Origin of the sequence: Luteimonas sp. 9C (genome assembly GCF_902506295.1) — a bacterium.
GTDB lineage: Bacteria > Pseudomonadota > Gammaproteobacteria > Xanthomonadales > Xanthomonadaceae > Luteimonas.
The window spans coordinates 451,824-507,572 of sequence record NZ_LR733313.1 but is presented as its reverse complement, the minus strand read 5'-3'; the positions used below and the strand labels follow the sequence as shown (position 1 = coordinate 507,572).

The following is a 55,749-nucleotide window of genomic DNA, read 5'->3' as shown; positions in this document are numbered from 1 at the left end:
GGTCGCCGACCTGCAGATGCCGCGCAGCGCTGCGGCCGCGTGCGCGGGTCATCAGCGCGAGCAGGCGGACCTCGAGTTCGGCGAGGTCGAAGGGTTTGGTGAGGTAGTCGTCGGCGCCGGCGCGGAACCCGGTGAGCTTGTCGGGCAGCTGGTCGCGCGCGGTGAGCATCAGCACCGGCGTGTCGATGCCGTGCTCGCGCAGCGTCTGGAGCACCTGCGGGCCCTCCATGCGCGGCAGCATCCAGTCGAGCACGATCGCGTCGAAGGTCTGGGTCACCGCCAGGTGCAGGCCGACCACGCCGTCGGGCGCCGCGTCGAGCTGCGCGCCGCGCGCTTCGAAATAGGCGAACAGGCTGGCGACCAGGGGCGCGTGGTCCTCGACGATGAGCAGGCGCATGGCGGTCCGTGCAGGGCGATCGCGACCTAGCATGCGCGCGGCCGCGCTGCGCCGCCAGACGACTCCGCGGCGCCCGCGCGCGCTTAATGCGCCGCGAAGGAATCTCCGACCGCGTTCCGACACTGCGCCCGCGACGCTGCGGGCCGCGCCGGCGCCGCTCCGCCGGCCGGAGCCTGCGATGTCGATCTCCACCTCCACCGGATCTGCACCGACCGGCGTGTCGCGCCTGATCGCGGCGCTGGGCCATTCGCGCCGTGGCCTGCGCGACACCTGGCGCAGCGAAGCCGCGTTCCGGCAGGAAGCACTGCTTGCACTGGTCGTGGTGCCTGCGATCTGGCTGCTGGTGCCCGCGCCGTCGTGGCGCGCGTTGCTGCTGGTGACGCTGGGCCTGGTGTTCGTGGTCGAGCTGCTCAACACCGCGATCGAAGCGGCCATCGACCGGATCGGCGCCGAGCGGCATCCGCTGTCGGGCAAGGCCAAGGACGCGGGCTCGGCCGCGGTGACGGTGAGCCTGCTGCTGCACGGCGCGGTCTGGGCCTGCGTGCCGTGGTGAGCGTGCGCGCCACCGACTGGCCGGCCGTCCGGCGTCTCGACGGCTGGCCCGCGATCGCTGCGATGCTCGCTGCGGCGCTCGCGCTGACGGTGCCGCTGCAGGGCCTCGGCGTCGACCAGTGGCTGGCCGACCGGGTGTATGCCTGGGAAGGCGGTCGCTGGGCCTGGCGCGAGGCGTGGTGGACGTCGCGCCTGCTGCACGAGGGCGGTCGCCTGCTCACCGTGCTGGCCGGGGCGGCGCTGGCCGCGGTGCTGCTGCTCGACCGGCGCCTGCACGTGCTGTCCGCGCGCTGGCGCAGCGCGGCCGGCTATCTGCTGGTCACCGTGGGGCTGTGCGCGGTGCTGGTCGCCATGCTCAAACGGATCACCGGCGTCGACTGTCCCTGGGATCTGCTGCGCTACGGCGGCACGCGCGACTGGGCGCTGCCGTTCGCCGGCGCGGGCGCCTGCTTTCCGGCCGGCCATGCCGGCGCCGGTTATGCCTGGGTCGGCCTGTACTTCGCGCTCGGCCATGCCGCGCCGCGCTGGCGCGGTTGGGGTCTGGCCGTCGGCCTGATCCTGGGCACGGTGTTCGGCGTGACCCAGCAGCTGCGCGGCGCGCATTTCCTGTCCCACGACGTGTGGGCGCTCGCGGTGTGTGCCAGCGTGGCCATCGGCGTCGCCCGGTACTGGCCGGGCTGGACGGCGCTCAGCGCGCACGCGCGGCGCTGAGCACGCGTCCCGTCCCGGCATCGACGCGTGCGTCGGGGAGGCTGTGCCAGCCGTGCTCGTAGGCCAGCGTGCCCCACAGCGCGTGCATCGTCGCATCGCGGACCAGACCCGGCGGGGCATTGGCCTGCGGCAGCAGCGCGCCGTCGGCACGGCGCTCGAACGCGAGCGGCGCCTGCGCCGGCTGCAGCACCACCATCGCGTCGTCGGTCATGTAGGCGAAGTTCTGGTCGTACTGCATCAGCGCGCGGCCCGGACCGCCCGAGCGCGTGAGGTCGGACCCGATCATCGGCGTGGGATCGTCGATGCCGACCAGCGACAGCAGCGTCGGTCCCAGATCGATCTGGCTCACCAGACGGTCGTCGCGCCGCGGGGCGAGGCCGGGCGCGAGGATGAGCCCGGGGATGTGGAAGTTGTCCACCGGCACCAGCGTGCGGCCGAACGCGCGCGAGTCGTGGTCGGCGACGACCAGGAACACGGTGTCGTCGGCGTAGGACGACGCCCTCGCCTGGTCCATGAAACGGCCCAGCGCGTAGTCGGCGTACTTGGCGGCGTTGTTGCGCGTGGCCTTCTCCGCATCGTGCAGCTGGATGCGACCGTCGGGGAACTCGAAGGGATCGTGGTTGCTGGAGGTGAACACGAAGCCGAGGAACGGCGTGCCCGCCGCCTGCAGCCGGGTGAATTCGGCGTGCGCGTGGTCGAACAGGTCTTCGTCCGACACGCCCCACGAGCCGACGAACGCCGGCGCGTCGTAATCCTGGCGGTCGACGATGCGCGAAAAGCCGTTCGACAGCAGGAAGCCGCGCATGTTGTCGAAGTGGCTCTCGCCGCCGTAGTAGAACGTGGTGTCGTAGCCGTGGCGGGCGAGCACGCTGGCCAGGGTGAAGAACTGACCCTGTGCACGCGGACGCTTGACCGTCGCCTGCGACGGCGTCGGCGTGTAGCCGCTGATCACCGCCTCGATGCCGCGCACCGAGCGCGTGCCGGTCGCGTAGAGCCGGTCGAAGGCCCAGCCCTGCGCGGCGAGGCGGTCGTAGTTCGGCGTCAGCGGCAGGCCGCCGAGGCTGCCGACGAACTGCGCGCCCAGGCTTTCCTCGAGCACGATGACCAGGTTGCGCGGCCGCCCGGTATAGGCCGGCGCGTGTTCGACCAGCACCGGCGCGGACGCCGACGCCGCGACCGACGTGCCGGTGCGCGCGTGCATGTAGGCGGCGACCGCGGCATCCGGCGTGGCGGTGTCGTAGAGTCGCGCGCCGGGATCGTCGCGCAGCAGGTCGCGGATCGAGAACGCGACCGAATAGAACGAGTTCAGCGGCAGCGTGTTGACGGTGGCATCGCCGGAGAACGCGAGCAGCGACGGATTCATCGGCCGGTGGCCGAGCGTGGAGCGGATGCCCATCGCCGACAGCGCCACCACCAGCACCGCGAGACCCGCGCGCAGCGCCCAGTCGCCACCGGCGTCGTCGACGCGCGCGAGCGCGCGACGGATCACGCGGTAGCCCAGCAGCGCAGCGGCCACGCTCAACGCGAGCGTCAAGAGGCTGCTCGCCAGATGGCCCTTGCCCAGCGTCGACGCGATCTCCTGCGGATACAGCAGGTATTCGACGAACACGCGGTTGGGCCGCAGGCCGTACTCGTGCATGAAGGCGGGCGTGGCCAGTTCCAGCGTCAGCGGTAGCACGAGCGCCAGCGTCAGCCAGCCGGCGAACACCGCGCGGACGCCTCGACGCGTGCGCAGGCCGACGGGCAGCAGCAGGTAGAGTGCGGCGGCCACTCCGAGGAACATGCACATCGTCGCCACGTCGACGCGCAGGCCCTGCACCAGGACGGGCGTCCAGCCGTCCGCGGCCTCGACCGCGTCGGCGTGCCACAGCGACAGCGCCAGGCGCGAGGCGGACAGCAGCGCCAGGCCGGCCACGAACACCCGCAGGAATGGCGCGAGACCGGACACGGCGCGCGGAACGGAACGGGACATCGTCGGACCTCCTGATGGACGCACACCGGCACGCGCGGCCGGTGATGCCGAGCGCAGGCTGGGCGCGGCGATGTCGGAGAACTGTCGGAACGACGACCGGTGGCCGGCCGCGGATTAAGGTCTGCGCAACGGCATTCCCACGGCTTTCCGACGCGCACGCCGCGAGCCTGCGCACGCCGGGACGGTCCGGCATGACGCGGGCGCCGTGGCGATGCAGGGACAGGGATGGACACCGGGCGTGCGGCACGTGCCGCGGACACCCGCGCACGCACGTGGCGCGACGCCGGTCTGGGCCGGGCCGCCGGCAGTGCACGGCACGCCCGCCGCATCGCCCGGCAGCGACGCCATCGCCCTGCGCGGCGCTACCCGCGACGCGCGGTCGCGTCTGCGTGCGGCGCTGCTGCGGCCGCGACCGCCCGAAGGACTGATCGTCGCGGTCGCGGCCTGGTGCATCGTCAGTGCGAACGCGACGTTCTGGCACGCATTGCACGTCGCCGGCGCGGCGCCGGGCGTGCAGGTCGCGTTCGGCGTCGCACTCGTCGCGTTGCACGCATTGCTGTTCGGCCTGTTCGCATTCGGTCGCGCGCTGAAGCCGGTGCTGTGCGTGCTGCTGGTGGTGACCGCGTTCGCATCGTTCTTCGCCACGCACTACGCGGTGCTGTTCGACGTGGAGATGATCCACAACGTGCTGCGCACCGATCCGGCCGAAAGCCGGGAGCTGCTGTCGGCGGGCCTGCTGCTGCACGTGCTGCTGCAGGGCGTCGCGCCGGCAGTGTTGGTGACGCTGGTGCCGCTGCGGCGCGACACGTTCGGACGCGCCGCGTTGCGCCGCGTGGTGTTCCTGCTGGCGATGGCGCTGTTGGCCGCGGGCGCGCTCGGCAGTGCGTCGCAGGGCATCTTCTCGCTGGTCCGCGCCGACCATGCGCTGCGCTACCGGATCACGCCGGGCAACGTGCTGGTGTCGGCGGTGCGCGCCGCGGGTGAGCGCGACGAAGTGCCGCCGGGCGAACGCCGGCCGGTGGCCACCGATGCGCGGCAGACCACGACGCCGGTGATGCGCCGCCCGCGCCTGCTGGTGCTGGTGATCGGCGAAACGGTGCGCGCCGATCACTGGGGCCTCAACGGCTATGCGCGCGACACGACGCCCCGGCTGCGTGCGCGCGGCGTGGTCAATTTCCCCGACGTCGCCGCCTGCGGCAGCAGCACCGAGGTCTCCCTGCCGTGCATGTTCTCCGCGCTCGGCCGCGCGCACTACGACCGCGATGCGATCCGCGCGCAGCAGAGTCTGCTCGACGTCGTCGCCCGCACCGGCGTCACCGTCGACTGGCTGGACAACCAGTCCGGCTGCAAGGGCGTCTGCGCGGGGACCGGCATGCAGACGATGACCGCGGCGATCGATCCGGCCGCCTGCCGCGACGGCCGCTGCCTCGATGCCGTGCTCGTGACCGCGTTGCGCCAGCGTCTGGACACCGCCCAGGGCGACACGCTGCTGGTGCTGCACATGCTCGGCAACCACGGGCCGGCGTATTTCGAGCGCTATCCCGAGACGTTCGCGCGCTACCGGCCCGTGTGCACCAGCGCCGATCTGGCGCGCTGCGCGCGGCCGGCGATCGTCAACGCCTACGACAACGCGATCCTCTACACCGATGCCGTACTCGGCCAGCTGATCGACCTGCTGGCCGCGCGCAGTGATCGCGACAGCGCGCTGCTGTACGTGTCCGACCACGGCGAATCGCTGGGCGAGTACGGCCTGTTCCTGCACGGCGCACCGTATGCGATCGCGCCGGCGCAGCAGCTGCAGGTGCCGATGGTGCTGTGGACCGCAGCGGACTCGGCGCGCTCGATGGGCGTCGACCTGGCCTGCGTCCGCACCGGCGCGCGCGCACCGCATGCCCACGACGATCTGTTCCCGACGGTGCTCGGATTCTTCGACATCGCCACGCGCGCCTACGACCGGACCCACGACCTCGCCGGACAGTGCCGCGCCGGCTAGCGACGCGCGGCGCGCGCCCCTCGGGCCACGGTGCAAGCGGACCGCCTGTCGCGACTTCGCATCGCGCGTGCCCGACAGGGCCAGACTGCGGCTGCCGCCGGCGATGCCGGCACCGGAGCGCGACTATGCAGCCCAAGGCACACATCGACTATCTCGCCCGGGCCAGGACCTGGTTCGGCGGCACCAGTGCGGAACTCGACCCGGCCACGCGTGGCATCGTGCAGCTGGCGATCGATCGCCGGGTGACGTCCACCGATCCGGGCAAGCTGCTGGACCAGGCGACGCTCGGCGAAGCGCTCGCCGACCGCGTGGCGGCGTTCGGCGGCTCGTGGACCTTCATTGTGCTGTTTCTCGCCGCGCTCGTCGGCTGGGTGGTGCTCAACACGGGCGCGCTGGGCACCGATGCGCTCGACCCGTTCCCCTACATCTTCCTCAACCTGATGCTGTCGATGGTCGCCGCGCTGCAGGCGCCGGTGATCATGATGAGCCAGAACCGGCAGGCGTCGAAAGACCGGCAGATGGCGGGCTACGACTACGCGGTGAACCTCAAGGCCGAGCTCGAGATCATGGCGCTGCACGAGAAGATGGATGCGATGCGCAGCGAGCAGATCATGCGGCTGCTCGACCAGCAGCAGACCCAGATCGATCTGCTGATGCGCCTGGTCGAGCGCGCCGGCGACGGTGCGTCGCCGCCGCCAGCGCCCGGGGGCGGTGCGTGATGCACCGGTGTGCGATCAGGCGGTTGCAGCCCCGAACCAGCGGCGCTGCAGCCACAGCGCGACGTGCACCAGCAGGATCAGCACCGGCACTTCGACCAGCGGCCCGATGACCGCCGCGAACGCGACCGGTGAAGCGAGACCGAACGCCGCGATGGCCACCGCGATCGCCAGTTCGAAGTTGTTGCCGGCCGCGGTGAACGCGATGGCCGTCGTGCGCGGATAGTCCTTCGCGATCAGCTTGCCCATCCAGAAGCTGGTGACGAACTGGATCAGGAAATACAGCGTCAACGGAATCGCGATGCGCACCACGTCCATCGGAATCCGCACCACGTCGGCGCCCTTGAGACTGAACATCGCGACGATGGTGAACAGCAGCGCGGCCAGCGTGATCGGGCTGATCTTCGGGAGGAAGCGCGTCTCGTACCAGGTCTCGCCCTTCGACCGCACCAGCCAGCGCCGGGTGAGGTAGCCCGCAAGAAACGGGATGCCCAGATACACCAGCACCGCCTGCGCGATGGTCCAGATGCTGACGTCGATGACGCTGCCTTGAAGCCCGAACACCGGCGGCAGCCAGCTCAGGAAGAACCAGGCGTAGGCGCTGAAGAACAGGATCTGGAACACCGAGTTGAACGCGACCAGGCCAGCGACGTACTGGTTGTCGCCGCGCGCGAGCTGGTTCCACACCAGCACCATCGCGATGCAACGCGCCAGACCGATCAGGATCAGGCCGGTCATGTAGTCCGGATAGTCGCGCAGGAACAGCACCGCCAGCCCGAACATCAGGAACGGCCCGATCAGCCAGTTCTGCACCAGAGACAGCGCCAGCACGCGGCGGTCTAGGAACACGTTCGGCAGTTCCGCATAGCGCACCTTGGCCAGCGGCGGATACATCATCAGGATCAGGCCGATCGCGATCGGGACATTGGTGCTGCCCCAGCTCAGCGCGTTCAATCCGTCCGGCAGGCCGTCGAACAGCGTGCCGAGCGCGATGCCCAGCGCCATTGCGGCGAAGATCCACAGCGTGAGCCAGCGGTCGAGAAACGACAGGCGACCCGGTGCGGGCGCAGGCGCGGGCGTGCTCATCCGACGTCGGCGATCGGTTCGAGCAGCGCCTTGACCGCGGCCTTGTCGGCCCAGACCGCGTCGCGGATGTCGAGAAACGCGCGCATGCGCTTCTGGATGATCGCGTGCGCCTGCGCGAAGGCCGCGCGCTTGTCGGCGTCGCTGCCGGTCACCGCGGCGGGATCGAACAGGCCCCAGTGCACGCGCACGAAATCACCGTGGACGACCGGGCAGCTCTCGTTGGCCGCGCTGTCGCAGACGGTGACGATCAGATCCATCGGCGCGGCGGTTTCGGCCGAGAACTCGTCCCAGGACTTGCTGCGCAGGTTGTCGGTGGGAAAGCCCTCGCGCTCGAGCTGGGCGATCGCGAAGGGATTCACCTGGCCGGCCGGCTGGCTGCCGGCGCTGTAGGCCTCATAGCGGCCCACGCCCCAGGCGCGGAGGGTGGCTTCGGCCAGCACGCTGCGGGCGGAATTGCCGGTGCACAGGAACAGGACGCGTCGGGTCATGGGTCGGGCGCTCGGGTGGATTGCGTATCGGAATGGATCAGGGCCCGCAGGCAGCGGACGGCGCGCAGTCGCCCGCGTCGTCGGCGCAGCAGTTCTCGGTGAGGTAGCCGACCAGTGCGTTCATCGCGTCGAACTCGGCGCGGTAGCGGATGGTCCGGCCGCTCTGCTCGCCGCGCACCAGTCCGGCGGCGGTCAGCGCCTTGAGATGGAAGGACAGGGTGGCGCCGGGCAGGGCCAGCGCCTCGGCGATGTCGCCGGCCAGCTTGCCGGCGCGACCGGCCCGCACCAGCAGCCGGAAGACCGACAGGCGCGTGTCCTGGCCGAGGGCGGCGAGTGCGGAGGTTGCGGCTTTATGTTCCATGTTTCTAGAATAGTCGAACATTTATGGCGGTCACAAGTCACCCGATGGCATCCGATCTGCCCAATCTCGATCCCGACGCGTTCAAGCCCGTCGACCCGGCCGCACTCGGCGTGCCGGCCGGCGGCCATCCGCCGCGCATCCTGATCCTCTACGGCTCGCTGCGTCCGGAGTCCTACGGCCGCAAGCTGGCGCTGGAGGCGCAGCGCCTGCTGGAGGCGTTCGGCGCCGAGACGCGGCTGTTCGATCCCCACGACCTGCCGATGCTCGATTCGGTGCCCGCCACGCACCCGAAGGTGCAGGCACTGCGCGCGCTGTCGCTGTGGTCCGAAGGCCAGGTCTGGGTGAGCCCGGAGCGGCACGGCGCGCCGACCGCGGTGTTCAAGAACCAGATCGACTGGCTGCCGCTGGAAAGCGCCGGCGTGCGCCCCACCCAGGGCCGCACGCTGGCGGTACTGCAGGTCTGCGGCGGCTCGCAATCGTTCAACGTGGTCAACGCACTGCGCCTGCTCGGCCGCTGGATGCGCATGGTGACGATCCCCAACCAGTCCTCGGTGCCCAAGGCCTGGCAGGAATTCGACGAGGCCGGGCGCATGAAGCCGTCGGCGTACTACGACCGCGTGGTCGACGTCATGGAGGAACTGGTGAAGTTCACCTGGCTGGTGCGCGACCACAGTGCGCTGCTGACCGACCGCTACAGCGAGCGCCGGCAGACGCAGGCCGCGGCCGCACTGGCCAGGGTGTCGGGCGCCGGCGCGCCCTAGCAGCCACGCGGCGGATGCGCGCCTGGACGCGCAGCAGACGCCGGGCCAGCGGGACACTCCGCCCCGCCGCCGGGATAATTTCTGTACTCGTCAGTTCACTGACTGGGTTAAGATTCAGTGTGTTGCCGCCATGCTCTGCGGCTCGCGCCGGCCCGGCCGCGCGCAACCCTTGCACCGCTTTTTCCGTATCGACTCCCGAATGTCCGACGCCAACGCCCCTGCCGTGCTGCTGCGTGATGTCCGCCTCGACCGGGGCGGGCGCACGGTGCTGTCCGGCATCGACCTCTCCGTGCCGCGCGGCAGCGTGACCGCGGTGCTCGGCCCGTCGGGCAGCGGCAAGTCCACGCTGCTCTCGGCGCTGACCGGTGAACTGGTGCCGGTGGCGGGGACCGTCGAGGTCTTCGGCCAGCCGGTGCCGACCCGTGTGCGCGACCTGCTGGAACTGCGCAAGGGCATCGGCGTGCTGCTGCAGGGCAACGGCCTGCTGACCGACCTGACCGCAGGCGAGAACATCGCCCTGCCGCTGCGCCTGCACACCAAGTTGCCGAAGCCGGTGATCGCACGCCTGGTGGCGATGAAGCTGCAGGCCGTCGGCCTGCGCACGGCCGGTGATCTGTATCCGCGCGAGCTGTCGGGCGGCATGGCGCGCCGCGTTGCGCTGGCCCGCGCGCTGGCGCTGGACCCGCCGCTGATGATCTACGACGAGCCGCTGACCGGGCTGGACCCGATCGCCTCGGGCGTGATCATGAGCCTGATCGGCCGCCTCAACGCCTCGCTCGGCCTGACCAGCATCATCGTCACCCACCACGTCCACGAGACGCTGCCCGTCGCCGACCACGCCATCGTGATCGCCAACGGCCGCATTGTGTTCCAGGGCACGCCGGCCGAGCTCGAGGCCACGACCGATCCGCTCGTGCGCCAGTTCCTGCGCGGTGAACCGGACGGCCCCATCGCATTCGACCGCGGCGATCTCGCCCGCACGGAGGCTGCACGATGACCGCTGCGATCCGCTCGCTCGGCCGCGCCGGGCTGTTCTCGCTGTCGGTGCTGCGCGCATCGAAGCCGACGTCCGATTTCTTCTCCGAACTGGTCCGCGAGATCTACAAGATCGGTGGCCGGTCCCTGCCGATCATCGCGGTCGGCGGTGCCTTCGTCGGCCTGTCGCTGACCCTGCTGGGTTACCGCGCGCTGGAAACCTACGGCGCCAGCAACCAGGTCAGCGTGCTGATCGGGCTGGGCCTGTACCGCGAACTCGCGCCGGTGCTGACCGCGTTGCTGTTCGTCGGGCGCGCCGGCAGTTCGATCGCCGCCGAGCTGGGACTGATGCGCGCCACCGACCAGATCACCGCGCTGGGCCTGATGGCGATCGATCCGGTGGCCAAGGTCGTCGCGCCACGCTTCTGGGCGGCGGTGATCTGTGTGCCGCTGCTGACCGCGCTGTTCTGCAGCCTGGCGCTGTCGGCCAGCTGGTTCCAGGCGGTGCAGGTGCTGGGCATCGACAACGGCATGTTCTGGCAGTCGATGCAGGACGCGGTCGATTTCCGCAGCGATTTCCTGACCGCGTTCCTCAAGTCCGCGGTGTTCGGCGGCACGGCCGCGCTGGTCGCCTCGTATGTCGGGTTCCACGCCGAGCCAACGATCGAAGGCACCTCGGTGGCGACGACGCGCGCGGTGGTCAACGCCTCGCTGCTGGTGCTGATGTTCAATTTCGTGATGTCCGCCTTCCTGTTCCGCTGATGTCGGCGGCCTGAACGCGGATTCCTTCTTTCACCGCCGCGTCCGGCGGTCCGCTGCAAAGGTGACACCCATGACAAGCGCCCGTGGTCCCCGTCTCGAATTCGCCGTCGGCGCATTCCTGTTGCTCGCGCTGGCGTCGCTGCTGGTGCTGGCGATCGCCTCGACCAATGGCCAGTTCGGCTTCAGCCGCGGCGGCACGTACGAGCTCAACGCACGGTTCAGCAATCTCGGCCAGCTGCGTCCCAACGCACCGGTGAAGGTCGGCGGCGTCACCATCGGCCGCGTGACCGGCATCGATCTGGACCCGGTGCGCTTCGACTCGATCGTGACGATGCAGATCGAGGACCGCTTCAACGAGATTCCGGCCGACACCTCGGCAGCGATCCTCACCGGGGGTCTGCTGGGCGAGAGCTATCTCGGCCTGTCGATCGGTGGCGATCTCGAGGCGCTGCAGCCGGGCGAGGAGATCGCCTACACCTCGCCGGCAGTGGACCTGATGCAGATGGTCGGCAAGTACATGTTCGGTGGCGGCGGCGAAGGCGCCGACGCTGCCTCGCCAGCCGCGCCCGAAGCCGGCACCGCGTCGCCCGACGCGCCCCCCAGTGACGAAGGAGTTCTTCCATGATCCGTATGCCCCTGATCCGTCGCGCCCTGCCGCTCGCCCTCGCTGCCGCACTGGTGCTGCCTGCCGCCGCGTTCGCGCAGGCCCGGCCGGCCGCCGCCCCCGCTGCCAGCACCGCGCAGGCGGGCTCGCCCAGCCAGCTGGTGCTGGGCAACACCGAGCGCGTGCTCAAGACCCTGGAGTCGCGCCGCGCCGAGTTCACCCGCGACCGCGGTGCGCTGCAGACCTTCATCAACAGCGAGTTCAACGCCGTGTTCGACCGCGACTACGCGGCGCGCCAGGTGCTGGGCCGTCATGGCCGTGGCGCGTCGGATGCCGACGTGAAGCTGTTCGGCGACGCGCTGGCCGAGAACCTGATGCGCAAGTACGGCTCCTCGCTGCTGGACTTCAACACCCAGCTGCGCGTGCGCATCAAGTCCGAAGCCCCGCTGCCGCGTGGCCTGGGCGTGCGTGTGTCGAGCGAACTGCTGCGCAGCGGCGGCGAGCCGATCCCGGTCGATTACCTGATGCGCCAGAGCGGCGGCACCTGGAAGGTGTTCGACGTGATGGTGGAGGGCGTCTCGTTCGTGCGCACGTTCCGTGAGCAGTTCGACACGCCGCTGCAGCGCAAGTCGATTCCGGAGGTCGCGCGCGAACTTCGCAGCGGCCAGATCCAGGCGACCGCCGAGTGATGGGCGCGGCCGCAGCCTCGGTCCGACGCGATGGCGATGCGCTGGCATTCGCCGGCGATGTCGTCGCCGCGTCGGTGCCGGCGCTGTGGCCACAGGCACAGGCCGGTCGCGCGGGCGCCGCGCGGCTGGACCTGTCCGCCGTCACTACGCTCGACAGCGCCGGACTGGCGTTGCTGGCCGAGCTTGCCGGCGAAGGCGCCCTGGTCATCGACGGCACGCCGCCACGCCTGGCCGAGCTGTGCCGCGCCTACCGTTTGACGCCGACGCTGGCCTACGTGTCCGCGTGAATCTTCCGCCCGCTCCGGCCCCCTTCGGGATTCCGACCATGTCGAGCCTTGCCCCGTTTCGTCTTCTGTTCCCGCTGATCGCCGCAGTGGCGCTTGCCGCCTGTGCCGGCAATGGCGCGGTGCGTGATCCTGCGCCGCCGGTGGCGGATACGGTCGCCGCCCCCCAATCCGCACCGGCGGCGGCCGGCGTGCCGACCGCGCAGGACGCCGATGCGGCCGATGTGCCGGCTGCGCCCGATTCGGGCGAGGTCGTCGATGCGCTCGACGATGCCGCCCGCGTGTCCGGCGACGCCGCGCCCGCCAACGGCACGCCCACCGATGCAGAGCTCGACTACGCCGCGCTCTACGGCGAGCCGGTCTACGACCCGGTCTATGACCCCACGCTGCCCGAAGCGGCGCAGATGCCGCGCAGCTACGACCCCTGGGAGCCGCTCAACCGCAAGGTGTTCGCGTTCAACAGCGCGATCGATCGCGGCGTCGCCAAGCCGCTGGCCCAGGCCTACGCCAAGGTCGTGCCGCGCCCGGTGCGTCTGGGCGTGACCAACTTCTTCAGCAATCTCGGCCAGCCGGTCAGCGCCCTCAACGCGTTGCTGCAGGGTCGGCCCAAGGCCGCGGGCCAGTCGCTGGGCCGCTTCCTGCTCAACAGCACGCTGGGGATCGGCGGCATCTTCGATCCGGCGACGGATGCGAACATTCCCAACCAGAGCGCCGACTTCGGCCAGACGATGGGCGTATGGGGCTGGCGCAATTCGCGCTATCTGGAATTGCCGCTGTTCGGCCCGCGCACCTTGCGCGACGGGTTCGGCCTGGTCGGTGACGCCCCGCTGTCGCCCCTGCGTCAGGTCGGCGACGATCCGTGGCGCTACGGCCTGCAGGGCCTGCAGCTGGTCGACCTGCGCACGCGTCTGTTCGCTGTCGACAGCATGCGCGAGGGCGCGACCGACGAATACGCATTGATCCGCGATGCATGGATGCAGCGCCGTTCGTACCAGATCGAGTCGGTGCGCCGTACCGATCGGGACGACAGCGAAACCGGGCTGCCGGACTACCTCTACGAAGACGACGCGATGCCGACGGTGCCGGTCGACGTGATGCCGATGGTGCCGCTGTCGCCGACGAACTGATGCCCGCGGCGTGTCGTTGAAGTGATCGCAAAAGCCCCGCGGATGCGGGGCTTTTTTTGCGCGCTCTCAGTCCCCCGTGTGCGGGAGAAGACGCGCCACCCTCACGCGCCTGCCAGTGCCGCCTCCACCGCCGCGCGCAGGCGCGGATCGTCCGCGGTCACGTCGGGCGCGAACCGGTCCACGACGTGGCCGTGGCGGTCGACCAGGAATTTTTCGAAGTTCCACAGCACGCCCGGCGCCGGATTCGGCGGCGCGTAGGCGCGCAACTTCTCGCGCATCGGGCCTTCCCCGGTCGCCTCGGGCTGCGCCGTCGTCAGCGCCGCGTACAGCGGATGGATCGCATCGCCGGTCACCGCGATCTTCGAGAACAGCGGAAAGCTCACGTCGTAGCTGAGACTGCAGAACTGCTGGATCTCGGCGTCGCTGCCCGGCTCCTGGCCGGCGAAGTCGTTGGCGGGAAAGCCCAGGACGTCCAGGCCCGCATCGCGCTTTTCGCGGTACAGCGCCTCGAGGCCGGCGTATTGCGGCGTCAGGCCGCACTTGGATGCGACGTTGACCACCAGCAGTACCTTGCCGGCATGGGCGCCGAGGGTGGTGGTGTCGCCGTCGATGGTGGTGAGCGGAATGTCGGTCAGCGGTGCGGTCATGAAGGTGCGCTCGCGCGTGGGAAGAGATCCGATGTTAGCGGGCCGGGCGTCCGTACGACCGGTCACGGGCACGCGGTCCAGGGCGGCGGATGGACCCGTCGCCAGACCGGGCCGCCAGTCGCCCGCTGCGGTCAGGGCGACTGCGGCGCGTCCTCGTCCTCGTCGCCCGCCGCGTCGTCCAGCGCCTCGCCCAGCAGCGCCTGTGCATCGGGACCGGGCAGCGATTCCACTCCGCGCAGGCGGCGCTCGATCGTGCGGGTCTTGCGACTGGCCTCGCCCAGGCTCTTGCCGACGGTGGTGATCTGCTTCTCGGCTTTTTCCAGGATGCCGGCGAACTTGCCGAACTCGCTCTTCACCGCGCCCAATACCTGCCAGACCTCGCTGGAGCGCTTCTCGATCGCCAGCGTGCGGAAGCCCATCTGCAGGCTGTTGAGCAGGGCGGTGAACGTGGTCGGGCCGGCGAGCACCACGCGATGTTCGCGCTGCAGCAGGTCGACCAGGCCGGCGCGGCGGATCACTTCGGCGTACAGGCCTTCGGTCGGCAGGAACATCACCGCGAAGTCGGTCGTATGCGGCGGGCACACGTACTTCTCGCTGATCGATTTCGCCTGCACGCGGATGGCCCGTTCCAGCTGCGCGGCCGAACTCTTGAGCGCGTCGAGGTCGCCTTTCTCCTGCGCATCGATCAGACGCTCGTAATCCTCGCGCGGAAACTTGGCGTCGACCGGCAGCCACACCACGGTGTCGTCGCCGCGCCCGGGCAGGCGGATCGCGAAATCCACCGCTTCCGCGCTGTCGGGCCGCACCCGCACGCTGCGTGCGTACTGCTCCATGGTGAGCGTCTGCTCGAGGATATTTTCCAGCTGCACCTCGCCCCAGCCGCCGCGGTCCTTGACGTTGGTCAGCACGCGCTTGAGATCGCCCACGCCGGTGGCCAGCTGCTGCATCTCGCCGAGGCCGCGCTGCACCTGCTCCAGGCGCTCGGACACGATCTTGAACGATGCATCGAGGCGTGTATTGAGCGTGGTCTGCAGTTTCTCGTCGACGGTCGCGCGCATCTGGTCGAGCTTGCTGGCGTTGTCGGCCTGCAGGCGCTGCAGCTGTTGCTCCAGCGTCGTGCGCATCTCGCCGATGCGCTGTTCGTTGCGCTGGGTCAGTTCGTTCAAGCGCGCACCAAGCGCGTCGGCGAAGCGCTGCTGCTGTTCCGCGCCTTCGGTGCGCGTCTTGCGCGCATCCTCGGTCAGCGCCGCGCGCAGCACGCCGAGGCGTTCGTCGGTGGTGCGGGTGAACGCGTCGAGTCGGGCGTCGGTGCGCACGGTGAACTCGTCGAGGCGCTGGTCGGTGCGCGCGGCGACGGCCTGCAGCTGCGCGCCGAAGGCGTCGATGCGCTGTGCCTGCGCCGCCGCGGCGGCATCGAGCTGCTGGCGCAGTTCGCCGCGGCCGTCGCGCTGTTCCTCGCGCAGCACGCGTTCCAGCGCATCGCCGCCCTGGCCGGGCCGGCGCAGCACCAGGACGACGAGCAGGCCGGTGGCGATGACGAGCAGCAGGAAGATCAGGGCGGGCAGCGCGAGCGACAGGTTCATCCGGTGATTCTAGCGGGCGGCGTCTCAGCGGCTGCGCCTGCGTGCGAAACTCGCGCCTGGAATGGCACACGAGACGACAGCGATGCAGCGCACCCGGGCGATCGACGACGCGAAGCGGCGGTTCACCCGGCCGGTGGTGATGGTGGGCCGCTGCCTGCTGCTGATCGGTGCGGGTGTGCTGGCCGCGATCCATCTGTTCGCCACCGACGGAGAGGCGCGCGATCTGGGCCGCATCGTCGGTGGCGCCGTGGTGGTGCTCGGGCTGGTCGTCTACGTGTCCGGCCTGCTCGTGTCCACGCGCGCACGCCGCTGATCCTCGCCCTTTCTCCGGAGACGCCGATGTCCGACCTGCCTGCATTGCCCACGCTCGCGCCGGGCCGCTATCGCCACTACAAAGGTCGCGACTACGACGTCATCGGCGTGGCGCGGCACAGCGAGACGCTGGAACCGGTGGTGGTCTACCGCCCGCTGTATGGCGAAGGCGCGCTGTGGGTACGGCCACACGCGATGTTCGTCGAAACGGTCGATGTCGATGGCCTCGAGGTGCCGCGCTTCGCGCCGGTCGCCACGGCCACGGAGGGCATCTGATGCAGGCCATGCCTTCGGTCGCACTTCGCCAGGTCGCGGTGACGGTCTCCGACGTCGACACCGCGCTCGGTTTCTATCGCGACGTGCTGACACTCGAATTCCTGTTCCACGCCGGCCCCGGGCTCGCGTTTCTCGACGCGGGCGGTGTGCGCCTGATGCTCAGCACGCCGCAGGGCGCCGGCGAGGTCGGGTGCAATTCGGTGCTGTATTTCAGCGTGCGCGACATCGTCGCTACGTTCGAGGCGTGCGTGACCCGCGGCGCGACCGCCGAACGTGCACCCGCACTCGCCGCGCAGATGCCCGACCACGCGCTGTGGATCGGCTTCCTGCGCGATCCCGACGGCAACCTGGTCGGATTGATGGAAGAAGTGCGCGGCAGCATTTCGCCCGGCGGCTGACGCCCCGCCCTGCCAGCGCGCGGCGCGCGCTGGCAGGCGTCGACGTCAGAAGTCCCAGCGCGCCGACAGGGTGACCGGCACGGAGAACCGGCTGCCGGTGTCGTTGATCGACGCCAGGCCGAGACCACCGATGGCGCTGTCGTCGTCCTTGAGGTCGGCGATGTAGCGCACGCCGCTGGCCAGGGTGACGCTGAAGCGCTCGCTGACCGGCATGATCACGCCGATGTCCAACCCGCCGGTGGCGGACCAGCCGGATTCGTAGAACGGGGCATCGGCGATGGTGATGCCGGCATCGGGAATCTCGAACGTCGCGCGGATCTCGTCGACGCGCGCGGCGCCGGCGCGTGCGCCGACGAACGGGCGCGCGTAGCCGGGCGTGCCGAAGTAGTAGCGGTACCCGATCTCGGCCGACACCGCCTTGTAGTCGCTGAAGGTGCCGAAGACCGGGAGTTCGGTGGCCAGCGCCGGCACGAACGCGCCGCCCACCTGCACCGTGCCGTCGTCGGCCTCGGTCCGGCGCACCTGTCCGAACAGCTCGGAGCGGTCGTCGAACGCGTAGGCGAATTCGACGCCCACCGTGGCGGCCAGGTCGTAGATGCGGTCATGTTCGCGCGCGCCGATGCGCAGTTCGGCGTCGACGCCGGCCAGTGCAGGATTCAGGAGGCCGAGGTCCGGGACGGCGGCCACCGTCCCGTCGTGGACTTCGCCGTTGACCGGCACGTCCACGCCGCCGACGAGCGACATCGAGAAACGTCCGGCTTCAGGGCCGGCGGCGTGCGCCGTGGTTGCCATGAGAGCCGCGAGGGGTGCAGTGAGCCAGATGCGCATGGGAATCTCCGGATCAGGAAAGGGGATGGCCACACGCGACATGACATGTGGTTGCCGATTCCTACGCCGCTGCGGGACGTTCGGATTCCCTGTCGATGCCGTCGCGCGAGGCCGGCATCCGCCGGGCGCACGGGCCGCACATCGCGCATCCAGTGTCGGCGCGGGCCGGGTCCCTGTTCACGGGAGCGGCAGTGCCCCGCGACGCGAGCGTCCGGCGCTGCGCCGCAAAACGCAGCGGGCGCGCCGGGTCAGGCCGCGTCGGGCACCGGCGCGTTCGCGGTGATGATCTCCGCGGCGCGCAGGTCCGACCACACGGCCGCCGGAATCGCGACCGACATCGAGGCGATGTTCGCGGCCACCTGCTCGGCATTGCGCGCGCCCGGCACGATCGCCGAGACCACTTCGGGTGCATTGGCGAACTGCAGCGCGACGGTGCGCAGGTCGACGCCGTGCGCGCGCACGATCTCCTCGGCCTTCGCACGCTTGCGCTGTGCATCCGGCGGCACCGGCTGCGAGCCGTAGAGGTACCGGTCGCGGCCGGCGAGGAAACCGGCCAGCAGCGGCGAACCGACGATCACCGAAATGCCGCGCGTCGCGAGATTCGGAAAGGTGTGGTCGAGCGCCCGTTCGTGGTCCAGCAGCGAGTACTGGCAGGCCAGCAGGAAGATGTCGGGATCAGCGACTTCGATCGCGCGCATCGCCGGGTCCGGCGTGTTGACGCCCATGCCCCAGGCCTTGATCAGGCCTTCCTCGCGCATCTTCGTCAGTTCCGGAAACGCACCGGTCCGCGCCTGTTCGAAATATTCGAGCCAGCGATCGCCCATGTCGCCGTTGTCGGGCGACAGGTCGTGCACCAGCACGATGTCGAGCGAATCGATCCCCAGGCGCTGCAGGCTGTCTTCCACCGAGCGGCGCGTACCTGCGGCGCTGTAGTCGTAGCGATAGGCGAACGGCGGCGGGTCCTTCCAGCTGACTCTCGGCGTTTCTTTCGTCGCGGTCAGCAGGCGTCCGACCTTGCTGGAGATGACGTAGTCCTCGCGCGGCTTCTGGCCCAGCACGTGCCCGAAACGACGCTCGGAGCGGCCCAGGCCGTACCAGGGCGAGGTATCGAACAGGCGCATGCCGCCGTCCCACGCGGCTTCCAGCGTGGCCTGCGCGTCGTCTTCGGTGACCACCGCCCAGTTGTTGCCCAGCGGCGCGCCGCCCAGGCCGACGCGTGGCGTGGGGCGGTACTTGCGCCCGCCGGCAGGGTTGGTCGGCAGCGGCTGCGGCTGCGCCGCCTGGCGGCCCCGCGTCGGCAGCACGTCGCCGGGCGCGGTCTGCGCGTTGGCGATCAGCGGCGTGGCGGCGAGCGTGGCGGCGCCGAGCGCGGCGGCGGACAGGAAGGTGCGACGTGAAGGCATGGGGTTCTCCGGCAGCAGGGATTGCGACCACCCGCCCGACCCTTCGGCCCCCTGCGTCGATGCCCGCGACTGCACACCGTGCCAGCCGCGCCGCCGAGGGACCGTGAACCGGCACCGCGCCACATGGATGGCACGCGACGCGCGCGTACGATGCGCGCTCGATCCGCAGCGGTGACGACATGGGCTGGATGGGCATTTCCGATCTGCCGACCTTCGTGGTCGCGGTCCTCGTATTCCTCGCGATTCCGGGGCCGGGCACGTTCGCGCTGCTGACCGCGACCGCGCGGGGCGGCGTGCGGGCGGGGTATGCGGCGTTCCTCGGCCTGGCGCTCGGCGACCAGGTGCTGCTGTGGCTGGCGGCAGGGGGCGTGGCCGCATTGCTCGCCGCCAATCCGATGCTGTTTCGCGGCGTGCAGTGGCTCGGCGCGGCGTATCTGGTGTGGATCGGCGTGCAGCTGTTGCGCAGTCGCGGCGACGGCGCAGGTGTGGTGGCGATGGGCCGCGGCCACTGGTTCCGCCAGGGCGTGCTGATCACCCTGCTCAATCCGAAGGCCGTGCTGTTCTACATGGCCTTCTTTCCGCTGTTCATCGATCCCGCGCAGCACCGCGGCTTCGCGACGTTCGCGGCGATGTCGCTGCTGATCTGCGTGCTCGGGCTGCTGTACTGCTCGCTGCTGATTCTCGCGGGCCATGCGCTGCGCGCGCGGGTCGCCCGCGAGCCCCGGATTGCGATGTGGCTGCGGCGGATTGCAGGTGCGTGTCTGGTCGGCTTCGGGATCAGGCTCGCGCTCAACTGAAGCAGGCGCGCGTACACCGCGAGGGTTCGCGCGCGGGCGCGCCCCTACACAAGCCGGGCGGTCACGGAGGCGGAGTCGGTAGGAACGCGTTTGCGCGAACGCAGCGCGGCCTTGCGTGGTGCTCGAAACCGCACGGGCGCGTCCCTGTGTCCACTGACCATCCGGCTGTACTTCGACCGGGTCAACTTCAGCGCAGTTCGCGCTCCAGCCAGTCGACGACCCGCTGCTGCAGGTCGATCTCGTGCGCCTGCTCATGGAACCAGTGCGGGCCGCGCGGATAGGTCACCAGTTCGACCGGGGTGCCGTTGAAGCGCAGCGCGCGATAGAACATCTGCGCTTGGGACAATGGCACGCGTGCATCGGCCTCGCCGTGCAGCAGCAGCACCGGTACGTGCACATCGGCCGCGTGGTGCACCGGCGACTGCGCGTCGTAGGTGTCGCGTTTCCGCAGCGGATCGCCGAAGTAGCCGGGCAGGTAATCCGGCACGTCGTTGGTCAGCGCCGCGCTGGCGAGATCGAGTACGCCGGCGCCGACGATCGCGGTGCGAAACCGGTCGCTGCGCGCGACCGCCCAGGCGGACAGATAGCCGCCGTAACTCCAGCCGCCGATCGCGATGCGTTCGGGATCGACGACGCCTTCTGATTCCAGCACATCGACGCCGTCGAGCACGTCCTGCAGCGGGCCGTCGCCCCAGTCGCCGCGGGCGAGTTCAGCGAGCGCACTGCCGTGGCCTTCGGAGCCGCGCGGATTCGGCAGCAGCACCGCGTAACCACGCGTGGCGAGCAGCTGCGCCCATTCGTGCCACGAGCCCTGCCAGCCCGACCACCACGCCCATGCAGGTCCGCCGTGGAGCTGCACCAGCGTCGGCAGCGGCGTTGCGCCGTCCCAGTCCGGCGGCGTGACCAGCAGGGCGCTGATCGCCCGGCCGTCGCGCGACGATGCCCATTCGAGTTCGCGCACGCGGCCCAGCGCCCAGTCCGCGACCTGCGGCTGGTGATCGCTGCGTTGCGCGAGCCGCGTGCCGTCCCAGGTCCAGACATTGCCCGGACTGTCGTCGCGCAGGCCGAGGTAGGCGATGCGGCCGTCGGCAGATGCGGTGAAGCTGCGATACGGAATCTGCGGCTGCGCGACTTCGGTGGCCGCACCGCTCGACGCATCGAGCCGCAGCAGCGCACCGCGGATGCCGCGCTGGCCCTGGCCGAGCAGCGTGGTGTCGGTCTGCCAGCGCGCGAGCCACAGCGTGCCGGGCCAGGCTTCGCCGAGCGCGACCTGCGTGCCGCGCGCGATGTCGTGGACGATCGGCGTGGCGACCATGCCATGCGCGCCGAGCCGGCCGTAGAGCAGGCGTGTGCCGTCCGGCGACCACTGCAGCGGATGCGCGGACGCGTGCGGTTCCAGCACATCGCCGATGCGGCCGCTGTCGACATCCAGCAGCACGACCGCCGAGTCGTACCAGAAGTCGTTGAGCGTAGTGCCGGTCGAGCGGCGCAGCGCGAGCGTGCGGCCATCGGGCGACCAGGCGAGGTCGTGGACCTGCATGCCGACCGGCGTCAGCACACGCGCCGCGCCGGTCGCGAGGTCCTGTACCCAGACGCGCGAGAAGCGCGTGGGCTGTTCGACGACGACCGCATCGTCCTTGGCCGCCACGCGAGCGGCGTCCGCGTGCGACGGCGCGTCGGTCGCGAGCCAGGCGATGCGGCGGCCGTCGGGGGACAGATCGAAGCTGGCGACATCGGTCGCGGCGCGGGTCAACAACGTCGCCTGCGTGCCGTCGGCAGCGACGCGCCAGACCTGGTTCGCGCCGAGTGTCTGTCCGCCAGGCACCGGCCGGTCCGACAGGAACAGCAGCTGGCGGCCGTCGCGCGACCAGCGCGGCTGCCGGTCGCTGGCCTCGGCAGGCGCGGGCATCGCACGCGGCGCGGCGTCGCCGTCGAACGCCACGCGCCAGAGCTGTGTGCGCGGCGGTTCGCCGTCGGCGCGCGGCGTGCCGACGGTGTAGGCGATCCGGCGGCCATCGGGGCTGATCTGCGGATCGTCGACCGCGGCCAGCGCGGCGATGTCCTGCGGCGTGGGCACGTGTGCGCCCGTCGCCGACCCCTGCGCGGAAGCGATCGGCGCCAGCGCCAGCAGGGCGCACGACAGCAGCAGGGATCGGATCATGCGGACGCGTCCTGCGTCACGGCGAGCCGGATGCGCAGCCAGTGCGCACTGCGCGCAAGCGCAGCATGGGCGATGTCCGAGATCGACATGGCCTCGATGAAACTGTGCGGCGTTCGCGGATAGGCGTGTGCGTCGACATCGACGCCGGCCGCGCGCAGCCGCCCTGCCATCGTCGCGTTCTGCGATGCGAGCACATCGCGTTCGCCCCACAGCAGCAGGGTCGGCGGCAGATCGTGCAGTTCCGCATGGGCGGGCACGGCGTAGCCATCGCGGCAGGCATCGGCGTCCGGCCCGAGATACGCCGCCCAGTAGCCGGCCATCTCCTCGGCACTGAGCATGTCGTCGGCGGTGCCGAGCGTGCGCACCGAGTCCGCATCGAGCGCGGTATCGAACGCGCCGTAGATCAGCAGCAGCGCCTCGATGCCGCCATGCGCGCCGACGTCGCGCAGGCGCAGCGCAGCCGCGAGCGCGAGATTCGCACCGGCGGAATCGCCGCCCAGCGCAAGACGTGCCGCGTCGATGCCGAACGTGTCCGGCTGTTCGCGCAACGCCCGGATCGCGGCGAGGCACTGCTCGAGCGCCACCGGGTACGGATGCTCGGGCGCCAGTGCGTAATCCACGCCGATCACGACCACGCCGGTCCGCTCGGCGAGTTCGCGCATCAGCCGGTCGTGGGTGTCGAGACTGAAGAGACACCAGCCGCCACCGTGCAGATACACCAGTGCCGGCGACCTCGTGGCCACGCCCTGCGGACGGTGCACGCGCACGTCGACACCATCGGCGCCGTGGGCGATGCGATGCGTCGTGGTCGTCGCCATCACCGGTCCGCCGGCGCGCCACGGCGTGCGTACGGTCTCCGCGATTTCGCGCTGCTGCGGCCAGTCGAGATTGCGGCCACCGGCGAGTCGCGCGCCTTCGCTGCAGACCGTGTGCACGAAGGTGCGCAGCGCCGGATCCAGCGCGTCGAGGCTCGCGCTCACGTGGCGCGGTTCGCGTCGAAGTCGCGCATCCAGTCGACCAGCGCGTGTTCGCCGCCGCTGGCCAGGCCGGCGATCAGTTGTGCGAAGTCGTGCGGCGCTTCGTCCTGGCCGAGCTTGAACGTGGCGCGAGTCTCGACGATCCGCCCCCGCAAGGCGGTGACGCCCTGCGCGAGCCGCGCGTAGCGTTCGCCCATCTCCGGCAGCGCCCACGCATTCGGGCGCCCGGCTTCCATCGACGTGACCAGGGCGTCGAGTTCGTCGGCGATGTCGGCCTCGGTCTCGCTGCAGTCGACGTGCAGGGTGAACGCGGCGGCCGCGTAGTTCCAGCTCGGCGCCTGGGTGCGATCGTCGAGCCAGCTCGGCGACACGTAGGCGTGCGGTCCGATCACCAGCGCATGGGCGACCGGGTCGCGACGCAGACGCGCGACATGCGGATTGCGACGCGCGACGTGTCCGCGCAACGCGACCAGACGCCCGTCGGTATCGATTTCGGTGCGCAGCGGCAGTGGCGTGAACGCGGCATCGTCGCCGCCGGCGGAGACCAGCCATGCGAACGGCTGCGCGTCCAGCAGGCGCAGCACATCGCCGTCATGACGGGGGGCGTATCGGGAATCGCGGGCATGGCCCATCAGCGTGTGTCCTGTGTGGCGGCCACGGAGACCGGCGGCCAACGGTCGCACCACGGCGCGGCCGTTTCCAGTTCGAAGGCGAGCGCAAGCAGGGTGGCTTCGTGGCCGCGGTCGGCGGCGAACTGCAGACCGATCGGCAGGCCGTCGCGACTGTGCGCGAGTGGCAGCGAGATCGCCGGCGTGCCGGCCAGATTCTGCAGCGGCGTGTACGAAATCCATTCGAACATCGCCGGCATCAGCGCATCGAAGTCGCGATCGGGCGCCAGCGTGCCGAGTGTCGGCGGCGGCGTGCGCAGCGTCGGGCACAGCAGCACGTCGTACTGCGCATGAAAGCGGGCGAATGCCGCGGGCAGGGCCGCGACGGTCGCCCAGGCCTGTTCGAGTTCGGGCACGCCGCAATGCGTGTCGTGCCAGTGCGCGAGGCCGCGCGTCCACGGTTCGAGCGCACGTTCGGCGAAGGCCGCGCCGCCCTGCGCGACCGCGAGTTCGACCGCGTCCGCACCGAGCCGCGACCACAAGGTGTACAGCGCCGCCCACACCGCCTCGCCGGGCAACGGCCAGGCGACCGGCTCGACGTCGTGGCCCAGCGATTCGCACAGTCGCGCCGTGGCATCGAGTGCGGCGGCGACTTCGGGATCGGGTGCAAGCCCAGGCAGCGCATCGACGACCAGGCCGATGCGCAGACGCTTCGCATCGGGGCCGCTCACCGGCGCTGGCCGTTCGGGATGCGCGGCCGCGAACGCCCATGCGGTATCGCGCACGCTGCGCGACATCAGGCTGTCGGCGACGATCAGGTCTTCGATCGCATGGCGCCCGCGCACCGGCACGCAGGTGCCGCGTCCGGGCTTGAGTCCGACGACGCCGCAGGCCGATGCGGGAATCCGGATCGAACCGGCACCGTCGCTGCCATGCGCCAGCGGCACGATGCCGGCCGCGAGTGCCGCACCGGCGCCGCCGCTGGAACCGCCGGGCGAATGCGTCAGCGACCACGGATTGGCGGTGACCGGCCCGAGCAGCGGTTCGGTCGAGCCCATCAGGCCGAATTCGGGCATCGCGCTCTTGCCGATCGCAACCAGACCCGCAGCCTCGAAACGCCGGACGAACGGCGAGGCCTCGTCCGCGGTCGCCAGCGTGCTGCTGCGGCTGCGCGAACCGCCACGCGTCGGCATGCCGGGCACGCGCAGCGAATCCTTCGGCAGCCACGGCACGCCGGCGAGCGGCGTGGCGGGGTCGACGCCCGCGGTATCGAGCACGCGCGCTTGCTGGCGGGCCGCTTCGAACGCGGTGTGGCTCAATGCGCCGAGCACGGGATCGAAATGGCGGGCGCGGAGAATCGCCGCGTCGGTCAGGTCCAGCGCGCTCACGTCACCGCGGGCGCGCAGCGCGGCCTGGGCGTGGGCGTCCAGCCGGCCGAGCGCGAGCGCATCGGCCAGCCGGGCAGGGGAATCGGACAGCGTCATGCAGAGGACAGCCTCGAATCGGAGTCGGCGGACGGCGGGTCAGTAACGCCAGTGCACGGTCAGGCCGACGGTGCGCGGCCGCACGATGCCCTGGCCGATGCCGTTGACCTCCGACACGCTGCGGGTGATGCCGCGGGTGTCACCGAGATTGCTGCCGAACAGGGTCACGTCGGTGGTGCCGAACGACATGCGGTAGCGCAGGTCGACGGTGTTGTAGTTGCCCTGTGCGTTGCGCACGGCGCCGGGCACGGCGGAGTTGAGATCGCTGATGCCGCTGCCGATGTACTGGTGCGCCAGCGTCAGCGTCGGCGAAAAGCGGGTGTCGAAGCGGTAGCGCAGCACGTTGCTGACGGTCCAGTCGGCCGAGCCCGGCAGCTGCGAACCGGCCGGCGCGGTGCCGGCGAACAGGATGTCGAGATCCTCGTCGAGGCGCGCCTGCTGCCAGGTCGCGGCCAGCGTCCAGTCGAAGCCGGCGGTCGGCCGCCACGTGGTGGCCAGTTCGATGCCGCGGCTGTAGGCCTTGCCGCCGTTGCTGGCGTAGTTGAAGAAGTCCGGCGTCTGCAGGCGCAGCTGGATGTCGCTCCAGTCGACATAGAACAGCGTGGCGTCGACCAGCCAGCGGCCGTCCGCCCAGCTGGTGCGCGTGCCGAGTTCGTAGTTGATCAGGCTGTCGCTGGTAGAACCGGCAGGAATCGGGAACGCACTGAGCCCGGGCGTGTTGGGTTCGCCGAAGCGGAAGCCTTCCGAGACCAGCGCGTAGAGCATCAGATCATCCGACGGCGTCCAGGTCAGCGAGGCCTTGGGGTTGAAGCCGTCCTCGTCGGTGCGCGAGCGGGTGACGATGGGATCGCCGGGATAGGTCGAGAACCCGACCTGGGTGGTCTGCGCGTCGACGCTGGTGCGGAAGAAGCGGCCACCGAGCGTGGCTTTCCACTGTTCGTCGAAATGGAAGGTGCCTTCGCCGAACACCGCGAGCTCGGAGCCGTCGAGATGGCTGTAGAACGCGTTGAACGTGGAACCGTCGGGTGCGATGACCGCGCCGCTGCCGGGGCCGAACAGCGACGAGCGGTCGAACGCACCTGCAGCGCCGGCGGCGCCGATGGTTTCGTAGAGATCCTTGTCGGTCTGGAACACCATGCCGCCGACCAGCCACTCCAGGCGCTGGTCACGAGGCGAGGCCAGACGCAGTTCGAGGCTGCGGCCTGTGCTTTCGCCGCCCGAGGCGATGAACAGCGGCGTGTCGAGATCGAGGTCGAGATCGGCGTTGTAGAACACGCGGATCGGCGTGAAATCGAATTGCCAGTCCTGCTGTTTGTGCTGCTGCGACAGCAGCGCGGTCAGCGTGGCGAAGCCGAGGTCCTGATCGAGCCGCAGGCTGTGCACGGCGACTTTCGTATCGGTGAATTCGGGAATCGCGGTGTCGCGTTCGAACTCGCCGAGTCCGGCGATGCGATAGCTGTTGTCGTCGGCATCGGTGTTCTGCCACAGGCTCAGCCAGCTCAGTGTGGTCGCCTCCGACGGCGTCAGCGTCACCGACAGGCGGCCGCCCGCGGTGCGGCTGTCGTTGCTGCCTTCGCGGCCGAGGCCGATGTTGTCGAGATAGCCGGGATCGTCGCGGTACTGCGCGACGGCGCGCACCGCGAGGATGTCGTCGGCGATCGGCAGGTTGACCATCGCCTTGGCGCCGAAGCCGATGTCGGCGTTGCGGGTCTGGCTGGCGGTGGCTTCGACGGCCGCGTCGAAGCCGGTCGGGTCGGCGACGTTGGCCACGTAGTTGATCGCACCGCCCATCGAGGCCGAGCCGAACAGCGTGCCCTGCGGCCCGCGCAGCACCTCGACGCGGTTGACGTCGAAGGCGTCGATGTCGGGAATGACGATGCTGAAGCCCGGCTCGGTCAGCGGCACTTCGTTGAGGAAATAGCCGGTCGTCGTCTGGCCCTGCACGTTGCCCGAGCTGGTCGCGATGCCGCGCATGACCACGTGCGAGACGCCCGGCTGGTAGTTGTTGAACACCACCCCCGGCGTGCGCTGGATGTAGTCGGCGAGCGACTGCGCGCCGAGGTCTTCGAGCTGCTGCCCGGTCACTGCCGAGACCGAGCCCGCGATCTCGCGGACCGATTCGTTGCGCTTGCCCGCGGTGACCACGATCGCGTCGAGATCGGTGGTCGAGGCGGGCGCGTCGGGCACGGGGGTCTGTGCCATCGCCGGGGCTGCGATCAACGGCGTACACAGGCAGACGAGACGGATGGCGTGGGCCAGGCGTGCGGTGGTGAGCGGCTTCATGGCAGTTCCCGTTGGGCGATGGCTGGGGTGGACCAGACCGGCGCAGCGGGGAAAAAAGCGTGCCCGGCCGCGGCGCTGACGGCTTCGAGTAATAGAAGACGGCTGCCACCGCGTCCAGCAGAATCCACGGGGCCTCGGGATCATGTAAATCATTGAATCTAAATGGATCGACCGTTCGAATGACCGCACATCCAACGGAATCGTCACGTCGATTACGCAGGATCTGCACCCCCGGGCCGCAAATTCGATACGTTGTACCGGCGCTGCAACGGCTGCATCGCTGTCCCATCCGATCCGGAGCGCCAGATGTCCGTCCGACCACCCGATCGCACCGACCTGAAAATCCTCGACGTCCTGCAGCAGGATGCACGGATCACCAATCACGCCCTCGCCCAACGCGTCGCGCTGTCGCCCAGCGCCTGCCTGGCCCGGGTGCGCGCGCTGGAACAGCGCGGGTTGATCCGCAGTTATCGCGCCCACGTGGCCGTCGACCGCATCCGCTCAGCGACCATCGTCATGGCGCAGATCAGTTTCCAGAAGCACGCACTGGAGGAGTTCAGCGCCTTCGACCATCGCATCCTCGCGATGCCCGAAATCGTCGAAGCCAGCCGGGTGTCCGGCCCCTACGACTACATGCTGCGGGTCATCGTGCGCGACGTGCACCACTGGAAGGACATTGCGCGCACGCTGCTCAGCGGGGACTACGGCGTGGAGAAGATCGTCTCCCACTTCCTGATGGACGAGGTCAAATCCTTTGCCGGTTATCCGTTGACCGACGACGGTCCGGCGCGTGGCTGACGCTTTAGTACAGCCGGATCGGCAGGTCGCGTGTCGCGGCGTTGCCGCTGGCGTCGCGCACCGTCGCGCGCAGCAGGTAATCGCCGACCGCCAGATCCGCCGGATCCCACAGCACCGGTTCGAGGCGGCCGTCGCGGACGACGTTGTTCACCGCGTAGCGGAAGCGCGTGCGCGCGGCGCCGTGCACGGTGATGCCGCTGTCGGCGGAATACGCCACGCGCACCGCGTCGCGGTGCGGCGGCATGCGGTCGAAATCGATCGTGTAACGCGGCGCCTCGAAGCCGGGCATCGGCGTCCCGTCCGCGGCCAGCAGTTGCCAGCCGAGCGTGTGCAGGCCGAGGCGCCGGCGCGGCAGGTTGCCGTCCACCTGGTCCCAGGCCTCGACGACGATCTGCAGACCACCGCCGTCGCGCGGCACGCGCACGCGGCCGTCTTCGCGCGACGTCACGGGTGCGTCGAGGGCGTCGAGCAGCGCGAGATCGTCGATGCGCGGCGCGATGGTGTCGACGAAATTGCGGAAGCCCAGCGCCACCGCGTTGCGCTGGTAGCCCGACGGGCCGACGACCAGGTGCACGTGGGCCTGCGCGTTGATCGTGCCGATCGTCTCGCCCGCGCGGATGTGCGTGCCGCGCGGAATGCGCACACGCATCGGTGTCCCATCGTCGCCTGCGATCAGCTGGAAACGCGGGTCGAGCGCCGCGCCGCGCGGCGTGCGGCCGACGCGCATGTGGATGTAGGTCAGGTCGTCGATCGCCAGGCGTTCGGCCTGATCACCGAATCCGGACGCGGCGTCGGGGCTGGCGACCTTGGCATCGGCAATCGCCAGCACCGGACTGCCGACATCGCCGCGCACGTCGAAACCGGCGTGCAGGTGGCTGCGCGATTCGCCGCGGAAATTGCCGCGCACCTCGCCCAGCGTGCCGACCACCTCGTGCCAGCCGTCCTGGGGCGCGAGCGGCCAGCGGCCGCGCGTGTCGGGGAGCGGCGCATCGGGCGCAGGCCCCACCGCGGCGTTGTCCAGGTTCTGTTTCGCGCCGGCGCGTCGCACCTGGGCGATGCGGTGCACGCGGTACGCCGCGGCATCGGCGACCCACAACCGCTCGAAACGATCGAAGGCGAGACCGGCCGGACGCGCGAGGCGCTGCGCCATGTCGCGACCGGTGAGCACGCGCGCACGCCCGTCGGGTTCGATCTGCAGCACGCGGCCCTGCGCGAGCTCGCCGACATACAGCCGCTGCTGCGCATCGAGGGCGATCGACACCGGCGAGACGGGCGCCGCGTCGGGTGCGTCGCCATGCAGGGCCAGCGTCGTCGTGGCGCCGTCGGGCGCGATGCGGCGGATCGCGTGGTTGCCGGTGTCGGCGATCCACAGCGCGCCGTCGTCGGCCAGTGCGAGTCCGCTGGGCGTATCGAAGCGCGCCTGCGCGCCGGTGCCGTCGGCCAGGCCCGGCCGTCCATCGCCGGCCAGCGTGCGCACCGTGCCGGCCTCGATCACCCGGATGCGGTCGTTGAACCCGTCGGCGACGAACACGCGCCCCGTCGCATCGACCGCCACGCCGGTCGGCGCATGGAAGCGCGCCTGCGCCACCGGACCATCGACGAAACCCGCCTCACCGGTGCCGGCCAGCGTCGTCACCGTGCCGTCGGGCGCGATGCGGCGGATCGCATGGTTGCCGGTGTCGGCGACGTAGAGCGTGCCGCTGGCATCCAGCGCCAGACCGGACGGCGTGTGGAGTCGCGCATCGGCGCCGCGCCCATCGGCGAAGCCTTCCAGACTGCCGGCGAGTGTGTCCACGCGGCCATCGGGCCACACGCGGCGGATGCGGTTCGACGCGCCGCCATCGGCAATGAGCGCGGTGCCGTCGGGCGCGACGACGATGCCGAAGGGATCGTCGAACCGGGCATCGCCGCGTGCGCCGTCGCGGACGCCACGGTGGCCGTCACCGGCCGCCAGTTCGATGCGCGCCGGCAGGCCTGCAGGCAGCGGGCCCGGCTCAGGCCGCTCGGGCGTGCGCCAGTCGCGCATGAAGCTGACCGCGAGCGCGACCGTCGTCAGCGCGGCGACGGCCCAGATCGCGCCGCGCAGGCCCGGCCGCAGCTTCCGCGCCATGCAGCGGGATCAGTCCACGACGCGGCAGAACACCGCCTTGAGGTAACGCGATTCCTGTACGTGGGCCATGAACGGATGATCGGCGCCCGCGCCCGCGACCTTGAGGATCTGGATCGTGCGGTTGGCGTAGAACGCCGCGCGCCGCAGCATGTCGAGGAACTGTTCCTCGCTGACCAGACCGGTGCACGAGAACGTGGCCAGCAGGCCGCCCGGCTTGACCACGCCGAGCGCGAGCTTGTTCATGTCGAGGTACTTCTTCAGCGCCGGAATCACCTGCTCGCGGTCGCGGGTCATCTTGGCCGGGTCGAGCACGACGACATCAAAGGTGTCGCCCGCGTTCGACGCATCGCGCAGCCACGGGAAGATGTCGGCCTGCACGAACCTGATGCGCGCATCGTTGAGCCGGGCGTTGCCCTTGGCGATCTCGATGACGTCCTCGTCGATGTCGATACCGACGACTTCGGCCGCGCCGCGCGCCGCCGCGTACACACCGAAGCCGCCGGTGTTGCAGCACAGGTCCAGCACGCGCTTGCCGGACACCTGGCGGCTTAGCCACTCGCGGTTCTCGCGCTGGTCGGCGAAGAAGCCGGTCTTGTGCGCGCCGGCCGGGTCGGCGCGGAAGCGGATGCCGTACTCGGTGATGATCGCCGGGTCCGCAGGCACGCTGCCGCGGTAGTCGAAACTCTCCTGCTTCTGCACGTGTTCGTCGGCGAAGCTGTGGAAGCGGCAGCCGGGGAACTGTTCCTTCAGCGCCTCGTAGATCCACTCGCGATGGCGGAACATGCCGGCGCTGAAGAATTCGACGACCAGCAGGTCGCCGTAGCGGTCGACCACCAGGCCCGACATCCCGTCGCCCTCGCTGTGCACGACGCGCCAGGCGTCGGACACCTCGTCGAGCTTGAGCACATCGCGACGCAGCGAGACCGCCTCGGCGATCTTGCGCGAGAACCAGCCGGCATCGACCGGCACGTCGGGATGCGTTTCGAGGATGCGCACGGCGATGCGCGAATGGCCGTTGTAGAAGCCGCGGCCGATCCAGTCGCCCTCCACGCCGATGACATCGACGATGCTGCCCGGCTTGGGGCGCTGCGCGGGTTTTTCGACCAGGCGCTGGAAAATCCACGGATGGCTGGAACGCCAGGCGTTCTTCAGGTGTACGGTCGGGTAGGGTGCGTTCATCGCGGCATTTTACCCGTCCACTTGATTGTGACGCGCGCGATGCGCACACTCCGCCCCCGAAGGGGAGTAGCTCCCGACGTGCAGGCCGTCATTTCGAGCAGCAATGCTCCGGTCGCACGGCAGCCCGACCGGGCTGTGAGCAAGACCTTCGCCGCACTGGCGAAGGCGTGTCCCCGGTTTCCGAGTCCCCGGTTCCCGAGACGTCCGCGCCCTGCGGTCACCTCCACCTGTCCGGGAATCTCGATGGAAACGATTGGCAATGTCTGGTTATGGGCCGGCTTCGGCGGCCTCGTCGTGGTCGCGCTGCTGGTCGACCTGGTGCTCATGCGCCATGGCGGCGCGCACAAGGTCACCTTCAAGGAAGCGCTGTGGTGGAGCCTGGGCTGGGTGGCGCTGGCGCTGCTGTTCAACGCCGGCCTGTGGTGGTACCTGCACGAGACCGCGGGCGCTGCGCTCGCCAACCGCGTGGGTCTGGAGTTCCTGACCGGCTATCTGGTCGAGAAGTCGCTGGCCGTCGACAACATCTTCGTCTTCCTGCTGCTCTTCACCTTCTTCGGGGTGCCCGAGGAACAGCGCCAGCGCGTGCTGATCATCGGCATCCTGCTGGCGCTGGTGCTGCGCGCGATCCTGATCTTCGTCGGCGCCGCGCTGCTGGCGCAGTTCCACTGGCTGCTGTACGTGTTCGGCGCGTTCCTGCTGCTGACGGGCTTCAAGATGTGGTTCGCCGCGGGCAAGGAACCGGATCTGGAGCACAACGTGGTGCTGCGCTGGATGCGCGGGCATCTGCGACTCACCGACGGCTACCGCGGCGACGCGCTGCGCGTGCGCGAAGGCGGTGCCTGGGCCTATACGCCGCTGTTCGTGGTGCTGGTGCTGATCGGCGTGATCGACGTGATCTTCGCGGTCGACAGCATTCCGGCGATCTTCGCGATCACCACCGATCCCTTCATCGTGCTGACCTCCAACGTCTTCGCGGTGCTGGGCCTGCGCGCGATGTTCTTCATGCTCGCCGGCATGGCCGACCGCTTCCATCTGCTGCCTTACGGTCTGGCCGTGGTGCTGGTCTTCATCGGCGCCAAGATGCTGCTGATCGACGTCTACAAGATCCCGGTGCTGTGGTCGCTGGGCGTCGTGGCGGTGATCCTGGCCGTCACGGTGGCGCTGAGCCTGGCGCGGCCGCCCAAGCCCCTGCCCGGGGCCTGAGGCACGGGCCCGTCGCCGGCGCGCGTCACGCCGCCGGCGTCAGGCCTGCGCGGGCAGGTCCAGTTCGAGGTCGTGATCGATCACCCGGTCGCGGCCGGTGCGCTTGGCCAGGTACAGCCGTCGGTCGGCGATGGCGAGCAGACGGTCGAGGTCGCCGTCGCGCCCCTCGCGCATGTGGGCGATACCGATCGACAGGGTGACCGGCACTTCGATGCCGTCGATCCGCAGCGGCCGTGCGGCGATGGCGTGGCGCAGGACCTGGGCCCGGTGCGCGGCCTCGCCCGCCGTCACGCCCATCAGCAGCATGCAGAATTCGTCGCCGCCGAACCGGCCGGCGATGTCGTCGGGCTGCAGGCACGCGCGCATCGCCGCCGCCACCGCCACCAGCACGCGATCGCCGATGGCGTGTCCATGGCGGTCGTTGACGGTCTTGAAGCTGTCGGCGTCGATCATCAGCAGCGCGAGCAGGTCGTCGCCGTCGCGCCGCGACAGGCGACGGTGCGCCTCTTCGAAGAACGCGCGCCGGTTGTGGATGCCGGTCAGCGCATCCTCGGCGGCGAGACCCTCGAGCCAGCGCTGCTGGCGTTCGAGCTGCAGCAGCAGGAACGCGAACGTGGCGAACACCGGCGCGACCAGGAAGTACGCCAGCGCGAGCTGCTGGCCCGGCGTGATGCCGGCATCGAAGGCGGGGCCGGACTGCGGATTCCAGCCCTGCTCGGCAAGACGGTAGATGCAGACCAGCGCCGCGCCGGCGAACAGCACCAGCAGGGCCCGCTCGGGCGCGGGTCGCCGTCCACGGCGACGGATGGGGGCGCGCAGCGACAGCAGCACGGTCAGCAGCGCGGCGACCCAGAACATGGCGATGCGCGCCTGTGGCGTCTGTGCGGGCACCAGCAGCGCGAGCAGCAGCATCAGCGCCGGCAGATAGACCACCGCCCACGACAATGGTGTTCGCGCAGGGGTCGACGGCAGGCTGCGCAGCAGCGCGCGCAGCATGGCGGCGTAGCCGGCGACCAGCAACGCGCAGGCGATGGCCTGCAGCGCGCCGCCGAGCACGGTCGCCGGCACTGCGAACAGCGGCCATGCCAGCGTCTGCAGCGCGAGACCGGCGGTCCATTCGCGCAGCCCCGCGCGCTCGCGGATCCGGTGCTCGCGCAGGACCAGCCACGCCATCGCCGCCAGCGAAACCGCCAGCAGCACGAACATCGCCAGCAATGTGACCTGCCAGGCATCCACGGGATTCGGGGTTCCGATGTGCGCCCCGGGGGCCGGGGCCGCGCGACACGGTAGCGTACGGACGTGTGGCGCGGGTCGTGTGCGGTGTCGAACGGCGACGGCGGTCACGCCGTCTTGCAACGGCGCGAACCGTCGCCATGCTGGGGTGCATGCATCTCGACAGCCCCGACGACCTTCCCGATTCCGAACAGCAACGCGCGCACGACAAGCGCCGGTTGTCCAATGCGCTGAAGGCGAGCGTGCTGTTCGTGCTGCTGCTGTGCATCGCGTTCGGCGTGCAGGCGGCGATCGACTGGCGCTTCCTCGCAGTGCAGCCGGGCGAGTGGGCCGGTCTGCTCGGCCTGCTCACCGCGCCGCTGCTGCACGGCTCGCCGGAACATCTGATCGCCAATGCCAGCGCGCTCTTGCTGCTCGGCTCGCTGGCACTGGTGGTCTATCCGCGCGCCACGCTGCGCGGCCTGCCGCTGATGTGGCTGGGCTCGGGTCTGGGCGCCTGGCTGATGGGCGTGCCGGGCTCGCATCACCTGGGCGCCAGTGGCGTGACCCATGGGCTGATGTTCCTGGTGTTCGTGCTCGGCCTGCTGCGCCGCGACCGGCCGTCGATCGCGGCCGGCATGATCGCGTTCCTGTTCTACGGCGGCATGCTGCTGACGGTGCTGCCGCAGGAGCCGGGCGTGTCCTGGCAGTCGCACATGGGCGGGGCGGTCGGCGGCGTACTGGCCGCGTTCTGGTTCCGCTACGCCGATCCCGTCCCGCCCCGGCGGCGCTACAGCTGGGAGATCGAGGAGGAAGAAGCGGTTCGCGCCGAGCGCGAGCGCCGCGACACGTTCGAACCGCCCGCCCCGCACGACGTGCCGGTGCTGTGGGACCGACCCACGCGCGACGACACGCGCGGTGTCGTGCTGCGGTTTCCGGATCGACGGGGTGGACACGACGGCGAGCGCTGATGTCCTTTCGCTCGCAGCTTTGCGAGAGCCCTCCCTCGCATTGCGGGGGAGGGTTGGGAGGGGGCAAACGCTCAAAGGCGGAAATTTGTGCTCGGGCGTGGTCTGGTGCCGGGACGCTTCGCGCGAGCCAGTCATATGAGAGTAGGTCATCGCCAGGGTTTTTACCCAAAACCCCCGCCGGTATTCCGGCGGGGGTTTTTCTTTGCGCCGGATTTGCCAAAGCAATCGACCGGGGAAACTCGAGGGAATGGCTGAGAGAAAGTCTCGGCTGAAACTCGGTAACACAGTCAACCGGGCGCGCGTGGGGAAGGCGCCGGGAATATGGGGAGTGTTTCAGGACTTCTGGGCTCAGCTTGGTCCGGGTTTGCTGGGGAACGCCTGGAATCCCCCCGCTCTGGACACGATGTTCCTGATGCGAAAGTTGGGTCTGCCGGGCCGCCGTGCTCGCGAGTATCCGAGCGCATTGAAGATTTGTTGAAACCCGCGGCGCGAGACTGCTTTGTGCCTAGCAGCGGCGTTCCCAGCATTGATGATCGCCTGTAGATCCCGGCTCACGCTGCAAGCTGCTGAAGCGCGAACTCATCGTCGACATCCGATCGGATTCCGCAGTGTCGGCATCCGTCGCGAGGTCTGGGAGACCGTATGCGAGGCGCCTCAAGCCCTCGGAACAGCGATACAGCAGGGTTGATGGACCAAGACCCGCGCGGGCCGGCGCGGTGAACGCCGCTCTGGACGTGCCGACATGCGGTGCGCCGCATCACCCCGGGATGCGGCGTTCCGATATGGGCGTCGTGTATCGTCTGCCCTCGTTCCGAAGACGGCGCATGCCGCGATGAGCACCTACGCACTGCAGTCCGTGTTCCATCCTGCGTCGGTGGCGGTCGTCGGTGCCAGTCCGCGCTCACGTTCGCTGGGTCGGCTGGTCCTGCAGCAGCTGCGCGCCGGCGGATTCGGGGGCCCCATCGGCCTGGTCAACGCGCGGTATGCGGCGATCGATGGCCTCGAAGCGTCGCCCACGCTCGAGGCGTTGCCGTTCGTCCCGGAACTCGTGGTGATTGCGGTGCCCCCTGCCGACGTCGTCGGCACCGCAGAGGCCGCCGCCCGGGCTGGCGCGAAAGCCGCGATCGTGCTGACGCGTGACATGGGCGACGGCGCCGGCTCGCACAATGCGGCGCTGTCAGACGTTGCGCGCGCGCGCGGGCTGCGCATCGTGGGGCCGAACTGTCTCGGCGTGATCGCCCCGCATGCGGGTCTGTTCGCCAGTTTCGCGGCCCATGCGCCGATCGCCGGCGATCTTGCCCTGATCTCACAATCCGGCGCCGTCGCTGCCGGTATTCTCGAATGGAGCCGGCCTCGTGGGATCGGGTTCTCCGCCGTCGCCTCGCTCGGCGACGCGCTCGACGTCGATTTTGCCGATCTGCTCGATTACTTCGCGACCGACCGGCACACCCGCGCCATCCTGCTGTACGTCGAACGGGTGCGGGATGCGCGCAAGTTCCTCTCCGCGGCCCGGGCGGCGGCCCGCGCCAAGCCGGTCGTGGTGGTCAAGCCCGGTCGACACGCACGGCGGGAGACCGCGGCGATCACCCACGCCGCAGCGCTCGCCGCGCCGGACGCGGTCTACGACGCGGCCTTCCGGCGTGCCGGGCTGTTGCGCGTCCATGCGCTCGACGAACTGTTCGCCGCGGCCGAGACGCTGTCGCACCTGGGCAGTCTGTCGGGCAACCGGCTCGCGGTGATGACCAACGGCGTCGGCGTGGGCATGCTCGCGCTCGACCGGCTGGTCGATCTCGGCGGCACGCGCGCCTCCTTGTCGGATACGACGCTGGAGACGCTGGACGCCGTTCTGCCGGCCAGCTGGTCACGCCGCAATGCGGTGGACATGCTCGGCGACGCCGATGGCGAGCGGTATGCCGCGACACTGGACGCATTGCTCGACGACCGCGATACCGACGCGGTGCTGGTGATGCAGGTGCCGACCGTGTTGTCGGATCCCGACGATGTGGCGGAGGCCGTCGTGCGCACGGTGCAGGCCCGCCCGCGCACCGGCACGCGCAAGCCGGTCCTGGCGGTGTGGCACGGCGATCAGCCCGGCGCCCGCAGAACCTTGGGGGACGCCGGCATCCCCGTCTACGACAGCGAGGCCGATGCCGTGCGCGGCTTCATGTATCTGGCTCGACATCACGAAGCGCAGCGGGCGCTGATGGAGACGCCGCCGAGCCTGCCGGACGACTTCGTCGTGGATCTGCCGGCGGCACGCGCCGTGGTCGATGCCGCCCTGGCGTCGTCGCAACGCCTGCTCGATCCGGAGGCGGCCGCGCGCCTGCTCGGCGCCTATGGCATTCCAGTGGCCGAGGTATTGCGCGCGCGCGATGCGGACGCCGCGGTCACGGCCGCACAGACGCTGCTCGCGCGCGTGGGCGCCGTCGCGGTCAAGCTCGATACCGCCGACATTGCGCACAAGTCGGATGTCGACGGCGTCCGACTGAACCTGACGACGCCGGAGGCCGTCCGCCTGGCGGCCGAGGACATCCTGCAGCGCGCACACACCCTGCAACCTCCTGTGCGGATCGACGGGGTCACCGTGCACGCAATGGCCCTGCGGCCCAAGGCGCGTGAGCTCATCGTCGGCATTGCCGACGACCCCACCTTCGGTCCGGTGATCGTGTTCGGCCGCGGCGGCACGGCGGTCGATGTGATCGACGACAAGGCCCTGATGCTGCCGCCGCTGGACCTGCGCCTTGCGCATGAGCTGATCGGGCGCACCCGCGCGTCGCGCATTCTCAAGGCGTACCGCGATGTGCCGGCGGCCGACGAACGCGCGGTGGCGCTGGTCCTGGTCAAGCTCGCGCAGATGGCAGCCGATATTCCTGAACTGCAGGAACTCGACATCAATCCGCTGCTCGCCGATCGCGATGGGGTGATCGCGGTCGATGCGCGCATCGCGCTCGCGCCGGTCAAACGGCTGCACAAGGGCCGCGGTCATCCGCGCTTCGCGATTTTTCCGTATCCGGTGGAGTGGGAACGCACGATCACACTGTCGAACGGAAACACGGCCTTCGTGCGGCCGGTACGCCCGGAAGACGAGGCGATGTTCCGGCGGTTCTTCGAACAGGTCAGCACCGAGGACCTGCGGTTGCGCTTCTTCAGCGCGGTGCGGCATTTCAGCCACGAGTTCATCGCGCGATTGACCCAGCTCGACTACGCGCGCTCGATCGCGCTGGCGGCGATCGACCCCTACACCGGCGAGATGCTGGGCGCGGTGCGTCTGCTCGCCGATGCGAACTACGACACCGGCGAGTACGGGATCATGGTGCGCTCCGACCTCAAGGGGGCCGGCCTGGGCTGGCGGCTGATGGGGATCATGATCGAGTACGCCTGCTGGCAGGGGCTGCGCGTCGTCGAAGGCCAGGTGCTGCGCGAGAACACCACGATGCTGGCGATGTGCCGTCAGTTGGGGTTCTCGGTGACCGCCGATCCCGATGACGCCACGGTCGCGATCGTGCGCCTGCCCGTCGAGGGCCACGACGCCTGAATCGCGTCAGCTGCCCTTGCGACCCGAACCGGACTGCGTGCCGCCGTCGTCCTGCTTGTTGACCGCGGCCCAGGCGATCCGCTCGGCGTCTTGCTTCGACCGGCCCTTGTCGCGCTCCGACGCTGCCACGCGTTCAGCCTGTCGCGTCTGCTTGTCGGTGCAGGGCGATGTGTCACCGCCGCACATGACGCTGGTCCATCGATGCGAGCGCACAGCCTGCGGCCGCGATCGTGAGCGACGGATCGATTCGCTTGCAGGCATCGTCGGATCGGGCGCAGTCACTGCGACCGAAGCGACGATAATGCAGCCGTGCGCAAGATCCTCCACATCGACATGGACGCGTTCTACGCTTCGGTCGAGCAGCGCGACGATCCGTCGCTGCGCGGGCGACCGGTGATCGTGGCCTGGCGCGGCGCGCGTTCGGTGGTCTGTGCGGCCTCGTATGAGGCCCGGCCGTTCGGCGTGCGCTCGGCGATGCCGGCCGTGACCGCCGAGCGCCTGTGTCCGGATGCGGTCTTCGTGCCGCCGGATTTCGCCCGTTACAAGGCGGTATCGCGGCAGGTGCGCGAGATCTTCCACGCGCACACCGATCTGGTGCAGCCGCTGTCGCTGGACGAGGCCTACCTCGACGTCACCGATCCGAAGATTCCCTCGCCCAGTGCGACGGCGACCGCGCAGGCGATCCGCGCGCAGATCCGCGAAGCGACGCAGCTGACTGCTTCGGCCGGCGTGGCGCCGAACAAGTTCATCGCCAAGATCGCCTCGGACTGGAACAAGCCCGATGGGCTGTACGTGGTGAAGCCGTCGCAGATCGACGCGTTCCTGCTGCCGCTCAAGGTCGGTCTGATTCCCGGCGTGGGCAAGGTCATGGAGAAGAAGCTGGCCGAACTTGGCGTCGCCACGGTCGGCGATCTGCGCGGCCTGTCGCGCGAGACGCTGGAACGGCGTTTCGGCACGTTCGGCGCGCGTCTGCACCAGCGCGCGCTCGGCATCGACGACCGGCCGGTGGAACCGGACCAGCCGGTGCAGTCGATCTCGTCGGAAGACACGTTCGAAACCGATCTGCCGCTCGAGGCGCTGGCGCCGATGATCGAACGGCTCGCGGAGAAGACGTGGGCGGCGACGCGCAAGACCGCGCGTGTCGGCCGCACCGTGGTGCTGAAGCTCAAGACTTCGCAGTTCCGCATCCTCACGCGCAGCTTTACGCCGGATGCGCCGCCCGCGTCGCAGGCGGAACTGACGCGGATCGCGCTGGCGTTGCGCGAGCGCGTGGAGCTGCCGGCGTCGACGCGGTATCGACTGGTCGGTGTGGGGATCGGCGGGTTTCGCGAGCCGGATGAGCTGCCGGTGCAGGCGGGGTTGTTCGAGGGGTGAGTGGGGAGTTGGCTGGGAGTTCGTCGTAACACCTGGCCCTCACCCGACGCGCTTTGCGCGTCGACCTCTCCCGGAGGGAGAGGTGGCACCAAAGGCGGGTCCCGCGCGCTGCCATGCAAACGTCGACGCACTGACCTCTTCTGCGACGCCTTTAGCTACGTCAGCCGATCACACGCTTGAACGGCGGCAGCGCATCGAGAATGCGTTTGCCGTAGCGGCGGTTGAGCAGGCGCGAGTCGAGGATCACCACGCGGCCGGTATCGGTCGAGGTGCGGATCAGGCGACCGGCGAACTGGGTCAGCGTGCGCAACGCATGCGGAATCGCGATCAGGTTGAACGGATTCTGCCCGCGCGCTTCGAGCCACTCGCCGAGCGTGGCGGTCTGCGGATCGGTGGGCACCGCGAACGGCACCTGGGTGATGACGACGGTCGTGCAGGCCTCACCCGGCAGGTCGAGACCTTCGCCGAACGAGTTGAGGCCGAACAGCACCGAGCCCTTGCCGGCGGCGACGCGTTCGAGATGGGCGGCGACGACCTGCGACTTGTTGCCGCTGCTCTGCACCTGGATCGCACCGCGGCGCGAGGCCGGCATCAGTTCGGCGACCTTCTCCATCTTCCAGCGCGAGGTGAAGAGCACCATGCTGCCCTTCTTCCAGTCGAGTTCGCGCGCCAGCCACTCGGCGACGGCCTTCGGGTGCCCTTCGCGATCGTCGGGCGCCACCGGGAATTGCGGTACCACCAGCTGCGCCTGGTTCGGCAGGTCGAACGGCGACGGCAGCGAGGCCGTCTCGGCGTGGTCCGGCAGCCCGGTGTCGATCGCGAACGACTGGAAATCGCCGCCGCCGGTCAGCGTGGCCGAGGTCATCACGACCGAGTCGATCTCCTTCCACAACAGTGTGCGCAGCACATGCGCGGCCGAGACCGGCGAGCAGTGCAGGGCGAGATCGCCGTCGCGCGTGGCGGTGACCCAGCGCGCCATCGGCGGCGCACCCTCGCGGTCTTCGCGGCGCCAGCCGGCCCACAGCTCGTGCTGCTGCTCGACCATTTCCAGCGCCATGCCGAGGCTGCGCTGCAACTTCTCGCGCGCCGGGTCGTCTTGCTTGTTGCGCGCGACGGCCTGCTGCGCGGCGTGGACCCAGTTGAACAGGGCGCGCGTGTCTTCGCCGAGGACTTCGATCGCATCCGCCCAGTCGTCGGGCAGGCGACCCAGCGGTGCGCGCCACATCGGGTCGCGGTCGCCGGGTTCGGGTTGCCAGACGCGGTCGACGTCGAGCTGGAACGCCTTGAGCCCCTTCGACACGCGCGATGCGAGTTCGATCGCCTCGCCGGGCAGCAGCGTGCCGATCTTCTCCTTGTCGACCAGCCGATAGCTGCCGGCGATCAGGATCTGCATGCGGCTGGTGCGCTTGGCCATGTCGGCCAGCGGCAGGCGCGCCGCGCCCTGGTCGATCGCGACGTTCGCCACGTGGTGGCCTTCGTCGAGCACCAGCAGCATGTCGCCGGGCGGCGCCAGCAGCGGCTGGCCGTTCTCGATATCGCCCATCGCCAAAGACGACAGCAGCAGCGCGTGGTTGGTCACGACGATCTGCGCTTCGCGCACGGTGGTGCGCACCCTCAGCACCGGGCATTGCTGGGCGAAGCTGCAGCGGCGGCCGGCGCAGCTCGATGCAGGCGTGGTGATGCGTGTGCGCAATGCGGGCGAGACGGGCTCGGGCGAGGTGTCGAGATCGCCGTCCCATTGCCGGTCCGCATGCGCTTCGAGCAGGCGCCGCGCGGCATCGACTTCATGCGGCGCGAGCGGGCGGTCGTAGAGCTGGCGTTCGTAGTCGCCGCCTTCGTCCGGCCCCGCGCCCTCGAGCAGCATCGTGCCCTGGCTGTGCTCGGCATGGAGCTCAGCGGCATTGCGCGTGCACAGATACCGCGTGCGGCCCTTGGCCAGCGCGACGCGCGCGTCGAGGCCGGTCGCGGCGAGGAATGCCGGGATGTCCCGTTCGAACAGCTGCGACTGCAGCGCCACGGTGCCGGTGCTGATGACCAGCTTCTTCTTCGTCGCCAGCGCGATCGGCACGCCCGCGGTCAGATACGCGAGCGACTTGCCGACACCGGTCGGCGCTTCGGCGATGCCGATGCCGCCCGAAGTCGCGAGCGCACGCGAGACCAGACCGATCATCGCGCTCTGCGAACGGCGCGTGCTGAAGCCCGGCGTGTTCGCCTGCAGCTTCGCGTACGCGGCGCGGATGTCCGCCTTGAGCGCGTCGTTCAGCGCGCGCGGCGGCGCGTCGGCCGCGGGTGTGGCCGGCGAGGTGGTGTCGGAATCGCCCATGCACTCATTGTCCCACGCCGCGTCGCGCGGGCCGAGACCGGAATGCTGAACGCTGTGGACGCGGCTGCCGGCGATGCGCGGATGAGTCCGCGTCGCGCAGTGGGATCAGGGCGTGGACCGGGCCTTCGAGACCGAAGCATCGCCGTCGCTGCGCGGCGCGTCCTCCAGCATCACCAGCCGCTGTCCGTCGAGGCGGTATTCCAGCGCGGCCTGGATCGACTGCAGTTCGCGCACCCGCGTGCACAGCGCATCGGCCTGGGCTTCCAGCGCGGCGCTGCGCGCTTCGATCCTGCGGTCGAGGTCGGCTTCCATGCGTTCGGCGCGCGCGTCCATGCGGCCGGCGCGGCCGGTGAAGACCTGCCACATCACGCTGCGGCCGAGACTGCCGGTCATGCGGTCGGCGGCCGCTTCGATGCGCGCTTCGAACCCGTCCCCGAACACGTCCTGGTCCCAACGCCCGGTACCGAGCGTGGTGTCGATGTAGCCGAGTGTGTCGGTGCGGAAACGCTCGACCTGACGCACCTTGCGTGCGCTGCCGGTCATCACGTCGACGACGCCGGCCAGCGCATCGAACGCGATGCCGGTGCTCTCGCGCGCAACCGACGTGACCTGCGGCATCAACGCGCGTGCGCCCGATTCGAGCCGGCGCAGCCGCGCGGCGTCGGCAACGCTGACGGTCTGCACATCGCGGTCCACGCTGAGCGTGCCGTCGTGGAAGAAGATCTCCTTCGGCACGCCGCTGTCGCGGTAGAGCCACACGCCACCGGTGTCGACGAGCACGTTGTACGGCGTCGAGATCTCGCACTGGTCGGACGACAGCCGCGGCGTCGTGTCGTCATGACCCGCGAGCGCGGGCATCGACGCCGCAACGAGGCCGGCGGCGAGTGCAGTGCGATGGAGGCCCACGGAACGAAACAGGGTGCGCATGGCCGGGAGCATCCGGCCAAGCGCAGATGGAATCGCGTGCTTGAAGTCACGATAGTCCACGCGCGCCCGGGGGCAATGTCGCGCGGTCATTCGATGCCACGGGCAGCGTAGACGGGATGCGCTTCGATGCGACCGTAGCGGCTGATCACGTCCTGCACGTCCGCTCGTGCCAGAAAACGCGCCCGGTGCTGGCGCAGTGTCACCTCGCCGGGCGCAGGTGGCAGCACCCGGTAGGTCTGTGCCCAGTCGAGCAATGTCTGGCGGTGGACGGGCGTCTCGAGCAGGCCCGCCAACGCGGCGGCGGCGGCGTCGAGATCGCCACGCATGAGCAACGCCTCGAGGTACACCTGCGGTGCGTCGGTCCGGCCCAGCGCCAATTGCGCCAAGGCGAGATCCGCCATCTCGGTGTCGCCCTGCTGGATGGCGGCGCGAAACCGGACGCTCTCCTCGACCATCCGACCGTAGCCGGTGATGTCGTGACCTACGCGTTCGATGGCTGCCAGCGCTTCGTCTGGCTGGCCCAGAATCGTATGGAGCGTCCCCAGGTTGAGGACCTGGCTGACATTGAGACCACCTCCTTCGTGCAGGTTCGAGGCGACGGTCAGGGTGGCGATCGCGTCTTCGTCCCGGCCCAGTCGCCGGAGTGCGATGGCGCGCTGGTTGTGGACCCAGACCGCGTCTTCGGGATCGCTGAACGTTTCCAGGTCCGCCAGCGCGTCATCCGCCGTCGTCAGCGCTTCATCCACGCGTCCGGTCGCCAGCAAGGCGGTGATGAGCGTGGTCCGCAGTTCGAGCCGGTCCGGTCGCTCAAGGGTGAGACGCCGGACAGCGTCAAGATGGGCCTCGGCGGCTGCCGCGACATCGAATCGCGGATCATCCCGGTCCACGATGGCGTCGAATCGACGGTCGGCGCGCAGGCGGATGATGTCCATCGGTTGATGGACGCGGGCGATGGCGGCGCGTGCGGCGGATGCGTCGCGGCGTTCCAGTCGCAGCAACGCAAGTTCGATCCATGCAGGATCCGAGCCGATGCCGTTGCCGGTCCAGTTCGCGTCGAACAGCGCATCGAGCAGCGCCAGACGCAGGTCGTCGTCCGCACGCGTCACGAAGATCGGGTGGACGATCAGGTATTGCGGCAGGTCGTTGGCGATTTCGGGCCAGGACGTCAGGAGATGCCGCAGCGCGTCCGCAGCCGCATTGGCGTTGCCGAGATCGGTCTGTAGCGCCGCGAGTCGATACCAGTCGTCGGCCTCGTCCTGGCGCAGGCGCAGCGCCGACTGCGTCTGACGCAGCGCGGTCTGCAGTTGCCCGGCGTCGATCGCGACACCCGCGGCCTGATGCAGGATGGCATGACGCACCTCCGGCGCCAGCGCGTCGAACTCAGGCCGTTCGATCGCGCGTGTGAACGCCTGGCTCGCGGCAAGGGCATCGCCGGCGTCCTGCCGTTCCAGCCCCTCGTGCAGAAGCGATTCGAATCGCAGGCCATGGAGCTCGGCTTCGCCCTGTATCGCGGACGCTGCAGGTTCGACGTTTGCGCGCGTGGGCACCGATGCAGGCACCGAGGACGCGAGAGCGGCGAGCAACAGGCATGCAGCAGCGCGCTTGATCATTGGACATTCCCTGTCGTGTGTGTCCCGCGCATTGTGCAGGGGACACGTGTCGCTCGTCATCGCGCGCCGCGGCGTCGTCCGCCGGACTTCAGACGCGTCTGGAAGTCGGCCGCGATGTCGGCCAGGGTCACGGCACCCAGCCGCGCGCGCAGCAGGGCTTCGGCATCCGCCATCGCGTCGGTGAGGTGGGCGTTCACGGCCTTTTCCACCAGGCATTCCGGATCGTCGTTGGACAGACCGAATGCGAACGGGGCGGGCGAGCCCAGTGCGGTGTGGATGTCGAGCAGGCTGATCTCGGCGAGCGGGGTCGCCAGCGACCAGCCACCGCCGTGCCCCTTGTCCGAGCGCACGTAGCCGTGGTCGCGCAGCCCGGCCATCGTCCGGCGTACGACGACAGGATTGGTGCCCAGCATCGCGGCGATCTCGTCCGAGGTCGCACGACCGTCGGCCTGCCCCAAGTGGATGAGGACGTGGAGCATGCGGCTGAGGCGGCTGTCGGGGCGCATGGGGGCGGCATCGGGACGGGCGATCACGATACCCCAGGCGCATTTCGACACAACCCGGGTTGCATGAAAACGCATCGCCCACCATCATGAAACAACCGAAGTGACATGAAGGGGCAGAAATGCATCACGACGTGGTGATCGTGGGCGGCGGCAGCGCCGGGTTGTCGGCGGCGCAGGCACTGGCGCGTGCGCGACGCCGGGTGGTGGTCGTCGACGCGGGCGCGCCGCGCAACCGGTTCGCTTCCGCCGTGCACAACGTGTTCGGGCATGACGACACGCCGCCGGAGACGCTGCTGGCGAAAGGCCGTACGGAACTGCTGCGCTATCCGACCGCGTCCGTCATTGCAGGCACGGTGGTCGACGCGGCACCTGCGGGCTCCGGGTTCTCGCTGGCGCTCGCGGACGGCCGGGCCCTGCAGACCCGCACGCTGATCCTGGCGGGCGGCGTGCGTGATGTGCTGCCGCCGCTCGACGGACTGGCGGCGCGATGGGGCCGCAGCGTGCTGCATTGCCCCTACTGTCACGGTTTCGAAGTCGCCGGGCGCGCGCTCGGCGTGTTCGCAGCCGATGCGATGGGCCTGCATCGTGCGCTGATGCTGCCCGACTGGGGGCCGACGACCTGTTTTCTGGAGCACGGCTTCGAGCCCGACGCCGACGACGCCCGCAAGCTCGCGAACCGCGGCGTCGTCCTGGAGCGCGCGCCGGTGATCCGGTTGCTGGGGACCGCGCCGGCGCTCGATGGCGTGCAGCTGGCCGATGGCCGCCGCGTGGCGATCGATGCCCTGTTCGTCGGCTCGCGCGTCGAGCCGGTCGACGGTCTCGCGGCGTCGCTCGGCTGCGTGCAGGACATGGGACCGTTGGGTCCGCATCTGCGCGTGGACGCGTTCAAGCAGACCACCGTGCCGGGCGTGTTCGCCGCCGGTGACCTGAGCCAGCCGATGCACAGCGTGCCGCTCGCGGTGGCGTCGGGACTGCTCGCGGGCGTGGGCGCGCACCAGGCGCTGATCGCCGTCGACGCGGGCTGATGCCGGCTTTCATCGGTACGTGCAGCGTGCGGGCGATACTCGGGTCATGCATCGCCTCCTGATCGTCCTGCTCGCGTCGCTGCTCTGCGCGGCAGCCAGCCTGCCCGCATTCGCACAGGCCGCTGCGAATGCCGAGCTCCCGGCGCGCGGCGACGCGCTCCAGAGCGTGCTAGAGGACGCCGTCTCGATGGCGCCGCTGCGCACGGTGCTGGTCGCGCGCGATGGCGCGGTGCTCGCCGAACGCGGGTATCGCGGCGCGTCGACCACACGCCCGGCGAACATCAAGTCGGCGTCGAAGACGGTGATGTCGACACTGGTCGGCATCGCCATCGAGCGCGGCCTGCTCGAGGGCGCGGATCAGCCGGTCGCGCCACTACTGGCCGATCGCCTGCCGCGCGATCCCGATCCGCGGCTGGCGCAGGTCACCATCGGGCATCTGCTGTCGATGCAGGCCGGCCTGCAGTCCACGTCCGGGCGCCATTACGGGCGCTGGGTCGCGCAGCGCGACTGGGTGCGCGACGCGCTGGCGCGGCCCTTCGTCGACGATCCTGGCGGCGGCATGATCTATTCGACCGGCTCCACCCATCTGCTGTCGGCCGTGCTCGCCAAGGTCGGCGGCAAGCCGGTGCGTGCGCTTGCGGCCGAATGGCTGGGCCCGCAGGCGGGGTTTTCGATCGCGTCCTGGGATACCGATCCGCAGGGCCTGCATTTCGGCGGCAACCAGATGGCGATGACGCCGCGTTCGCTGCTCGCCTTCGGCGAGCTCTACCGCAACCACGGCCGCGCCGCATCCGGCGCGCAGCTGATTCCGGCGAGCTGGATCGCACAGTCGTGGGTCCCGCGCACGCGCTCGGTCTACACCGGCGACGGTTACGGCTACGGCTGGTTCGCGCGCCGGATCGGCGGTCACGACGTGCGCTACGCCTGGGGCCACGGCGGACAGATGCTCTACATCGTGCCGTCGCTGAATCTCACGGTGGCGATGACGTCCGACGAGACCGCGGCCGCCGGTTCGGGCCACCTCGCGCAGCTGCACGCGCTGCTGGGCAAGATCATCGCAAGCCAGACGGCCTAGCGCCTGCGGAGCGTCGGAGTCGCCCATGCGCTGCGGTCGGCATGACGCGCGGCAACGCGCGCGCCGCGGCGCAGGCGGCCGTGAACAAGGACAGGCCGACATCCTGCCGGCGGTCGACATGGACCGCACCCTCCACGAATTCGACCAACCGCGTGTCGCCGATGGTGGCCCATGCACGCACGCCGCTGCCGCCGCCGTGGCGGTTTCCGCAGGGCTGAAGCCGGCGAGCGGGGCGGGGCGTCGTCGCGCGTGGACGCCCGCCGCCGCGATCAGGCGGCGGTCTGGATCGCCGCGTTCGCCGACTCCACGCTCGCCGCGAGTTCATGCTGGCGGAACGGCTTGCTGAGGATCGTCAGGCCCGGATCGAAGTCGGCCATGCTGGTGTAACCCGAGACGATCACGATGGCCGTCTCCGGCAGACGTGCGCGCACGGTGCGGGCGAGTTCGGCGCCGGTCATGCCGGGCATCAGATGGTCGGTGACCAGGATGGCGGGCATCAGCCCGTCGTCGAGTGCGCGCAGCGCGTCTTCGGCCGAACTGGCCTCGACGATGCGGTAGCCCATGTCCTCGAGCGCGTCGGAGGTGCACATGCGCACCGAATCCTCGTCGTCGACCACCAGTGCGGTGCCGCGGTCGTCGCCAGTGATGCTCAAAGTCGTGTCCTCGTCGTCGGATGCGGCGCCGGGGTGCGAACCCACCGGCAGCCAGAGATGGATGGTGGTGCCCGTACCGGGCGTGCTGTCGATCGTCAGGCGGCCGCCGAGCTGCGAGGCCAGGCCATGCGCCATCGACAGGCCGAGGCCGGTGCCCTTGCCGATGCCCTTGGTGGAGAAGAACGGCTCGATCGCGCGCTGGCGCGTCTGCTCGTCCATGCCACACCCGGTATCCGCCACCGACACCACCACGTAGCGGCCCGGCGCGATGCGTTCGCCGTCGGACACGCAGGCGTTGCGGGCGCCGAGCGTCAGCGTGCCGCCCTCGGGCATCGCGTCACAGGCGTTGACGCTGAGATTGAGGATCGCCATTTCCAGCTGGTTGGGATCCGCCACCGCCGGCGCCAGATCGCCGGCGATGTCGAGCACCAGGCGTACGCGCGGACTGCTGGAACTGTCGACCAGCTCGGCCATGCCCGACACCAGCGTCGCCACATCGACGTCCAGCGTCTGCAGCGGCTGCCGGCGCGCGAACGACAGCAGACGCTGGACCAGCGTGGCCGCGCGATCCGCCGACTGGCGCGCCACGCCGATCATCCGCGTGCGTCGCTCGGAACGCGCGTCGGGATCGGCGGCCAGATCGAGCGCAGTGACGATCGGGGTCAGCAGATTGTTGAAGTCGTGCGCGACGCCGCCGGTGAGCTGACCGATCGCTTCGAGCTTCTGCGACTGCCGCAGCGCCTCCTCGGCATTGCGGCGTTCGGTCGTGTCGATCGCCTCGGGCACGACGGCGATGATGCGGCCGTCCTCGTGGATCGGCCGCAGCGACAGATCGTGGCAGCGGCGCCCGCCGGGCAACTGCAGCTGGATCTCCTCGCGTACCGTCTCGCCGGCCGCCGCCCGGTCGAACATCGCCCGGATCCGCGCCGGCATGCCGGGCGTGCCGGCGAACCAGGACGTCTCCCACAGCGATGCGCCGATGAGGTCCTCGAAGCGTGCATCGGTGGCGTCGAGCACGGGGCGGTTCGCATCCGTGACGATGCCGTCCGGCGTGCACATGCCCTGCAGCTGGTAGCTGGTTTCGAACAGCGTGCGCAGCTGTGCCTGCGAACGCGTGAGCGCATCTGCCGCGGCATTGATGTCGGTGACGTCGCGCGCGCTGCAGTAGAACCGGCCGCCTTCGGGCGTCGCCACCCACGACAGGGTGCGCAGGCCGCCAGCACGCGTGCGCCAGCGGTTCTCGAAGCGCAGGACCGGCTTGCCGGCGCGCAGCGTCTCGAGCACCGACTGCGTCACCGCATGATCGTCCGCGCTGACGTGTTCCATCCAGCCGTGTCCGACCAGGTCGTCGCTCGGCCAGCCCAGCAACTGTTCCCAGGCCGGGTTGACGGTCTCGATCACGCCGTCGGGATCGACCACGGCGAGCAGATCGGGCGTGACCTGCCACGTCAGCGAGCGTTCGCGTGCGCGTTCGATGACCTGGCGTTCGAGGTTGCTGTTGAGGCTGCGAAGCTCCGCTTCGCGCGCCTGCAGCGCGACGTCCGAGAGATGCCGCGCGGTCACGTCGATGCCCTGGACGAGGACGCCCACGACCTCGCGACCCTCGGTGATCGGCTGATAGACGAAATCGATGTAGCGCTCGGCGGACGGGGCGCCCGGCGTGGCCTGCACGACGTAGCGCGCGCCGTCGGCGGAGAACGCGCGGCCGCTGCGGTAGACCTCGTCGAGCAGCGTGAGATAGCCCTGACGCACGGCGTCGGGCAGCGCATCGGCGACCCGCTTGCCCACCACGTCGCCGCGATCGCCGATCAGGCTGCAGTAGGCGGGATTGACGTAGGCGAACACATGCTCCGGCCCGGTCAGCATGGCCATGAAGGCGGGCGCCTGGTCGAACATGCGGCCCAGATGCGCCACGTCGGCCATGAGGCGCCGCTCGGTCTGCACCCGGCGGGTCACGTCGGTGGTGATGTTGAGGAAGCCGGCGATCGCATCGTGCTCGTCGCGCAGGGGCGAATACGAGAACGTCCAGAACGTCTCTTCCGGAAACCCGTTGCGCAGCATCGTCAGCGGCAGCTCCTCGCTGAGCGTCGCCGTGCCGCCCATCACGCTGTCCACCAGTGGCCGGATGTCGTCCCAGACTTCCGACCAAACCTGCTGCAGCGGACGTCCGAGCGCTGTGGCGTCCTTGGCACCGAGGTGCGGCGCATAACCGTCGTTGTAGAACAGGGTCAGCTCCGGTCCCCAGCACAGGCACATCGCGAACCGGGATTCGAGCATCAGGCCCAGCGCGGTGCGCAGCGATTGCGGCCAGCAGTCGGGCGTCCCCAGCGGCGACGTGGACCAGTCGTGCGTCGCGATCCGGTGCGCCATCACGCTCGAATCGGGCATGAACTGGATCGGGGCGGGCGGCGCGCTGGAGATCACGGAAAGCCGGGCGGGTTCGGAGAGCGCGCATCCTGCCACAGGCCATCGTCGCAGGAGGATGAGGACATCAGTCCAGCCGGGCCTGCAATCCGGCCGCATCGGAGACCGCGTGACCCGCAGCGGTGTTGTCGAACACCACCCACGCATCGGCAGGCCCGCGCCGGACCCTGGTGGCGATCGCGTCGAGTGCCGTCGCGCCGTAGGCGCTGTAGTAGAGCTTCGGATGTCCGTGCCAGCGCCAGTAGGCGAACTGCGTACTGCCGCCCGGCGTCGCGTCGTCGACATGCCGGGCAGGATCGGCGGCCACGCGAGCGACGCGGTGGCGCGCGAGCAGGGCGTCGGCCTGCGGCGTGAGCCAGCTGGCATGGCGCGGTTCGCAGGCCACGCGCCCCGGCCAGCGCCTGGCCAGCATCGCGAAGAACGTGGCCGCCGTGCGCGCATCGAAGGCCAGGCTCGGCGGCAACTGCACCAGGACGCAATCTAGTTTTCTGCCCAGGCCGCCGGCCGCTGAGAAAAACGTATCGAGCGCGGCGCCGCAACCGGCCAGCCGCGCTTCATGGGTGATCGTCTTCGGCAGCTTGATCGAGAAGCGGAAACCGGCGGGCACGCTGTCCGCCCAGCGGGCATAGGTCGTCGCGCGATGCGGTCTGTAGAACGTGGAATTGATCTCGACCGCATCGAAGCGGGTCGCATAGCGCGCCAGCACGCTGTCGCCTGCGCCGAACAGCGCCGCATCGCGCGAGGCGATCGACCAGCCCGCGCAGCCGATGCGGATCACCCGGCGCCGCGCCTGGGCTTCGGATACGGTTGGGCCTGCAGCACGCGGGCCAGGTGGACTGCGTTCGAGGCGATCGTGGCGATCGTCTCGGCGACCTTGTCCGGCGTCTGTTCCAGATCCTTGTAGTCGACCGCGCCCATCGCCTCGCCCACCCAGTACGGCGGGCTGCCGCCGGGGATCGTGAAGCCGACGTCGGTCAGGCCCTGGTAGAGCTGGGCGCAGGTGTGGTGCGCGCCGTCCTCGTTGCCGACCACTGCGGCCACCGCGACCTTGCCGAAGGTCGGATACATGCCGTCGTCGTCGATCTCGCCGAGTACGGCATCCAGTCGCTCCAGTACGCGCTGGGCGATGCTCGACGGATGGCCCATCCAGATCGGTGTCGCCACGACCAGGATCTCCGCGTCCATGATCCGCTTGCGCAGCTCCGGCCACTGGTCGCCATCGCCCTCATCGGCGCTGACGCCCGGTTTGACTGCGTAGTCGGCGACGCGCGCGCTGCCGGTCTTCGCGCCGTGGCGGGCCATCGCGGCCAGCAGCTGGTCGAGCAGCGTCTGGGTCGACGACGGCGTATCGCCGGATTTGAGGGTGCAGTTGAGGCCGAACGCGGTGAGCGACATCGGGAGGCGATCCTGTCGGTGACGGACGCCGACTGTCCGGCGCCGCCCGTCCAGCCGCCGTCGATGCGGCGCGTTCAGCCCGGCCCCGCCCGGTCTGCGCCGGCGGCGGCGCTGCAACGCAGTGGTCGACGCGCGGCAATGACGCGGATGCTGCGATGCACAATAATGCCGGGTCCTGTTCCGGAGACCGCCATGTCCACCGCACCGGCGCTGCCCGACCGCCGCACCCGCACCCTGATCCTGTTCGCGCTGGCGATGGGCGGCTTCGCGATCGGCACCAGCGAATTCGCGATGATGGGCCTGATGCCGAACCTGACCCGCGGTTTCGGCGTGGACGAGCCCGCGGTCGGGCATCTGATCAGCAGCTACGCGATCGGTGTCGTCGTCGGCGCACCGCTGCTCGCGATCCTCGGTGCGCGGCTGCCGCGCCGTCGCCTGCTGCTGGCGCTGATGGGCTTCTACGCGCTCGGCAATCTCGCCAGTGCGCTGGCGCCGAACTACGCGACGATGCTCGTCGCCCGGTTCGTGGCCGGGCTGCCGCATGGCGCCTACTTCGGCGTGGCGATGCTCGTGGCCGCGTCGGTCAGTCCGCCCGCGCAACGCGGCGCCGCGGTCAGCCGCGTGCTGCTGGGCCTGTCGATCGCGATCCTCGTCGGCAACCCGCTGGCGACGTGGCTCGGCCAGCAGCTCAGCTGGCGCTGGACCTTCGCGCTGGTCTCGGCGCTGTCGGTGCTCACGGTGGTGCTGGTCGCGCGTTTCCTCGCGCCCGATCCCGCCGAGCCGGCGCAGACGCCGATGCGCGAACTGCGCGCGTTCAACACCGCCCAGGTCTGGTACGCGCTGCTGATCGGCGCGATCGGCTTCGCCGGCATGTTCTGTGTCTTCAGTTATCTCGCGCCGACGCTGATCAACGTCACGCGTGTGGCCGAGTCGTGGATTCCGGTGGCGCTGGCGGCGTTCGGTGTCGGCGCGATCCTCGGCAACATCGCCGGTGGCTGGCTGGTCGATCGCCTGCAGTTCCGCGCGGTGCCGGTGATCCTGGGCTGGTCGCTGCTGGTGCTGCTGCTGTTCCCGCTCGCGACGGCCGCGCCGTGGTCGATCCTGCCGGCGATCGTCGCGGTCGGCACGATGGGCGCGCTCGCCCCGGTGCTGCAGACGCGGCTGATGGACGTCGCCGGCGAAGCGCAGACGCTGGCCGCCGCATCCAACCACGCCGCGTTCAATACCGCGAACGCGCTCGGCCCGTGGCTCGGCGGCCTCGCGATCAGCGCGGGACTGGGCTGGACATCGACGGGGTATGTCGGCGCCGCGACCGCTGCAGCGGGCCTGCTGGTCTATGCATGGGCGCATCGCGCCGAGCGTCGCCGCCAGCGCGACGCGGCTTCGGCCTGCTGACGCACCGGCGCGCCACCTTCACGTCCGGCGCCCGTCGCGCTGCCGACACTGCGCGCTGAATCCTGACGGGAGTGCGACATGGCAACGCGAAGCAGCAAGGGTGCGAAGGACGCGCAGACAATCGCCAAACTGATCGAGGACATCGACATCACGATGTTCACCACCGTCGGCCCCGGCGGTTACCTGGTCAGCCGGCCGCTGTCGACGCAGAAGGCGCAGTTCGATGGTGAGCGCGTGTGGTTCTTCGTCGCCTCCGACAGCCCGAAGGTCGCCGAGATCGCGCGCAACTCCAAAGTCAACCTCGCGTACGCGTCGAAGGGCCGCAACACCTACGTGTCGATCACCGGCGACGCCTACGTCAACGAGGATCCGGCGAAGATCGAGGCGTTCTGGAACGATGCGCTCAAGGCCTTCTTCCCGCGGGGCGTCAACGATCCCAAGCTGACCCTGATCGAGGTACAGGCGCATACGGCCGAATACTGGGACGGTCCGGGCTCGCTGATCGGCAAGGCCATCGCATTCGCTGTCGCGCGCGTGACCAAGCGCGAGGAAGTGATGGGCGAGAACCGCATCGTCAAGCTGCGCGGCCCGAACAAGACCTCGAAGCTGCCGCCGTCGCACGCCGATGCGCGAGGCGGCGCGAAGAAGGTGGCGAAGAAGAGTGCCAAGACCCCTGCCAAGACGCCTGCGAAGACGGCTGGCAAGCCCGCGGCCAAAAAGCCCGTGGCGAAGCAGGCGACGGCTGCGAAGCCGGCCGCGACCCGGCGCACTACCGCGACCGGCAAGCGCGCAGTGAGGAAGACCGTCGCGCGAAGCTGAGTCGCAGATCGACCGCGATCGCGGACGGTATGCCGCGGCCTCGCCGCCGCGGCACACTACGCCGCCCGCACCGCCGAGTCCCGCCATGGCCATGCACGAACACGAGTTCGATCCCGACGACAACTTCGCCGGCGCGCACGCGCGTGACGACGGGGAAGACGAGGCGCATGACGGCGATCTCGAGGCGATCGCCTGGCAGTGGTTGCTGCGGATCAATCCCGGTGACGAGGACGCGGCAGGCCAGCAGTTCCAGGCCTTCCGCGACGCGCTGGGCGATGCCGATGCGCAGGATGCCGTGCAGGCCGCGCTGGAATCGGCGACCGACTGGCGCGCGAGCTTCCGCGTCGCCGAAGACGCGCGCACGACCCTGATCGACGCCATCGACACGCTGGCCGAGCGCTTCCGCGTCGAACTCGACTGGGGGGTCGAAGACCCGACCGACGAGGCGGCGCTCGCGGATGCGTCGACGCATGCACTGCTCGACGCCGCCTACGACCAGCTGCGCGTGGCCGGCTACACGCTGTGGACTTGGGATACGGGCGACGACACCGTCGCCGGCGTCATCGCACCCCGCGAGGACGACGAGGGCATGCGCGTCATCGGGCATGCCCTGGGACTGGACGTGCGTCCGGGCGCGGGCTGAGCGACCGCCTGAACGCGGGGCTTGAACACGCCGTTCGCGGCATCCCTGCTACGGTGCGTATGTCCGTCACCGCATGGGAGGGTGCGATGGACAGCCGAAGCATCTATGTCGTCTGGGGCTGCGCCCTGTCGCTGGCCACGGCCTGCATGACGCCTGCGTGGGCGGCGGGGCCGGAGGCGATCGCGAGCGTCGAGCCGCCGGCCGCGGTCTTCGACGGCGCCCACAGTGCCGCCTGGCTGCAACCGATCCGCAGCGACCGCCCTATCCGCCGCATGTCGGCACTGAAAACCGAGTACCGCCGCATCCGCGAACTGCGTCGCGAACAGATGCAGCCCGAATACGAGCGCCGTCTGGCGATGTCGGGCGAGGACGCGGCGGAGGCGTGGCGCGAAGAGACCCTCAAGAACGTCGCCCGACGCGACCTGCGCGCCCTGCGCGCGCGCCTGGACCGCTGATTCGCAATGACGCCGCGTGCGTCCGGCGCAGTGGTCAGCGCTGGATCGACGGGGCGTCGTCGGTGGCGTCCGACTTCTCGACGGCGGCATCCGCATCGGCCTCGTCGTCGCCATCGGCGTCGAGGCCGGCATCGGGATCGTTCTCGCCGGGGGAGAGCGCCAGTTCGACCAAGATCGGGAAGTGATCCGAGCCGATATCCGGCAAGCGCTGCATGCCGACCAGGGTGAAATGCCGGCTGTGGAACAGATGGTCCAGCGGCCAGCGCAGGCCCGGCAGCTTGGCGTGGAAGGTGTTGTACATGCCGCGTCCGATGCGCGGATCGAGCAGGCCGCTGAGCTTGCGGAACAGGCGCGTCGTCCGTGACCACGCCACGTCGTTGAGATCGCCGGCGACGATCACCGGGAGCGTGGCGTCGTGGACCGCGCGGCCGACGATCACCAGTTCGGCGTCGCGATCGACCGAGCTGTCGGATTCGGTGGGGCTCGGCGGACGGGGATGCAGGGCGTGCAGGGTGACGCGCCGGCCCCCCTCGAGTTCGAGCGTCGCGTGGATCGACGGAATGTCGTCCTCCACCAAGTACCGGATCTCGGCGTCGTGCAGCGGCAGGCGCGAGTACACGTGCATGCCGTAGAGATTGTCGAGCGGGCAGCGCATCACGTGCGGCAGCGCATCGGTCAGCACCTCCAGCTTGCCCTCCCACCACGCGTCGGTCTCCACCGCGATCAGCACGTCCGGCCGCTGCGCACGCACCAGTGCGATCAGCGGATCGGCGTCGCGGTTGGTGGTCAGCACGTTGCTGGCCATCAGCCGGATGCGCGTGTCGGCATCGGCCGGCGCGTCCTCGACCTCGACATGCGCCATGCGTGTGTACGGAATGATCC

50 protein-coding genes and 1 pseudogene (2 of these 51 running past the window's edge) are annotated in these 55,749 nt (G+C 70.0%); 26 read left to right on the top strand and 25 right to left on the bottom strand.

The window, feature by feature from the left end; all coding sequences use genetic code 11:
- Positions 1–397, bottom strand: partial view of a response regulator transcription factor gene (locus CURTO8I2_RS15355; RefSeq protein WP_159682108.1) — the 5' portion only. It extends 299 nt beyond the left edge of the window; only the first 397 of its 696 coding nucleotides appear in the window; its start codon is at positions 395–397; its stop codon lies off the left edge, out of view.
- A 178-nt stretch (positions 398–575) separates the two neighbouring features.
- Here CURTO8I2_RS15355 and CURTO8I2_RS15350 point away from each other — a divergent pair, with 178 nt between their 5' ends.
- Positions 576–950, top strand: a complete 375-nt coding sequence (locus CURTO8I2_RS15350) for a diacylglycerol kinase (RefSeq protein WP_159682107.1) — start codon at positions 576–578, stop codon at positions 948–950.
- Positions 947–1,660 (top strand): phosphatase PAP2 family protein, encoded by a 714-nt coding sequence (locus CURTO8I2_RS15345; protein ID WP_159682106.1) that lies wholly within the window; start codon positions 947–949, stop codon positions 1,658–1,660. Before CURTO8I2_RS15350 ends, CURTO8I2_RS15345 begins: the two co-directional genes overlap by 4 nt.
- Here CURTO8I2_RS15345 and CURTO8I2_RS15340 read toward each other — a convergent pair.
- Positions 1,638–3,632, bottom strand: coding sequence for an LTA synthase family protein (locus CURTO8I2_RS15340; RefSeq protein ID WP_159682105.1), 1,995 nt, complete (start codon positions 3,630–3,632; stop codon positions 1,638–1,640). The two genes, CURTO8I2_RS15345 and CURTO8I2_RS15340, sit on opposite strands and share 23 nt — an antisense overlap.
- 238 nt (positions 3,633–3,870) lie before the next feature.
- Between CURTO8I2_RS15340 and CURTO8I2_RS15335 the strand changes: the two genes are divergently transcribed.
- The gene (locus CURTO8I2_RS15335; RefSeq protein ID WP_159682104.1) at positions 3,871–5,625 is read left to right on the top strand and encodes a phosphoethanolamine--lipid A transferase; all 1,755 of its coding nucleotides are present in this window, start codon (positions 3,871–3,873) and stop codon (positions 5,623–5,625) included.
- A 125-nt stretch (positions 5,626–5,750) separates the two neighbouring features.
- On the top strand, positions 5,751–6,344 hold the full coding sequence (locus CURTO8I2_RS15330) for a DUF1003 domain-containing protein (protein ID WP_159682103.1): 594 nt from the start codon (positions 5,751–5,753) through the stop codon (positions 6,342–6,344).
- A 15-nt stretch (positions 6,345–6,359) separates the two neighbouring features.
- On the opposite strand, the gene arsB is transcribed toward CURTO8I2_RS15330, so the two are convergent.
- The 3 genes from arsB to CURTO8I2_RS15315 are packed head-to-tail and all read right to left on the bottom strand — an operon-like array spanning position 6,360 to position 8,276.
- A complete protein-coding gene (gene arsB / locus CURTO8I2_RS15325) occupies positions 6,360–7,427 on the bottom strand; it encodes an ACR3 family arsenite efflux transporter (RefSeq protein ID WP_159682102.1) in 1,068 nt (355 codons plus the stop codon).
- Positions 7,424–7,915 (bottom strand): arsenate reductase ArsC, encoded by a 492-nt coding sequence (locus tag CURTO8I2_RS15320; RefSeq protein ID WP_159682101.1) that lies wholly within the window; start codon positions 7,913–7,915, stop codon positions 7,424–7,426. The genes arsB and CURTO8I2_RS15320 overlap by 4 nt, the downstream gene beginning before the upstream one ends.
- 37 nt (positions 7,916–7,952) lie before the next feature.
- Positions 7,953–8,276 carry a metalloregulator ArsR/SmtB family transcription factor gene (locus tag CURTO8I2_RS15315; protein WP_159682100.1) on the bottom strand — a complete coding sequence of 108 codons (324 nt, stop codon included), beginning with the start codon at positions 8,274–8,276 and terminating at the stop codon, positions 7,953–7,955.
- Positions 8,277–8,320: 44 nt separating this feature from the next.
- Between CURTO8I2_RS15315 and arsH the strand changes: the two genes are divergently transcribed.
- The 7 genes from arsH to CURTO8I2_RS15280 all read left to right on the top strand — a co-directional run bounded on the left by arsH (position 8,321) and on the right by CURTO8I2_RS15280 (position 13,478).
- The gene (gene arsH / locus CURTO8I2_RS15310; protein WP_159682099.1) at positions 8,321–9,037 is read left to right on the top strand and encodes an arsenical resistance protein ArsH; all 717 of its coding nucleotides are present in this window, start codon (positions 8,321–8,323) and stop codon (positions 9,035–9,037) included.
- Positions 9,038–9,236: 199 nt separating this feature from the next.
- Complete coding sequence (locus CURTO8I2_RS15305) at positions 9,237–10,034, top strand: ATP-binding cassette domain-containing protein (RefSeq protein WP_159682098.1); 798 nt, start codon at positions 9,237–9,239, stop codon at positions 10,032–10,034.
- On the top strand, positions 10,031–10,774 hold the full coding sequence (locus CURTO8I2_RS15300; protein WP_159682097.1) for an MlaE family lipid ABC transporter permease subunit: 744 nt from the start codon (positions 10,031–10,033) through the stop codon (positions 10,772–10,774). The genes CURTO8I2_RS15305 and CURTO8I2_RS15300 overlap by 4 nt, the downstream gene beginning before the upstream one ends.
- A 70-nt stretch (positions 10,775–10,844) precedes the next feature.
- On the top strand, positions 10,845–11,399 hold the full coding sequence (gene mlaD / locus CURTO8I2_RS15295; protein WP_159682096.1) for an outer membrane lipid asymmetry maintenance protein MlaD: 555 nt from the start codon (positions 10,845–10,847) through the stop codon (positions 11,397–11,399).
- 5 nt (positions 11,400–11,404) lie between these two features.
- Positions 11,405–12,067, top strand: a complete 663-nt coding sequence (locus tag CURTO8I2_RS15290) for an ABC transporter substrate-binding protein (RefSeq protein ID WP_159682152.1) — start codon at positions 11,405–11,407, stop codon at positions 12,065–12,067.
- The gene (locus CURTO8I2_RS15285; RefSeq protein ID WP_159682095.1) at positions 12,067–12,354 is read left to right on the top strand and encodes an STAS domain-containing protein; all 288 of its coding nucleotides are present in this window, start codon (positions 12,067–12,069) and stop codon (positions 12,352–12,354) included. Before CURTO8I2_RS15290 ends, CURTO8I2_RS15285 begins: the two co-directional genes overlap by 1 nt.
- Positions 12,355–12,392: 38 nt before the next feature.
- Positions 12,393–13,478, top strand: a complete 1,086-nt coding sequence (locus tag CURTO8I2_RS15280) for a VacJ family lipoprotein (RefSeq protein ID WP_159682094.1) — start codon at positions 12,393–12,395, stop codon at positions 13,476–13,478.
- 101 nt (positions 13,479–13,579) lie between these two features.
- Here the strand turns inward: CURTO8I2_RS15280 and CURTO8I2_RS15275 are convergent, their stop codons facing one another.
- A complete protein-coding gene (locus CURTO8I2_RS15275; RefSeq protein WP_159682093.1) occupies positions 13,580–14,125 on the bottom strand; it encodes a glutathione peroxidase in 546 nt (181 codons plus the stop codon).
- 131 nt (positions 14,126–14,256) lie between these two features.
- On the bottom strand, positions 14,257–15,708 hold the full coding sequence (gene rmuC / locus CURTO8I2_RS15270; protein WP_159682092.1) for a DNA recombination protein RmuC: 1,452 nt from the start codon (positions 15,706–15,708) through the stop codon (positions 14,257–14,259).
- An 82-nt stretch (positions 15,709–15,790) separates the two neighbouring features.
- Here rmuC and CURTO8I2_RS15265 point away from each other — a divergent pair, with 82 nt between their 5' ends.
- From CURTO8I2_RS15265 to CURTO8I2_RS15255, 3 genes are read left to right on the top strand one after another with little or no spacing between them, the layout of a single operon-like run.
- Complete coding sequence (locus tag CURTO8I2_RS15265) at positions 15,791–16,021, top strand: hypothetical protein (protein WP_159682091.1); 231 nt, start codon at positions 15,791–15,793, stop codon at positions 16,019–16,021.
- Between the two features lie 26 nt (positions 16,022–16,047).
- Positions 16,048–16,296, top strand: coding sequence for a DUF1653 domain-containing protein (locus CURTO8I2_RS15260; protein WP_159682090.1), 249 nt, complete (start codon positions 16,048–16,050; stop codon positions 16,294–16,296).
- A complete protein-coding gene (locus tag CURTO8I2_RS15255; protein WP_159682089.1) occupies positions 16,296–16,694 on the top strand; it encodes a VOC family protein in 399 nt (132 codons plus the stop codon). The genes CURTO8I2_RS15260 and CURTO8I2_RS15255 overlap by 1 nt, the downstream gene beginning before the upstream one ends.
- A gap of 45 nt (positions 16,695–16,739) precedes the next feature.
- Here CURTO8I2_RS15255 and CURTO8I2_RS15250 read toward each other — a convergent pair whose 3' ends face one another.
- A complete protein-coding gene (locus CURTO8I2_RS15250) occupies positions 16,740–17,522 on the bottom strand; it encodes a hypothetical protein (RefSeq protein ID WP_159682088.1) in 783 nt (260 codons plus the stop codon).
- A 248-nt stretch (positions 17,523–17,770) separates the two neighbouring features.
- Complete coding sequence (locus CURTO8I2_RS15245; protein WP_159682087.1) at positions 17,771–18,925, bottom strand: aldo/keto reductase; 1,155 nt, start codon at positions 18,923–18,925, stop codon at positions 17,771–17,773.
- A gap of 188 nt (positions 18,926–19,113) precedes the next feature.
- Between CURTO8I2_RS15245 and CURTO8I2_RS15240 the strand changes: the two genes are divergently transcribed.
- The gene (locus CURTO8I2_RS15240) at positions 19,114–19,722 is read left to right on the top strand and encodes a LysE family transporter (RefSeq protein ID WP_236551185.1); all 609 of its coding nucleotides are present in this window, start codon (positions 19,114–19,116) and stop codon (positions 19,720–19,722) included.
- Between the two features lie 187 nt (positions 19,723–19,909).
- On the opposite strand, the gene CURTO8I2_RS15235 is transcribed toward CURTO8I2_RS15240, so the two are convergent.
- Genes CURTO8I2_RS15235 through CURTO8I2_RS15215 form a run of 5 tightly spaced genes read right to left on the bottom strand, consistent with a single transcriptional unit; the run spans position 19,910 to position 27,235 of the window.
- Positions 19,910–21,883: a S9 family peptidase gene (locus CURTO8I2_RS15235; protein ID WP_159682085.1), complete on the bottom strand. Its 1,974-nt coding sequence runs from the start codon at positions 21,881–21,883 to the stop codon at positions 19,910–19,912.
- Positions 21,880–22,863: an alpha/beta hydrolase gene (locus tag CURTO8I2_RS15230; RefSeq protein WP_159682084.1), complete on the bottom strand. Its 984-nt coding sequence runs from the start codon at positions 22,861–22,863 to the stop codon at positions 21,880–21,882. Before CURTO8I2_RS15230 ends, CURTO8I2_RS15235 begins: the two co-directional genes overlap by 4 nt.
- The gene (locus CURTO8I2_RS15225) at positions 22,860–23,492 is read right to left on the bottom strand and encodes an FMN-binding negative transcriptional regulator (RefSeq protein ID WP_159682083.1); all 633 of its coding nucleotides are present in this window, start codon (positions 23,490–23,492) and stop codon (positions 22,860–22,862) included. The genes CURTO8I2_RS15230 and CURTO8I2_RS15225 overlap by 4 nt, the downstream gene beginning before the upstream one ends.
- Positions 23,492–24,952 carry an amidase family protein gene (locus CURTO8I2_RS15220; RefSeq protein ID WP_159682082.1) on the bottom strand — a complete coding sequence of 487 codons (1,461 nt, stop codon included), beginning with the start codon at positions 24,950–24,952 and terminating at the stop codon, positions 23,492–23,494. Before CURTO8I2_RS15220 ends, CURTO8I2_RS15225 begins: the two co-directional genes overlap by 1 nt.
- Before the next feature lie 39 nt (positions 24,953–24,991).
- Positions 24,992–27,235: a TonB-dependent receptor gene (locus CURTO8I2_RS15215; RefSeq protein ID WP_159682081.1), complete on the bottom strand. Its 2,244-nt coding sequence runs from the start codon at positions 27,233–27,235 to the stop codon at positions 24,992–24,994.
- Positions 27,236–27,541: 306 nt separating this feature from the next.
- On the opposite strand from CURTO8I2_RS15215, the gene CURTO8I2_RS15210 reads away from it, so the two are divergent.
- Entirely contained in the window at positions 27,542–28,033 is a 492-nt protein-coding gene (locus CURTO8I2_RS15210; RefSeq protein WP_159682080.1) for an Lrp/AsnC family transcriptional regulator, read from the top strand.
- 4 nt (positions 28,034–28,037) lie between these two features.
- Here CURTO8I2_RS15210 and CURTO8I2_RS15205 read toward each other — a convergent pair whose 3' ends face one another.
- Complete coding sequence (locus tag CURTO8I2_RS15205) at positions 28,038–30,143, bottom strand: gluconolaconase (RefSeq protein WP_236551184.1); 2,106 nt, start codon at positions 30,141–30,143, stop codon at positions 28,038–28,040.
- A gap of 9 nt (positions 30,144–30,152) precedes the next feature.
- On the bottom strand, positions 30,153–31,322 hold the full coding sequence (locus tag CURTO8I2_RS15200; protein ID WP_159682079.1) for a class I SAM-dependent rRNA methyltransferase: 1,170 nt from the start codon (positions 31,320–31,322) through the stop codon (positions 30,153–30,155).
- Positions 31,323–31,565: 243 nt separating this feature from the next.
- On the opposite strand from CURTO8I2_RS15200, the gene CURTO8I2_RS15195 reads away from it, so the two are divergent.
- Complete coding sequence (locus tag CURTO8I2_RS15195) at positions 31,566–32,525, top strand: TerC family protein (protein WP_159682078.1); 960 nt, start codon at positions 31,566–31,568, stop codon at positions 32,523–32,525.
- 39 nt (positions 32,526–32,564) lie between these two features.
- Here the strand turns inward: CURTO8I2_RS15195 and CURTO8I2_RS15190 are convergent, their stop codons facing one another.
- The gene (locus CURTO8I2_RS15190) at positions 32,565–33,761 is read right to left on the bottom strand and encodes a GGDEF domain-containing protein (RefSeq protein WP_159682077.1); all 1,197 of its coding nucleotides are present in this window, start codon (positions 33,759–33,761) and stop codon (positions 32,565–32,567) included.
- A 149-nt stretch (positions 33,762–33,910) separates the two neighbouring features.
- Here CURTO8I2_RS15190 and CURTO8I2_RS15185 point away from each other — a divergent pair, with 149 nt between their 5' ends.
- On the top strand, positions 33,911–34,708 hold the full coding sequence (locus CURTO8I2_RS15185) for a rhomboid family intramembrane serine protease (protein ID WP_159682076.1): 798 nt from the start codon (positions 33,911–33,913) through the stop codon (positions 34,706–34,708).
- An 832-nt stretch (positions 34,709–35,540) separates the two neighbouring features.
- Positions 35,541–38,243 (top strand): bifunctional acetate--CoA ligase family protein/GNAT family N-acetyltransferase, encoded by a 2,703-nt coding sequence (locus CURTO8I2_RS15180; RefSeq protein WP_159682075.1) that lies wholly within the window; start codon positions 35,541–35,543, stop codon positions 38,241–38,243.
- Positions 38,244–38,249: 6 nt separating this feature from the next.
- Here the strand turns inward: CURTO8I2_RS15180 and CURTO8I2_RS15530 are convergent, their stop codons facing one another.
- A complete protein-coding gene (locus CURTO8I2_RS15530; RefSeq protein WP_255475834.1) occupies positions 38,250–38,372 on the bottom strand; it encodes a hypothetical protein in 123 nt (40 codons plus the stop codon).
- Between the two features lie 180 nt (positions 38,373–38,552).
- On the opposite strand from CURTO8I2_RS15530, the gene dinB reads away from it, so the two are divergent.
- Complete coding sequence (dinB, locus tag CURTO8I2_RS15170; protein WP_159682073.1) at positions 38,553–39,617, top strand: DNA polymerase IV; 1,065 nt, start codon at positions 38,553–38,555, stop codon at positions 39,615–39,617.
- Positions 39,618–39,777: 160 nt separating this feature from the next.
- Here the strand turns inward: dinB and dinG are convergent, their stop codons facing one another.
- The 3 genes from dinG to CURTO8I2_RS15150 form a co-directional block, all read right to left on the bottom strand.
- On the bottom strand, positions 39,778–41,940 hold the full coding sequence (dinG, locus tag CURTO8I2_RS15165; RefSeq protein ID WP_159682072.1) for an ATP-dependent DNA helicase DinG: 2,163 nt from the start codon (positions 41,938–41,940) through the stop codon (positions 39,778–39,780).
- A 105-nt stretch (positions 41,941–42,045) separates the two neighbouring features.
- Entirely contained in the window at positions 42,046–42,867 is an 822-nt protein-coding gene (locus CURTO8I2_RS15160) for a DUF2884 family protein (protein ID WP_236551183.1), read from the bottom strand.
- Between the two features lie 1,666 nt (positions 42,868–44,533).
- On the bottom strand, positions 44,534–44,983 hold the full coding sequence (locus CURTO8I2_RS15150; RefSeq protein ID WP_159682070.1) for an Rrf2 family transcriptional regulator: 450 nt from the start codon (positions 44,981–44,983) through the stop codon (positions 44,534–44,536).
- 119 nt (positions 44,984–45,102) lie between these two features.
- Between CURTO8I2_RS15150 and CURTO8I2_RS15145 the strand changes: the two genes are divergently transcribed.
- On the top strand, positions 45,103–46,008 hold the full coding sequence (locus CURTO8I2_RS15145; RefSeq protein ID WP_159682069.1) for an NAD(P)/FAD-dependent oxidoreductase: 906 nt from the start codon (positions 45,103–45,105) through the stop codon (positions 46,006–46,008).
- 46 nt (positions 46,009–46,054) lie between these two features.
- Entirely contained in the window at positions 46,055–47,083 is a 1,029-nt protein-coding gene (locus tag CURTO8I2_RS15140; protein WP_159682068.1) for a serine hydrolase, read from the top strand.
- A gap of 269 nt (positions 47,084–47,352) precedes the next feature.
- Here CURTO8I2_RS15140 and CURTO8I2_RS15135 read toward each other — a convergent pair whose 3' ends face one another.
- The 3 genes from CURTO8I2_RS15135 to CURTO8I2_RS15125 form a co-directional block, all read right to left on the bottom strand.
- Positions 47,353–50,124 (bottom strand): PAS domain-containing protein, encoded by a 2,772-nt coding sequence (locus CURTO8I2_RS15135; protein ID WP_159682067.1) that lies wholly within the window; start codon positions 50,122–50,124, stop codon positions 47,353–47,355.
- Positions 50,125–50,227: 103 nt separating this feature from the next.
- Positions 50,228–50,935: a DUF72 domain-containing protein gene (locus tag CURTO8I2_RS15130; RefSeq protein WP_159682149.1), complete on the bottom strand. Its 708-nt coding sequence runs from the start codon at positions 50,933–50,935 to the stop codon at positions 50,228–50,230.
- On the bottom strand, positions 50,935–51,555 hold the full coding sequence (locus CURTO8I2_RS15125; RefSeq protein WP_159682066.1) for an NAD(P)H-dependent oxidoreductase: 621 nt from the start codon (positions 51,553–51,555) through the stop codon (positions 50,935–50,937). Before CURTO8I2_RS15125 ends, CURTO8I2_RS15130 begins: the two co-directional genes overlap by 1 nt.
- Before the next feature lie 192 nt (positions 51,556–51,747).
- Here CURTO8I2_RS15125 and CURTO8I2_RS15120 point away from each other — a divergent pair, with 192 nt between their 5' ends.
- From CURTO8I2_RS15120 to CURTO8I2_RS15105, 4 genes and pseudogenes are all read left to right on the top strand, one after another.
- On the top strand, positions 51,748–52,950 hold the full coding sequence (locus CURTO8I2_RS15120; protein ID WP_236551182.1) for an MFS transporter: 1,203 nt from the start codon (positions 51,748–51,750) through the stop codon (positions 52,948–52,950).
- Positions 52,951–53,028: 78 nt separating this feature from the next.
- Positions 53,029–53,535, top strand: a pseudogene (locus CURTO8I2_RS15115) (pyridoxamine 5'-phosphate oxidase family protein); the annotation flags it as partial.
- Between the two features lie 319 nt (positions 53,536–53,854).
- On the top strand, positions 53,855–54,412 hold the full coding sequence (locus CURTO8I2_RS15110) for a hypothetical protein (protein WP_159682063.1): 558 nt from the start codon (positions 53,855–53,857) through the stop codon (positions 54,410–54,412).
- A gap of 86 nt (positions 54,413–54,498) precedes the next feature.
- The gene (locus CURTO8I2_RS15105) at positions 54,499–54,867 is read left to right on the top strand and encodes a hypothetical protein (RefSeq protein ID WP_159682062.1); all 369 of its coding nucleotides are present in this window, start codon (positions 54,499–54,501) and stop codon (positions 54,865–54,867) included.
- A 34-nt stretch (positions 54,868–54,901) separates the two neighbouring features.
- Here CURTO8I2_RS15105 and CURTO8I2_RS15100 read toward each other — a convergent pair whose 3' ends face one another.
- Positions 54,902–55,749 carry the 3' portion of an endonuclease/exonuclease/phosphatase family protein gene (locus tag CURTO8I2_RS15100; RefSeq protein WP_159682061.1) on the bottom strand. The gene runs 232 nt beyond the window's last position, so the window shows 848 of its 1,080 coding nt (coding positions 233–1,080); its start codon lies beyond the right edge, outside the window; it ends in the stop codon at positions 54,902–54,904.

What these genes read in the sequence shown, in the direction of transcription:
- CURTO8I2_RS15320 (WP_159682101.1), bottom strand. Translation starts at nt 7,915, where the DNA reads ATGACCCGACGCGTCCTGTTCCTGTGCACCGGCAATTCCGCCCGCAGC.
- CURTO8I2_RS15235 (WP_159682085.1), bottom strand. Translation starts at nt 21,883, where the DNA reads ATGATCCGATCCCTGCTGCTGTCGTGCGCCCTGCTGGCGCTGGCGCCG.
- CURTO8I2_RS15285 (WP_159682095.1), top strand. Translation starts at nt 12,067, where the DNA reads ATGGGCGCGGCCGCAGCCTCGGTCCGACGCGATGGCGATGCGCTGGCA.
- CURTO8I2_RS15315 (WP_159682100.1), bottom strand. Translation starts at nt 8,276, where the DNA reads ATGGAACATAAAGCCGCAACCTCCGCACTCGCCGCCCTCGGCCAGGAC.
- CURTO8I2_RS15260 (WP_159682090.1), top strand. Translation starts at nt 16,048, where the DNA reads ATGTCCGACCTGCCTGCATTGCCCACGCTCGCGCCGGGCCGCTATCGC.
- CURTO8I2_RS15255 (WP_159682089.1), top strand. Translation starts at nt 16,296, where the DNA reads ATGCAGGCCATGCCTTCGGTCGCACTTCGCCAGGTCGCGGTGACGGTC.
- CURTO8I2_RS15215 (WP_159682081.1), bottom strand. Translation starts at nt 27,235, where the DNA reads ATGAAGCCGCTCACCACCGCACGCCTGGCCCACGCCATCCGTCTCGTC.
- CURTO8I2_RS15195 (WP_159682078.1), top strand. Translation starts at nt 31,566, where the DNA reads ATGGAAACGATTGGCAATGTCTGGTTATGGGCCGGCTTCGGCGGCCTC.
- CURTO8I2_RS15350 (WP_159682107.1), top strand. Translation starts at nt 576, where the DNA reads ATGTCGATCTCCACCTCCACCGGATCTGCACCGACCGGCGTGTCGCGC.
- CURTO8I2_RS15280 (WP_159682094.1), top strand. Translation starts at nt 12,393, where the DNA reads ATGTCGAGCCTTGCCCCGTTTCGTCTTCTGTTCCCGCTGATCGCCGCA.
- CURTO8I2_RS15330 (WP_159682103.1), top strand. Translation starts at nt 5,751, where the DNA reads ATGCAGCCCAAGGCACACATCGACTATCTCGCCCGGGCCAGGACCTGG.
- CURTO8I2_RS15135 (WP_159682067.1), bottom strand. Translation starts at nt 50,124, where the DNA reads ATGCCCGATTCGAGCGTGATGGCGCACCGGATCGCGACGCACGACTGG.
- CURTO8I2_RS15145 (WP_159682069.1), top strand. Translation starts at nt 45,103, where the DNA reads ATGCATCACGACGTGGTGATCGTGGGCGGCGGCAGCGCCGGGTTGTCG.
- CURTO8I2_RS15305 (WP_159682098.1), top strand. Translation starts at nt 9,237, where the DNA reads ATGTCCGACGCCAACGCCCCTGCCGTGCTGCTGCGTGATGTCCGCCTC.
- CURTO8I2_RS15105 (WP_159682062.1), top strand. Translation starts at nt 54,499, where the DNA reads ATGGACAGCCGAAGCATCTATGTCGTCTGGGGCTGCGCCCTGTCGCTG.
- CURTO8I2_RS15240 (WP_236551185.1), top strand. Translation starts at nt 19,114, where the DNA reads ATGGGCATTTCCGATCTGCCGACCTTCGTGGTCGCGGTCCTCGTATTC.
- mlaD (WP_159682096.1), top strand. Translation starts at nt 10,845, where the DNA reads ATGACAAGCGCCCGTGGTCCCCGTCTCGAATTCGCCGTCGGCGCATTC.
- CURTO8I2_RS15275 (WP_159682093.1), bottom strand. Translation starts at nt 14,125, where the DNA reads ATGACCGCACCGCTGACCGACATTCCGCTCACCACCATCGACGGCGAC.
- CURTO8I2_RS15300 (WP_159682097.1), top strand. Translation starts at nt 10,031, where the DNA reads ATGACCGCTGCGATCCGCTCGCTCGGCCGCGCCGGGCTGTTCTCGCTG.
- CURTO8I2_RS15205 (WP_236551184.1), bottom strand. Translation starts at nt 30,143, where the DNA reads ATGGCGCGGAAGCTGCGGCCGGGCCTGCGCGGCGCGATCTGGGCCGTC.
- CURTO8I2_RS15245 (WP_159682087.1), bottom strand. Translation starts at nt 18,925, where the DNA reads ATGCCTTCACGTCGCACCTTCCTGTCCGCCGCCGCGCTCGGCGCCGCC.
- CURTO8I2_RS15180 (WP_159682075.1), top strand. Translation starts at nt 35,541, where the DNA reads ATGAGCACCTACGCACTGCAGTCCGTGTTCCATCCTGCGTCGGTGGCG.
- CURTO8I2_RS15225 (WP_159682083.1), bottom strand. Translation starts at nt 23,492, where the DNA reads ATGGGCCATGCCCGCGATTCCCGATACGCCCCCCGTCATGACGGCGAT.
- CURTO8I2_RS15185 (WP_159682076.1), top strand. Translation starts at nt 33,911, where the DNA reads ATGCATCTCGACAGCCCCGACGACCTTCCCGATTCCGAACAGCAACGC.
- CURTO8I2_RS15150 (WP_159682070.1), bottom strand. Translation starts at nt 44,983, where the DNA reads ATGCGCCCCGACAGCCGCCTCAGCCGCATGCTCCACGTCCTCATCCAC.
- CURTO8I2_RS15265 (WP_159682091.1), top strand. Translation starts at nt 15,791, where the DNA reads ATGCAGCGCACCCGGGCGATCGACGACGCGAAGCGGCGGTTCACCCGG.
- arsH (WP_159682099.1), top strand. Translation starts at nt 8,321, where the DNA reads ATGGCATCCGATCTGCCCAATCTCGATCCCGACGCGTTCAAGCCCGTC.
- rmuC (WP_159682092.1), bottom strand. Translation starts at nt 15,708, where the DNA reads ATGAACCTGTCGCTCGCGCTGCCCGCCCTGATCTTCCTGCTGCTCGTC.
- CURTO8I2_RS15210 (WP_159682080.1), top strand. Translation starts at nt 27,542, where the DNA reads ATGTCCGTCCGACCACCCGATCGCACCGACCTGAAAATCCTCGACGTC.
- arsB (WP_159682102.1), bottom strand. Translation starts at nt 7,427, where the DNA reads ATGAGCACGCCCGCGCCTGCGCCCGCACCGGGTCGCCTGTCGTTTCTC.
- CURTO8I2_RS15140 (WP_159682068.1), top strand. Translation starts at nt 46,055, where the DNA reads ATGCATCGCCTCCTGATCGTCCTGCTCGCGTCGCTGCTCTGCGCGGCA.
- CURTO8I2_RS15250 (WP_159682088.1), bottom strand. Translation starts at nt 17,522, where the DNA reads ATGCGCATCTGGCTCACTGCACCCCTCGCGGCTCTCATGGCAACCACG.
- CURTO8I2_RS15200 (WP_159682079.1), bottom strand. Translation starts at nt 31,322, where the DNA reads ATGAACGCACCCTACCCGACCGTACACCTGAAGAACGCCTGGCGTTCC.
- CURTO8I2_RS15160 (WP_236551183.1), bottom strand. Translation starts at nt 42,867, where the DNA reads ATGCGCACCCTGTTTCGTTCCGTGGGCCTCCATCGCACTGCACTCGCC.
- dinG (WP_159682072.1), bottom strand. Translation starts at nt 41,940, where the DNA reads ATGGGCGATTCCGACACCACCTCGCCGGCCACACCCGCGGCCGACGCG.
- CURTO8I2_RS15110 (WP_159682063.1), top strand. Translation starts at nt 53,855, where the DNA reads ATGGCCATGCACGAACACGAGTTCGATCCCGACGACAACTTCGCCGGC.
- CURTO8I2_RS15340 (WP_159682105.1), bottom strand. Translation starts at nt 3,632, where the DNA reads ATGTCCCGTTCCGTTCCGCGCGCCGTGTCCGGTCTCGCGCCATTCCTG.
- CURTO8I2_RS15220 (WP_159682082.1), bottom strand. Translation starts at nt 24,952, where the DNA reads ATGACGCTGTCCGATTCCCCTGCCCGGCTGGCCGATGCGCTCGCGCTC.
- CURTO8I2_RS15125 (WP_159682066.1), bottom strand. Translation starts at nt 51,555, where the DNA reads ATGTCGCTCACCGCGTTCGGCCTCAACTGCACCCTCAAATCCGGCGAT.
- CURTO8I2_RS15290 (WP_159682152.1), top strand. Translation starts at nt 11,405, where the DNA reads ATGCCCCTGATCCGTCGCGCCCTGCCGCTCGCCCTCGCTGCCGCACTG.
- CURTO8I2_RS15120 (WP_236551182.1), top strand. Translation starts at nt 51,748, where the DNA reads ATGTCCACCGCACCGGCGCTGCCCGACCGCCGCACCCGCACCCTGATC.